Raw genomic sequence first — 56,664 nt, forward strand, 5'->3', positions numbered from 1 at the left:
GGCGATCCCGCGCAGTCGCTGATCGAAGAACGTCGCGACGATGGTGCGGGTGAGTTCGACAGCACGGTCACCGGACAGCGGCGTATCCCCCGGTACCCCCAATTGCTCCGCGAGAGCGAGGATGTCGGTGAACGAGTTGTGGTCGGCTCCGACGAGGGTCACCCAGCGCTTCCCTCCGCGCAGCCGCTGCCACGCCGCGTCCCAGGATGGTTCGCCGCGGATCGCGCCGGATAGTACATGCTGACCATCAATTCGCGGGCCCGCTCCGGCCGCCACGGATCACGCTGGCCGTCGTCGACCATATGCAGCACATCCCGCCCGATCGCGAAATCACCTGTCGGCGTAGTTAATCGAACCTCGGCGGAAGCCGCCCCCGCACCACCCACCACGACGCTCACCGACAACGCCAGCACGATCATCATCACCGCCGCAACACGCATCTTCCGCACTCCTCCGCCATCGTCGCCCACCGAGCGTCGCCACCGATGCTGCGCACCGAATCACAGAGCCACGCCAGACCAATGACAAAACGACGTACGAAAGCGGCGACCGGTCAGCCCGCATGCGGCAGATGCCGCCGAAACCATTCGCTGAGAACCGAATCCACCGCGCGCGCCTGCGGCAGCTGCGGTGCGGGTTCGAGGCCCGGCTCATCGGCCAGCGGATGAGCCAATCCCGCGATCGACCGCAGTTCCGCCCGCTGCCCCATCGCGTCCACCAGCCGCGCCGCATCGGCCCGCAGTCCCGGATGATCCAGTTCGCCGCTGACCACCAGCAGCGGCGCATGCCGCGCGATCTCGTTCGCCTTGGCGATGAAATCCAAACTGTCGACGGCTTTTTCGGATTCGGCGTCGTACGGGTAGTCCCCCGGAAACAGCTCCACCACCGTCCGCATCCGAATCGCCGCGTTCACCACCGCCCCGGCGAAGATCGGCGTCTCGGTCTCCGCGAGCACCCGCAGCGCGACGGCCCCGCCCAGCGATCCGCCCAGTACCCCGATCGGCCCGTCGTCCACCGGCAGTTGCGCCCGAATCGCCTCCAACGCGGCCGGAAACTCCTCACACGCCTGCACGACGAACGGATGCAGATACAGCATCAGCGGATCCTCGGTGAACAGCGCCACCACCGCATCGGTCTTCCCGTCCACCATCCGGGCCCCACACATCGGCATCCCCAGATGCACCCGCCACGCGTCCACCCCGCCCATCGGCAGCGCCGCCGCAAACGCCGCATCGGACCGCGGCGCATCCAACATGTGCCAGGTGACGATCAACGGCGCATCCCCGCCCCCGTCCGGCCCCAACGCGGTGAATGGAACCCCGGCCGCCATACCCGTGATCGGTGACTGCATGCGGTGACCGTAGCCCGTGCGAATCGCGTTGGTGCGGCGACCGTTCCGATCAGGCGGCCGCGTCGGCCAGTTCCGCCGCCGCGCGCCACTTCTTCACCAGCACGACGGTCAACGCGATCAGCCCGCCCGTCGTCGCGATCATCAGCACGGTCGACAGCCACACCATGGTGGCGATGGGCAGCTGGTAGGCCAGTACGCAGCGGACGACGGCCTCGGCGAGCAGCCCCGCGCCCCAGACGACGGTCAAGCGACGGAAGGATTGCCGCATGCCCGGGCGGGAGCGGTAGCGCTCCTCGAAGGCGGCGGCCTTGGCCGGGTCGGAGGCGGTCATACCGCGCAGCGCGGCCACGTAGGTCAGCGGCTTGCCGATCGCGACGCTGATCAGAAAGGCCGACCCGACCAATCCGGTGCCGATGGAGTCCTTGGCGATCATGAATCGCGCGTCACCGGACAGGAAGGTGAGCAGCAGCCCGATCCCGAAGACTCCCAGCATCACTCCCGCGAACAGGTCGAACTTGCGCGAGCGCACGGTATCGGTCAGCAGAATCGCCCCCGACACCACGGTTCCCGCGCCCAGCGCCACCAGATCGCTCGCCCCGAACCCGTGCAGCACGTAGTAGGCGCCCGTCGGCACGCCGATATCGCGAATCATCCGCAGTGCGAACGCACGCCGATCCATGGTCGGTGCGGCGGCGGTGGTGGCGGTCATGTCGATCTCCTGAACTGGAAGTTCCCTTGTCGAACTCCAAGTTATGACCCAGCCCGCCCCGAACCACGGATCGTTCGTCACGAACCGACCATGACAGTTGTCACGGTCACCAGGAGTCGGCGTAATCGAATCGAACGCCCGAGGCGAGCAGTGCGGTGGCCGACAGTCCGAACATCCGATGGAAGCTCGCACTGAAATGCGACAGCGAGGCGAACCCGGCATCGACCGCGCACCGGGTCATATCGTGCCCCACCGCGAAACTCGCAGCGACAGAGATCATTCGAGCCCATTGCCGATACCGGCGATAGGTCGTCCCGGTCTGCTCGGCGAAGGTGCGCAGCAGATGCGAGGTCGATACACCGACGGCCGATGCGGCATCGGCCGCGCTCATCTCCGCGGCCGGATCATCCCGAATCAACTGCGCCACCTTGGCGATTCGCGGGTCGATCGTATCGGGCACGGGCAGGCTCGCCGCCTCCAGCACCCGACCGATATCGAGAACCGGCTCGGTGCACGTCGCGATCAACTCCCGTTCGCGGCGATGCTCGAACCCGAATTGTCCCTGCGCACGGTCCATCTCGGCCATACACCGCGCACCGGCGAGCGGATCGACGAACAGATACAGCATGCGTCCCCGCGGTTCCGGGATCCAATGCGTCACCCGGGCCGGCGCGTAGGCGCTGCGTGCGCGCACCGAGCCCAGCGCGTCCGCGCACAACTCGAACGATCCGTCCAAACCCACGGCCAGACAGCCTATCGACGTGGAATGTGGATCGATGCGCACCCCCGGCCCCACATATCCGGCATGCCCGCGCCGAATCCACATGACCGCCCGATCCGGACCACACGTTTGTGAAAGCGCGACACCCACCATCTTTGCCAGGCTAATCCCATTCGAACGAGGGGATGACCGATGACGGCTCAACAGGCGCCGCCCGGCGGCATGATTCACGATGTGGCGGCGCTGGCGCGTCTGGACCGGCGCACCACGGGTCCGGGTGAACATCGATCGGCGGAGTTGATCGCGGCGCGTTTGACCGAAGCCGGTGCGAAGACAGTGGAGATCACCGGGTTCCGCAGCCAATCATCTTGGGCGCCAACTCATCTTGCCCACCTCATCGCCGCGGTGACTGCGAGTTTCCTGCCGGGCCCACTCAAACGATCTGCGGCCGTCGCGACGGCGGTGTCCTACGAACTGGACGTCAGCGGCCGCAGCCACTGGCTGCGCCGCCTGCTCCCGGCGGGTCGCGGAGTCTCTGTTTCGGCACGGCTACCCTCCCTCGGTCCGCCACGGCGCACCATCGTGCTGCTCGCCCATCACGACGCCGCCCACAACGGACTGGTATGGCATCCGAAGGCGATCGCGCCGAACCGTTTTCGCTCGCGCCGCACCGGCCGATCGGTACCCAGCCACGCCCCGGCCCTGCTGGCCATCCTCGCGACCGCGCTATCGCACCCGGGAACGCGCCGGCCGCTGCGCCTGGTCCTGAGCGCGCTGGGCGTGGCGATGATCCAGTCGATGCGCAGCCCGACCACACCGGGCGCCAACGACAATGCCACCGGAGTCGCGGCCGTTCTCGAGCTGACCCGACGGCTGCGCGCGACGCCGCTGACCGAAACCGAGGTGATCGTCCTGTTTCCCGGAGGGGAGGAGGCAGGCAATGTCGGCATGCGGGCCTGGACCGAGCGGCAGCTGCGATTCGATCCGGCCCGCACACTCGCGATCGGTCTCGATTCCCTGGGCAGCGGTGGCCATCTGGTGGTCGCCCGCCGCGAGGGTCTCACCGGCCGGATGTCCGATCGCGATATCGCCGCGGCCCAGCGCATCGCCGCGCAGGCGGGTATCGAACTGCCCGCGGTCACCTTCGCCAATGTCTGCGACACCACGATCGCCAGACATGCCGGTATGCGCGCGATTTCGCTGCTGTCCTACGACCGGGGCTGGATCCGCCACCTGCATCTGAGATCCGATACGCCCGACGCGGTCGGCTGGAATACCGTCACCGCCGCCGTCGAGCTCACCGCGCGTCTGGCACACGCCTGGGACCGCGGCGAAATCGACTGAGGAGCAACGAGAATGAATAATCGCAGCGCCATCGCGGTCTACGGCGCGACCGGCTACTCCGGGCGTTCGATCGCGAGAGAACTCGTCGCGGCGGGGCACGACGTAATACTCACGGGCCGCTCGACGCCCAAACTGCGACAGCTGTCGGCCGAACTCGGGGGCATCGACCACAAAGCGGTGGAGCTGACCGACAGTCGTGGATTGACCGACCTGGCAGCGCGCGTGGGCACGCTGGTCAATGCCGCGGGACCGTTCGCCCGCACCTGCGCGCCGGTGGCCGCCGCGGCGATCGCGGGCGGCTGCCACTACGTCGACATCAGCGGCGAGCAGCAGTCGATCCGATCACTGTTCGACGCCTGGGGATCCGCGGCGACCGCAGCCGGGGTCGCGCTGATACCGTCGGCCGCCTTCTACGCGATGCTCGCGGATCTGCTGGTGTCGCTCGCGGCCGCGGAATTCGAGCGGATCGACGATCTCGACCTCGCCTATCGGATCACCGATTGGGTGCCCAGCGGCGCGGCCTACCGGTCGCGGCTGCGCGGGCTCGCGCTGCCGATACTCGAATTCGACGACGGCCCGGTCGTCGCCCGGTCGGCCACGCGCACAGTCGAATTCCCCGCGCCGATCGGCCGCCGCCGCGTGGTCAGCTATCCGCTCCCGGAGGTCTTGACGATCCCCAGACATGTTCCGGTGCGCCGCATCCGACCCGCCATGACCGCCTCGACCGTCGTTCCGGGTTTCGCCGAACCCCTCGCACCACAGCTGGCCCGATTGTTCGCCTGGGGCCTGCGGTCACCACTGTCGGGGGTCTTCCAACGAGTCGCACGGGCCGCCACCGTCGGAGAGCGCACCCGAATCCCGAACGATCCCACGCGCTTTCACATCGTCGCCACCCTGCGCGGCGGCGGGATGCGCCGCACCGCGACGCTGTCGGGCGCGGGGATCTTCGACATCACCGGCCCGATCGCCGCGCGCGTGGCCGCGCGCACGATCGCCGCCGACTTCACCGCCTCCGGCCCGCTCGCTCCCGCACAGGTCGTCGATCCGGCCGAATTCTTGAACGCACTGCGGGACAGCGGTATTCGCTATCGACTCGATCCCACGGAGGGTGTGCGCTGATGTACCGACGACTGCTGGTAGAGCACTACGATCGAGTGCTGCTGGTGCGATTCGACAATCCACCCCGGCACTTCTTCGACGACCGGATGAGTATCGAACTCGACGATCTGACCCGCCGACTGCGCTCCGATCGCGATACACGGGCCGTGGTGTTCACCGGTCAGGGCCAGACCTATATGACGCATTTCGACGTGCCGGAACTGGTGCGCGCCGCCGAGCAGATACCCCTCGAACTGTCCTACGCCGCAGCGAAACTGATCGTCGCAGCGGGCATACCGGGCCGAGCGCGAGGAGTCGACCGATTGCTCCGCCGCACTCGCGCCCGCGAGCTGCTGACGATGACCCGGACCTATGCCACGCTGCGCCGACTGCGCACCTCCGACAAGGTCGTCCTCACCGCGGTCAACGGCCTGGCACTCGGCATGGGCTGCATATTTGCGCTCGGCTGCGATATTCGGCTGATGGCCGAGAACCGTCAGCTCGGCCTGCCCGAATCCGGACTGGGCCTGCTCGCCGCGGCCGGCGGTACCCAGAGCCTGGTTCGAATGGTCGGCCCGGGCCGCGCACTCGAGCTACTGCTCGAGGGCCGCTGGCTCGATGCCCCCGAGGCCGTCGACCTCGGCCTGATCCATCACGCGGTCCCCGCCGCCGAACTACTGCCCGAAACGCTGACGGTCGCGCACCGCCTCGCCACCCGCTCACCGCGAATCACCCGGGAGATCAAGCGCATGGTCTACGACGCGGGCACCCGCCCGTCCGCGACCGCCGCCCGTATGGAGGCCGCGGCCCTGCTCGCTACCATGACCTCCAAGACGACCGAACACCGGCTGCGCGCCTATCACGACCGGCTGAACACCTCCGGCCCGGTGACAGACGATCTTGTGCGCCAGGGTTTTTCCACCCTCCTGCGCGGCGACGACATGTATGGATGACCGGACCGGCGACGAAGGGAGTTTCAGATGTGCCGTCTATTCGGATTGTCGGCCGCGCCCGCTCGAGTGCGGGCCACATTCTGGTTGTTGGACGCCTCCGACAGTTTGGTGCGGCAGAGTCGGCGCAATCCGGATGGGACCGGGTTGGGGACCTTCGACGTCGACGGGCAACCGCGGGTGCAGAAGCAGCCGATCGCCGCGTATCGGGACGAGGAATTCGCGCGGGAGGCCAAGGAGTGCGAGTCGGCGACATTTCTGGCGCACGTGCGCTATGCGTCGACCGGTGCGACCACCGCCGTGAATACCCACCCGTTCACACAGCACGGACGACTGTTCGCGCACAACGGGGTGATCGGCGGTCTGGATCGACTGGATGCGGAGCTCGGCGAATATCGCGAACTGGTCGGTGGGGACACCGATTCCGAGCGATTGTTCGCCCTCGTCACGAAGTACGCCGATGAACGCGGCGGGGATGTGGCCGCCGCGATCGCGGCGGCGGCCGGATGGGTCGCCGACAATCTGCCGGTGTACGCGATCAATTTCATCCTCACCACGCCGGATCAGCTGTGGGCGCTGCGCTATCCGGAGACCCATGAGCTGTTCGTCCTCGAACGCGCCGCGGGCGGCACACGCGGTTCGCGCCATCTGGAGCAGGCCAGCGGCGCGGGCCGAATTCGCGCCAGGTCCGGCGATCTGGCCGCGCGTCCCGCGGTGACCGTGGCGAGTGAGTGCATGGACGAGGATCCGAACTGGCAGCCGATCCCACCGGGCGTGTTGGTCCACGTCGGTCCCGATCTGGCCGTGACCTACCGGACCGTCCTCGATCACCCACCGCGCCACCGGCTCACGATCGACGACCTCGACACCCGCGCCGCCGCCTCCCAGACCACCCGCTGAAGCCCGCTGCCGCATTCGAGCCTGCGCGGTGGCGCCGCGGGCTAGCCTGGACACTTGTGGCATTCGACGATGCGCATGAACCGATAGGGGGGCACGGCTGAACATGGGTGCGGGATCGACTCACGCGCATCCGCATTCGGCTCGGATGTACGACTACTTTCTCGACGGTAAAGACAACTACGAAGCGGATCGGCAAGCGGCCGAGGAGATTCTGAGGATCTGGCCGACGATCAAAACCGCCGCCAAGGTCAATCGGGCTTTCATGCATCGCAGTACCCGTTTTCTGGCGGAATCGGGCATTCGCCAGTTCCTCGATATCGGAACCGGGATTCCGACCTCACCGAATCTGCATCAGATCGCCCAGGAGGTGGCTCCCGAATGCCGGGTGGTCTATGTCGACCATGACCCGCTGGTCCTCGCCCACGCCCGGGCGCTCATGGCGAGCACACCCGAGGGCGCGACCGCCTATCTGGAAGCGGACGCCACCGATCCGGAGACGATTCTGCGATCCCCCGAAATCACCGAACTGCTCGATTCGAACCAACCGATCGGCCTGAGCATGATCGCCCTGCTGCATTTCATCGAGTCCGGCGCCGAACAGATCGTGCGAACATTCCTCGACGCCCTCGCCCCCGGTTCCTATCTGGTCATCTGCGCGGCCACCGCCGATTTCGACCCCACCCGGATCGCCACGGCCCGCGAGATCTACCGCGCCCGCGGCATTACCGCCCAGGACCGCTCCCGAGACGAATTCGCCCGATTCTTCCGCGATCTGGAGCTCATCGATCCCGGTATCGTGCCGCCGCATCGCTGGCGTCCGGACGGCGTCGCGGACATCCCGGACTCCTACGACGCGAACGTCTCCTGCTATGCAGCGGTCGCCCGCAAGCCCTGATCGCCGCGCTGAATCGGGCCTCAGCCCATCAGCCCGCTCCGATACGCCAGCACCACCGCCTGGGTCCGATCGCGCGAGGCGGTTTTGGCGATCACATGCGCGACGTGGGTGCGCGTCGTCGCCTCGCTGATGAACAGTTCGGCGCTGATCTCGGCATTGGATCGCCCCGATGCCATGAGTACCAGCACTTCTCGCTCCCGGGCGGTCAGCGTCGACAGCAGCGCGGGCGCGGTCACCGCACGCGGGCCCGCCCGGCGGAAGGCCGACAGGACGCTGCCCACGATCGTGGGATCGAGCCACCCGTCACCTGCGGCGCAGCGCCGAATGGCCTGCACCAGATCGGCGGGCGCGGCGTGCTTGAGCAGAAAGCCGCTCGCGCCCGCGGTCAGCGCCTCCTGCACCGCGGCATCCTCGTGAAAGGTGGTGAGCACCAGCACCGCCGGGGCATCGGGCAGGGCGGTGATCGCCCGGGTGGCCTCGACACCGTCCAGGATCGGCATCCGCAGATCCATCAGAACCACCTGCGGCGCAAGGACTTTCACCGCCTCCACCGCGGCGGCGCCGTCCCCGACCTCCCCCGCCACCTCGATATCGGCGGCCGCGCCGAGCAGCATGACGCAGCCCGCCCGGACCAGCGCCTCGTCCTCGGCGACCAGCACGCTGATGGTCATGACACCTCGATCGTCGTCTCGGATGCGGGCAGGGTGGCATGGACGCACCAGCCGTCGCCGTCGGGTCCGCAGGTCAGCTCGCCGCCCAGCGCGTCGAGTCGTTCGCGCAGTCCGCGCAGGCCGTTACCGGAGGACAGCGCCGGGGCCGCGGGCGGCGCGCTACCGCCCGCACTGCGGACGGTGAGGTCGAGACTGGCCTCGCGCCAGGCGATTCCGAGGATCACCGTCGCGCCCGGACCCGCGTATTTGGTGGCATTGGTCAGCGATTCCTGCACGGTCCGATAGGCCGCGAGATCGGCCTCGGGAGCCAGCGGCCGGGCGGTGCCGACCACCTCGCTGCGCACCCGCAGCCCCGCGCTGCGCGCGGATTCCAGCAGTCCCTCCACATCGGCGAACCGGGCCGCCACCGCGCCCGCGGGTTCGCTCGACCGCAACAACCCCAGCATCGAATGCAATTCGGTCATGGCCCGCCCACCGGCCCCCTCGATGACCTCGAGCGCCTCGCGCACCCGGGGATCCGCATCGGCGGCCAGCGCACGGGCCGCCCCGGCGTAGAGGATCATTCCGGCCACCGCGCCGGTGACGCTGTCGTGCAATTCATGCGCCAGTCGCAATCGCTGTGCGGCCAGGGCCCTTTCGGCCTCGGCCGCGAGCCTCTCCCGCTCGGCGCGCGCATGCTCCTCGCGAATGTGGGCCAGTCTGCCCAGACCCCACGCGATGAGCAGGATGACGGCCCAGGTCCCGACCGCACCGGCGAAGTCGCGCAGCTGCGCGCCGGACGGACTGGACTGCGCGGTCCGGAAACTGAACAGGCCCAGCGGCAGCGCCGAGGCGACGAGCACCAGCCGCGCGGTGGACCCCGGCGCCCGACTCGCCACGGTATAGGCCGCCACCAGCAGGTAGGCGAACGGATAGTACTTCGGCACAACGAGATTCACGCCCGTGTAGAGCCACACCACCATCCACACCCCGAGCGGGAACCGCTGCCGCATCAGCAGCGCCGCGCACAGACCCGCGGCCACCATCGGCACCACCCACAGCGGCATCATCCCGCCGTCGATCAGCTCGCGGTCGCCGTACCAGAACGCCAGATCCACGCCGCCGGTGATCAATACCAATGCCACGTCGGCGATGCGCCGCATCATGACCAGCAGTTCCCCACGAACTCAGCCGCCGCCGAACAGCCGGGCAAGCCACCGGATGGGATCCTCCACCGGAAAGCCGCCGCCGGGATCGAACTCCCCGATCGGCTCGCCGACCGGAATATCGTGCGGGATCTCGTCGAACACCTCGCGCACGGCCGCGACGATATCGGCGTCGCTCGGTTGCAGGAACGGTTCGAAACCCAGTGGATCCTCGGCCAATCGCACGGGCACCCCGCGCACGGGCGCGTTCGATCCGACGGCGAGCTCGAGCAGCACCAGGTCGGTGGCGTCGGGCACCACCCGCACCCGCGCGACATCGATGACCTCGCCGATATCCTTCTCGGCCGAGAACACGCCCACCCGCAGTCCCCGCGAGGCGCTCGCGAGCTCCTGGTTCAGCGGTGGGTGGACCAGCGCGAACTCCGGTTCGAGCAGGGTTGCCGCGCCGAGGGATTCACCGGTCGCCCCGGATTCGCCGACCGCGTACACGACGACCTTCGTCCGCATCGTCATGCGCAGCAGTGTCCCACGAACGGCATGCCTACCGCCGGGCGATGAGCGATCTCATCGCCGTGCGGTAGGCCCGGAACACCACAGCGGGCCGATTCGCGCGACGGTGACCCGCCGCCATTCTTCAAACATTCGATTTCCCCCGGCGACCAGGCCGAATCCGAGAAGGGCAGCGGCACAATGCTTCAGGACGCGGCGTTCACCATCGCCCACCCCGACTACTACGAACCCTTCGAACGCACCGATCCGGGCCGCCGCTACAACCCGACCCGGCCGCCGCGCGGCTGGACCCGCCACGAGTTCGAGGTGTGGACCCAGTGGACCCCGCCGGACAACGAACTGCCCGCCCAGGGCTGGAAAATCCACGTGTCCAGCGCGCTCGACTCGGCCCAGCAGGTCCTCGACGTGGTCGCCGCCGCCTGCGCCGAACTCGGCGTGGCGTTCAAACACCTCACCGGCCGCCAGTACTTCCTCTGGATGCACGGCAAGCACGGCAGCCGCGTGCAGAGCGGCAAATTCTGCGCCCTGTATCCGCCGACGCCGCAGCTCGCCTATGCCCTGCTCGAGCGGCTGGAGCGCGAATTGTCCGGTATCGCGGGGCCGTACGTGCTCACCGATCGACGGTTCGGATCCTCGCAGTGCGTGTCCTATCGCTACGGCGCGTTCCGTGCCCGGTCCCGGCTGCGGCCCGACGGCACCCGGATCCCGACCATGCTCGCCCTCGACGGCGCCGAGGTCCCCGACGAACGCCGCCCGGGCTTCCTGCTGCCCGCGGGTATCGCCGATCCGTTCGGCCCGGCGCCCGACGCGGAGGGCGAGGAGCAGGTGAGCTTCCACGGCTACACCTTCGACACGGTGCTGCAGTCCAGCAATGCCGGTGGCGCGTACCGAGCCCACCGCGCCGACGGCGGCCTGGTCTTCGTCAAAGAGGCTCGCGCCCACAATGGTTACGCCGGTAACGAGGATGCGCGCGGGCGGCTCGACCGCGAATATCTGACCCTGCGCGCCCTGCACGCCGCCGCGCCCGGACTGGCTCCCGCGCCGATCGAACTGTTCACCGAATGGGAACACACCTTCCTGGTCACCGAATTCGTCCCCGGCCGCACGCTCAGTAAATGGATGGTCGCCACCACCCCGCTGATTCGCGCCGGGGAAAAGCGGGCCGCATTCGACGCCTATTACCGCCGCTGCGCGCACATTCTCGATCAGCTCGCCGCTCAACTGGATACGCTGCATGAACTCGGCTACGCCTTCGTCGATCTGTCCCCGGGCAACATCCTCGTCGACGCCGACGACACCGTGCGCCTGATCGACTTCGAGGCCGCCCAGCCCGTCGACCATCCGCTGGGCCTGCTCGGCACGCCCGGCTACGAACCGCCGGAATCCCGGACGACACCCGGCGCGCGGGCCAAGACCGATCCGCTGCGCGTGGACGCCTACGCCCTGAGCGCGATCGCGCAACTGCTCGTCTTCCCGATGCACGAGGCCGCGCGGCGCAGCCCGGAAACGCTGTCGCATCTGCATGCCGAACTGAGCGAATTGTGTCCGCCCCCAGTGGATCTGTGGTCGAGTGTGCTCCGCTACCAACCCGCCCCGGCACATCTGCTGCTGCCGACGCCCGCCCAGGTGCGCTCGGCGCCGCACGACGCCGCGCGTTGGCTGCGCGATCGCACCGCCGACGCCTTGGAACGCATGGTCGACCTCACCAATCCGCGCTGGCTGTATCCCACCTCGGCGGAGGGCCACCGGTCCAATACCCGCTGCGTGGCCCACGGCGCCGCGGGCGTGCTGCACGCGCTGCGCGTCGCTGGCCGCGAGATCGACCCGCGGGTGATCCGCCGACTGCGCGAGGACGCGCTGCGCGAGCGGCACGCGACCGGGCCCGGGCTGCTGTTCGGCAATGCCGGAATCGCCTGGGTCCTCGACGATCTCGGCGACCGCGACGCGGCGACCACCCTGCTGCACGCGGCGAGCACCCATCGGCTCGCGACCGAATCGGCCGGATGGGGCGGCGGGGCGGCGGGTGTCGCCATGACCCACCTGTCGTTCTTCCAGCGCACCGGCGACCCGGACCACCTCGACCACGCCCAGCGACTGCTCGACGCGGTGCCCGACGGCGACGCCCTGCTTCCCGCGCTCGGCCCGGACCATCCGTCCGGCCTCGCACACGGCCGGGTCGGCATCGCCCTTGCGCTGTATTATCTTTCGACCTTCACCGGCGACGACGAACCGTTCGAGCGCGGATTACGGCTGCTGCGTGACGAACTGGTACACGCCGAGCCGATCCCCCTGGGGGCCACCGGTTTCCGAGTCTCGTCCACCGATCGCCGCAATATGCCGTACCTGGCCTGCGGCAGCGCGGGGTACGCCTACGTCCTGGCGCGCTATCTCGGCCGCCGCCCCGATCCGGAACTGCGCGAGCTGCTGCGCGCCTGTGTTCGCGCGGTGGGCATCCGATTCACCGCGGCGGGCGGGCTGTTCCAGGGACAGGCCGGACTGGCATTGGTACACGCCGATATCGCCGCCCGCTTCCCGGACGAAGACTTCCTGCCCGATCCGGCCACCCGCCCGTCCGCGCTGTTCAAATACGCCATCGCCGAGGAGACCGGCGTGCGCTGGCTCGGCGGTCGCGGCCAACGGCTCAGCGCCGATCTGGCCTCCGGATCCGCCGGGGTGCTGCTGGCCCTCCAGCACGCCACCGCGGCCGTCACCGACCCGCTGTTCACCCTCGACCTCGCCGCCGATCGACTCGACCGGGCCGGGCGGGTGAGCCGGACGCACTGAGGAAGGAGGTGATCAACATGACCAAAGTGCTGAAACTGCAACTGCATTCGGACCCCGAATTGGGCGACGACGCACCGCTGAGCTCCTACAGCGAGCACCACTGCAACAACGTCGACGAGCAGGCGCTCTGACCCGAAACGAATCCACAGCAAAGGAGGTGAACCGATATGACCAAGGTACTGCGACTGCAACTGCAGTCCGATCCCGAACTCGGCGATGACGCACCGATGAGCACCTACAGCGAGGCCCACTGCGGCGGCGGGGGCGGCGGCTCGGACGAGGCGCTGTGAACGACATGAGCAGCGTGCTGAGACTCCAGATCCGCACCGACCGGGAGGTCGAAGACGACGCGCCGTTGGGACCGCTGAGCGCGACCAGCGTGCATCTGTGCGGCGAGGCGGAACAGCTGCCGTGAGCACACAGACACAAGACGACAACCGAGAGGAGGTGAACGACATGACCAAGGTGCTGCGACTGCAGCTGCAGTCCGATCCGGAGCTGGGCGACGACGCCCCCATGAGCTCCTACAGCGAGCACCACTGCGGCGGCGGTGGAGGCGGCGGCGGCTCGGAAGAGGCGCTGTAAACCGACTGAATCGCCGGGCGCGGGTCCCTCCCGCGCCCGGCGAAATCTCTTTCACACCAGAACCATTCGAAAGGAAACAAATAATGGAAAGCCAGAACATGGTCGCGCTGGCGGCCATGGACACCGACCCCGATCTGATCGACGACGCGCCGATCAGCGTGTTCTCCGTCGCGTACTGCGACGACGCGTATTTCGGGTGACGTCATGACCGCATCGACTATCGCGGCCTCCCCCGGGGCCGATCTGCGGACCTACCGGGTCGCCCAGGCGGCCTCGACCTTCGGCAGCACCCTCACCGCCACCGCGGTCTCCGTGGTCGCGGTGGTCGGCCTGGGGGCCGGGCCGCGCGAGGTGTCCCTCATCGTGGCCACCGCGACGATTCCGCCGCTGGTACTCGGCCCGGCGGCCGGGGTGCTGCTGGACCGGGTGCGCCGGCCGCGCCGGTTGATGCTGGGAGCCGACCTGGTCGCCGCGGCGGCCGTGCTGTACTGCGCGGCGGCCATGGCGACCGGTCTGCTGACCGTCGCCGGACTCGCCGCGCTGTCGTTCGTGCTGGGCCTGACCCGGGTGGTGATCGAGGGCCTGTACTTCGGTCATCTGACCACGCTCGGGGTCACCGATATCGGGCGGGCGCGGGCCGGATTGCAATCGGCGACAATGCTTTCGCGCTCGGTCGGCGCGTCGATCGCGGGACCGCTGGTGGCCACGGTCGGCGCGGCGGCGATGTTCGCCTGCGACGCGCTCACCTATCTGTTCAGCGCCTACTGCCTCACCCGGCTGACCGCACCGGATCGGCGCACGACCGAACGACGCCAGGGCTTCGGCCGCGAATTCCTCGACGGCGTGCGGGCCTTGCGCGGTCATCCCCTGCTCGCCGCATTGGCGATATATCTGCTGGCGGGTGGGGCGGCCTCGGGCGGGGTCACCGCGCTGCGGGCGGTCTTCCTGCTGCACGAGGTCGCCTTACCTGTTGCGGTCTACGGGATTCCAGCCGTGGTGGCCACCCTGTGCGCGGCCGCCGGGGCGCTCGTCGCGCCCCGCGTTCACGCCCGGGCGGTGCCCGCGCGGCGGGTGCTGTCGATCGCGGTGCTCGGCGCGGCGATCGGCACCACCGCACTGCCCTTGGCCGCGGGACCGACGCCCGCGGTGCTGCTGGCGGCCTGCCTCGGCGCGGCGGTGCCCATGTTCTTCGGCGCGGTGCTCAATATCGCGCTGGTGACCGTGGTCGGCGACGGTGTGGGCGACGGGTATTTCGCGCGGATCGGCGCGCTGCTGTCCACCGGGACCACCGCGGCCAACATGCTCGGCGCGGTCCTGGGCGGCGTACTCGGCGAATATCTCGGGGCTCGTACGGGGATCTGGGTGTTCGTCGCCGCCGACCTGCTCGCGGCCCTCGCCTTCCTCCTGATCGTCGGCCGCGCGCCGACCACCCATGACAACAACACCGACGAACCGATTGTGAAGGTGGCGTGATGACCGCCGAATACCCCTGCGCCCCGGCCGAGGAGACCTGGGACGACCTGCACGGCATGCGAATCCGCGATCCGTTCCGGCCGCTCGAGGACCCGGCGGATCCGCGGAATCTGGCCTGGGTGGCCGCCCAGCGGGAGCTGACCGAAACCTATCTCGCCGAACTGCCCGGCCAGCAGCGGCTACAGGAACTGTTGCGCGACATCATCATTCAGGGACCGACCGCCTCACCGGTGAAATCCGCCGGGAAGCGCCGCTTCCGAGTCGGGCGCGCGCGGGTCGCGAGTCCATGGCAACTACAGGTCGCCGACGGACCCGAGGACCGGTGGCGCACACTGCTCGACGCGGCCGCCCTCGGCCCGGGCGCGATTCTGCGCCGCTGGACGCCCTCGCCGGACGGACGTTTCGTCGCCGTACAGGCCAGCGTGGGTGGATCGGAGACCTCGACCCCGCTGGCGCTGATCGATGCCGAGACCGGCGCGGTGCTGCGAACCTGCGCGCTGACGCGGTACGCACCGGTCGAATGGCTCGCCGACGGCAGCGGCTACTACTATGTGCGCCGCCACGAGAACCGCTGCGGCAGCGGCGTTTACCTGCATCGAATCGACACCGAGATCGCCGACGACGAACTGCTCGTCGGCGACGAGGATCCTGTGGGCCGCTACCACCTCACCTTCTGGCACGACCGCTGGCTGATCCTCACCGGCCGATCCGGCACCAGCCGCAACACCCGCGTCTCGATAGTCGATGTGGCCGAGGGCGGTTCACCGCGGCCGCTGGATCTGGGCGGACTGTCCTCGGCCGGTGTGGTGGTCGACCGCGACGGCCGCATCCTCGCGCTGTCGACCGCCGAATCCGAATTCGGGCAGCTGCTCGTATCCGAGCCCGACGTCTCCGAGGGCGCGTGGCGCGTACTGGTTCCGGCCGACGAACCCGCGGTGCTCGCGGCCTTCGCCGTGGCACCGGCCGAGGACGGCGACCGGCTGCTGATCCTGCGGACCCGCGACGGTTACGCCGAGCTGTCGATCCACGACGCGCGCAGCGGCGCTTGGCTTTTCGACGCCGAACTGCCCGGTGCGGGCACGGTCGCGGCGATCAAGTCCACCGACGAACCGGGTGTCCTGGTGCTCAGCTACACCGACTGGATCCGTCCGCTCGGGGCCTGGCGGCTGGATCTGCGCACTGGCCGGATCACCCCGACCGAACCGGCCGCGCGCGTGCTGCCCGGAATCACCGTCATCCGAACGACCTACCGCTCCGCCGACGACACCGAGGTGCCGCTGACGGTGCTCGCCCCGCGCGGCCCGCGCATCCCGCGGCCCGCGATCCTCAGCTGCTACGGCGGTTTCGGCATCACCTTCCGCCCGGGCTATCAGCCCGACGGGCTGACCTGGGTGCTCGCCGGGGGCGTCATGGCCATCGCCGGGGTGCGCGGCGGCGGCGAACGCGGCCGCCGCTGGCATCTCGACGGCGCGGGCGTGCGCAAACTCAACGCCTTCGCCGATCTGCACGCCGCGGGCGACTGGCTGGTCGACACCGGCTGGACCCGCCGCGGTCAGCTGGCGCTGCTCGGCGGCAGCAATGGCGGTCTGATGGCGGTGGGCGCGATGGTGCAGCGCCCCAGCGCCTATGCCGCGGTCGTCAGCGCGGGCGCGCCGCTCGACATGGTCCGCTACGAACGCTGGGGGCTGGGCCGGGCCTGGCGCGAGGAGTACGGTTCGGCCGCCGATCCCACGGCTTTGGCTGTCCTGCTGCGCTATTCGCCGTATCACAACGTGACCGCGCATCTCGACGAGCCGCCCCGGCACTGGCCGCCCGCCCTGTTCACCACCGGCGACAGCGATACCCGGGTACCCCCGGTGCACTCGTGCAAAATGGTCGCGGCCCTGCAACGCGAAATCGGCGGACCCATTCTGCTGGATGTCATCGCGGGCAAGGGTCACGCGGGCGGCGGCCCCGCCTCCGACCGCGCCCTGATCCTGTTGCTGGCCTTCGTCGCTCGGCACACCGGGCTGCCACTGCTCGACTAGGCCCGCCGACCGACACCGACATTGACGGTATGCGAGGGTCTGCGCTGGGCGAGCCGCCCGCTCGGTGTGCCGCGAAGGACCTGAAATCCGGCCTGCGCGACCACGATCGGGATCTGCCGCGCCGCCTGCAGATGCGGTAGCCGATCGCTGTCGGGCAGTTCGTCCCATACGGGCGCGTCGTCGACATCCTCGGCCCAGCGGTCGTATTCGAGGCGGGCCAGCACCTGCACCTGATCGTCGTCGAGGTCGGCATCGAGAGCTGGATGGATGGCCGGAACCATGAAACAGCCGATCTCGGCCAGATCCTCACCGATATCGCGGGCGCGCAGCCGAGCGGTTTCGCGCTCCGGTTCGAGCAACTCGCCCCAGGGGCGCAACACCTCGGCCTGCTCGGGCACCTCGCCGGTGGTCATGGCCGCATGCGCGCGGGCCTGATGGGCCACCCGCTCCCCCGCGTCGTGCACCGCCCGCGCCAGGCGCTCGGTGACCTGGGTGGCGGCATATCCGGTGAGACTATCGATCACCAGATCCTGTGCGGTCAGCCGTTCCTTCATCCGCCGGCACTCGTGCAGCACCGCCTGCGCGTCGAGGTAGGTCTGTTCGGAGCGGCGATCGGCGGTGCGGCCCAGCACATCCTGGCCGACCATGATCACGATCATGAACAGCAGCTGGGTCAGCGTCGACAGAAACGTCATGAACAGGAACGGATACCGATCGAAGCGCTGAACTCCCGCCGCCGCCAACGCGATCCACACCACCTGCGTCCCCGCGGCCAGATAGAACGCCCACACACTGCCCAACCGCATCGTCAACCAGGCCGCGATCCGATCGTTGCGGGTGATCGCCTGATCGCGCGCCAGCGGCGGGTGACGTACCCGATGCTGTTCGATCCAGGGGTGCGCGCTGGACTCGAGCAGACTCAATCCCCGACTCAAGGCCCGGTCGTGCCGATCCAGATGCGCTTGCAGATCCGCGACCTGCGCGAAGATCGCCTCGGCGTTCTCGTAGGTCTGCACCGCGCGTCGATCGGCCGCCGCGCTGACCACCCGCTGTCCGACCAGGATGACCAGGCACAGCACCAACTGCGCGACATTGTTCATGAACAGCAGGAACGGAAAGGGATACGGATCGAATCGCCGCAGCGGCTCCCACAGCGCGGCCAGCGCCATATAGGCGCTGAACACGGTGAGCACCACATAGACGGCTCGCATCGATCCCACCCAGCGGGTCACCGCGGCCGCGACTTTGTCGTTGACCCCGATCCGACTGTCGGCCAGCAGGGCCGCCGCACCCCGCGTCTCGGTCGCGTGACTGTCACTACCCAAAACTCGAACTCCTCGCACGCATTCCGTGATGCCCCACTGTAAATCGCCGGCTGCTACGGTCCTCGGCGTGAGCTTCGTACAGCGCTTCGACCACGTCGGCATCACCGTCGCCGACCTCGACACCGTGACAGCGTTCTTCGTCGGCCTCGGTCTCGAGGCCGATCAGAAGATGGCCGTCGAGGGCGAATTCCTGGACACGGTGATCGGCATGTCCGGCGCGGCCACCGAGATCGTCATGCTGCGCGCCCCCGACGGCGGAACGACGCTGGAATTGTCGAGTTTCACCCGGCCCGACCATCTCCCGGGTTCACCAGCCGCACCGGCCAACGAATTGGGCCTGCGCAATATCGCTTTCGAGGTGCGGGATCTGCGCGCCGCGGTCGAGCGGGTGGCGGCCGACGGTTACGGCCTGGTGGGCAGTATCGGCGAATACGAGGGCGTGTGGCGAATGGCCTATGTGCGCGGGCCCGAGGGAATCATCGTCTCGCTGGCCGAGCGGATTCAGAACTAGGCCGGGATATTCACCGTGATTTCCCCGCCGAGCCGATAGCCCTCGGACAGGCGCAGATGGTCCCCGCTCCAAAACCGGCCCGGGTCATACCAATTCGGCCGTCGCCGCGGCAGCAGACCCATGGCCTGATAGGTGAGCGCGACGATCTCCGCGCAGTAGGCGCTCTCCAGACCCGCCGCATCGGATTCGCGACGCTCGGAACGCCTCGGCAGCGGAATGCGGCCCCGGAACCATCGGCCCGCCAGCGCGCTGGTCGACGGGAACGGCATGCCGTCGAGGCGGGCCACCGTTCGCAGCGCCGCGTCCTCCATCGCGCGGGTCACCGGGCGATCCAACTGCCGCAGCCACGCCTGCTGCCCGTACTCCCGATTCCAGCGCAGTACGGCCTCGCGCAGATCGTGCAGCTGCGCGCCGCGATGATTGTTGCCCGACCACACATCCGGCAGTGCGCGGCCGAGTTCGGCATGCCACATCAGCGGCGGCATATCGTCGATCACCACCGCCATGCCGACGTGGTTGACCGGGCTGTTGGTCAGCCCGCGGATCGCCCGGTCGGCGTGGGAGTGCCCGCGAAACAGCCACAGATCCCCCGTCCGCGTGAGCTCCACCGCTTCGTCCAAGTCGATACTCGACCGCGATTCCCGTGACACAACGACTAGCCTAGGCGCATGCGCTGGTGGAAGTGGCTGGGCCTGGCAGGGGTTGCCGGTGTCGCGGCAACCGGAGTCGTCATCGTTCGCAGCGAACGCAAACGCCGCGCGTACACACCCGATCAGGTTCGCGAGCGCCTGCACGCACGCCTCGACGAGACCCGCTGACCGCCGGGTTGTTTCGCGCGCGAGTGGGTACCCGCCCCAGGCGTCGGCCCGGAGAACTGCGTCCTCACAGGTCGGGGATTGCGAGTACAGGGCTGAGAGGACCGGGCGTGGCGAGAACGAAGGACCGGCTGCGACACCGGAAAACGATCGAACTCGACGTTCCGGCGCATCCGAGTCAGGTGCCGTTTCTGCGGGCGGTCGCCGAAACCGTCACCCAATCGGTCGATTGCGGAATCGACGACATCGCCGACGCGCCGAGTGTGCTCGCCGCCGCGGCGCTGATGCTCATGGAGGACGCACCCGTCGGCGCGATCGTGAACTGCCGAATCGTGTGCGACGGTTCCGAATTCCACGCGCGCCTGGAATCGCTGTCCCGCACCGGCGCCACACTGGAGAACGGCCGATTCGACTGGCACACAGCGGGAACGACGACCTCATGGGTCGTCGGCTGGCAGGGCGCGTTCGACTGCGCCGCCGGGGCCTATCCGGTAGCCCTCGAATTCGGCATGGGACCCGGGCGGTCACACCGTCGGGGGTGAGGCGAAGTTCAGGAAACCACGGCGTCGACCGCCTTCTTCACCGCCGAAGGCTGTTTCGGCGACGTGGGCGCGTCCTTCCTGGATTCGAGTAGCCGAGCGCCGATCTCCTGCAACTGCTTACGACCGAGCTTGTCGCGCACCTTCGGAAACCACTCGTTCTCCTCCTCGTCGATGTGGTGGTCGACGTTCTCGATGAGCACTGTGACCTTGGCCGTGTAATGCTCGTCGCTCGGCTTCATACTCGCCAACTCCCTCACCAACACATCGGCGACATGATGCTCCTCATACGATTCGAGGATGTCGTCCTCCAGTTCGGGAACCAGCTCCCGCACCCGCGGATACATGCACTCGTTCTCGATATAGGTGTGCACGGTCAACGCCGCAATGATCTTCTCGACCACTCGCCCCCGCTCAGCGACCGCCCCCGAACTCGCATTCTTGAACTTCCGGAACAATTTCCGAATCTCTTTGTGATCCTCGCGCAGCAACACGATCGCATCGGTGCTCATATTCGCCTCCTCGGCGTCGACCGGCACGGACGCGCGCGAATTTCCCCACCGCGACGATTCGAAACATGGCGGCGCTGACGCGCTCGATACCGCCCGCGCTACCAGCGCCGCTGGCTACCGTGAACAGATGACGGAGACGATGCGCGCGGTGATCTGCCACGGTCCCAGGGACTATCGCCTCGAGGAGATTCCGGTTCCGGCGTGCGGACCGGGTGAGGCGCTGGTGCGGGTCGAGGCGGTGGGTATCTGTGCGAGCGATCTGAAGTGTTATCACGGCGCGCCCAAGTTCTGGGGTGATGCGAACCGGCCCGCGTGGGCGCAGACCGGCGTCGTGCCGGGTCACGAATTCGTCGGCGAGATAGTGCGACTCGACGACGCGGCCGCGCGGCGCTGGGGCGTCGCGGTCGGCGATCGCGTGGTGTCCGAGCAGATCGTGCCGTGCTGGCAGTGCCGCTACTGTCGGCGCGGGCAGTACCACATGTGCAGACGCAATGCGATCTACGGTTTCCAGCGCCACACCCCCGGCGCGATGGCGCAGTACATGATCTATCCCGCCGAGGCGCTCGTGCACAAGGTGTCCGCGGATCTGCCGCCCGCACACGCCGCCTTCACCGAACCGCTGTCGTGCGCACTGCACGCGGTCGAACGCGCGGGCATCACCTTCGACGATGTCGTGGTCGTCGCGGGCTGCGGCCCGATCGGTCTGGGCATGGTCGCGGGCGCACGCGCCAAACATCCCGCGCGCGTGATCGCCCTGGATCCGATCCCCGAGAAATTGGCGCTGGCCCGAGCCTGCGGGGCCGATCTCACGATCGATCCGCGTGAGCAGGACGCGCGAGCGATCATCGCCGACCTCACCGACGGCTACGGCGCCGACGTCTACCTCGAGGCCACAGGCCACCCCATCGCGGTTCCCCAGGGCCTCGAGCTGTTGCGCAAACAGGGCACCTATGTCGAATACGGCGTCTTCGGCGCCGCCGCCGCCGTCGACTGGAGCATCATCGGCGACGACAAGGAACTCGACATCCGCGGCGCGCATCTCGGCCCGCACTGCTGGCCCGCCGCGATCCGCATGCTCGAATCCGGTGTGCTGCCGATGGACCGGATCTGCTCACATCAATTGCCGCTCGACGACTTTCAGCAGGGCCTGGATCTGGTCTCCAGCGGAACCGAATCGGTGAAGGTCTCCCTGCTGCCGTCATGAGCGCGGCTCAGTAACGCGTATTCAAATAGTCCGCGGCATGTTCGGTCCAGGTCATGCCGGTGTTGTCGAACTGCTCGCCGGAGTAGAGCACATGGGTGCCGTGCGGCCAAGGCGTGAGATAGCCCGCGGCCCCATCGAAGGCGGCCAGATAGCGGTGGAAATTGCGGTTCGGATCGGCGATGCACAGCTGGACCAGTTCGCCGATGATCGACGGGCCCGCATTGCCGAGCCGCGCGCCCTCGACGAAGGAGAACGGGCCCACCACCGTGTCCAGCATGCGCAGCGGGGAGTCCTTCGGGCTGGCGGTGATGATGTCGCGGGGACAGGCGTACTCCTGAACGTCCAGCTCCGGCCACGGGCCGTGTTCGCCGTGCAGACCGAACGTGTCCGCGGCGCAGAGGTTGTGCACCGAATCCCCCGGGCTGCGCAGCGGATTGGCGAACAAGATCGCGAACGCGATCTCGAGCGGGGATCCGTCGGCATTGCGGAATTCCCCTGCGGCCACCCCCTCGAGGATCGTGCTGGCGACGATCGCGCCGAGCGAATAGCTGATCAGGCCGCAGACATCGCCGCTCTCGCGGATCGCCGCGACCCCGGCGGCGACGCCGATATCGACCGATCTGCGCAGCGACGGCGAGGACAGATTCCCGCCCGGCCCCAGCGGGCTGATCTGCGCGGGCCACAGCGGTTCTCGGCAGCGAAACCTCGACGGATCCAGATGCCGGGTCACCTCCGAGACCATTCCGGCCGGTGCGCCGTCGGGCGTCTGTGGTTCGCCGGTACCGCGGAAAGTGATGACGTCGTACATGATTCGAGCCTCCCGGGCCCGCATTACACCGACGTCTCACGCACGTCTCACTCCCCGCCGCGCGCGGCCGCGGCGAGTTCGTCGATACATACGACGATCGCCAGCGTCAGCGGAATATCGGGATGATAGATCTCCACCCCGTAGGTGTCGCGAATGCGGAACCACTTGCGCGAGGTCTCGGCGACAATGCCCTGCGGCCCCTCCAGGACATAGTTCTTCTCGATGAGATCGCCACGCGCCGTCCACTGTTCACCGGTGGCCAACGCGACGGTGAAGCCGTGCCGAATGGGACTGAAGAACTTCTTGCGCACCGTGGCGGCGGGCATACCGTCGATATGCACCACCATGCTGTCGCGCAGCGCGATCAGCCGCCGCCGCGCGACCGCGTACACCTCCCCCTGCGGCCCCTTCAATTCGAACGATCGCCGAAAGGCCTTGCCGTCGACGAGGAAGACCTGGTTACCGGCGTCATCGGTCACCCAGTAGTCCTGCCCGAAACCCATCATGCGCTGCCGCATCACATATCGCACCACCCCAGTCTGCCCCAGCGGCGCCCACCGACCCGCTGGTATCTTCGTCAGCCCGCCCGATCGCGGGGCAACCGGCAGCCCACGGTCGCGCCGATAACGGTCGCGACCTGGCTGCCGACCTTGATGGTGGTGCCGTCGTCGGGATTCACGAAGCGCACATCGTGGCGGCCCGCCCTGTCCTGCACGGCATTCGGCGCGGTCGCGCCGACGGTCGCGGCGATCGGCCGAATCCGCTCGATGAACTGCGGCCACAGTCGATCGGGAATCGGCTGATCCGGTGTGACATACAGCGCCAGCTCGAGCATTCGGCCATCGGTCCGGTCATAGGGTGGCGGGCAGTCCAGGCGCGTCTTCTCGCGCTCCCATCGCCAGCGCAGCTCCGGGACCAATTCCGTTGCGGCGGCGGCGATCTGCTCGACCACCCGCTGGAGCTGCCGCTCGGAGTCCTCCAGGGTGGGCCGTTGCCGCAGCCGCTGGGCCGCGGCGGCGGTCTCCGCGGGGTCGGTCGGCTCGCGCTGATCGTTCATGGAACAACCTCCCATCATCAGGGTCGCGGCCAGTGCCGCCAGCGCCGCGACGCCGTGGCGCGTCATCGGTGACCACCGTCGATCGCATTGTCGGGTAACCCGGATACGACCGCGGCGAGGTTGTAGCCCGAGCGGTGCAGATTCCCGGTCCCCGAATCGGTCCGTGGATATTCCGCATGTCCGGACGCGCCGGAGTAGTAGCGGTCGTCGACGGTGATCGGATCGGTGTCCAGATGCGTGATCCAGTCCAGCTTGGCGGGGCTGCGGCCGAAGCGGTCGGCGTAGGCGACGGGGTCGCCCCGCTCGGTCATCTCGTAGACGTGGTGATCGCGCAGGCCGAGATCACCGGCATTGTGAACCGTATCGTTGAGACCGGTCTCGGTCAGCAGCGCTCCGGCGGGATTCACCAGACCACCGAGACCGCTCGCGCCGACGGCCGGAACATGTCCGCCCAGTCCGGGCGAGCCGTAGAACACGACATCGTCGACGCCGCCTGCCTTCTGTTGCAGCGCAAGGCTGGTGGTGAGCGAACCGTAGGAGTGCCCGAGCGCGGTGATGTGCGGATCGTTCTGCGCGCTCGCCACATCCAGACCCCGATAGAAGTCGGCCAGGGGCTTCGCGCCCTCCTGCGCGCGACCCTCCCACATGACGTTGGCGGTATCGGGTTGCGGATTGTCGACCCCGCCCTGCGGCGGGTCGTAGCCGAACCATGCGATGGCCGCGACGGTTTCGCCTCGATGCGTCGACCCGGCATTGCTGAGTTGCCATTCCGATTCGGTCTTCAAGGTGTCCGCCTCACCGACCATGCCCGCCAGTGAGCGATTCAGATTGGAGCCGAGTCCCGGTGTGGCGACCGAGATGTGGTCGGCATGGTCGGGATCGCCGACGGCCACCGCGGCGCGGCCCTGCCGCCCGGATTCCATATCCAGGAATATCAGTTTGCGCGGCGGCCTGTCCTCTTCCGGTGCGATCACCTCCTCGACGGCCCGCAGATCCTGTAATCGCTTCCTGCCGTCCACGATCCGACGCGCGGCCTCGCCGTCGGTCGGATCACCGGCCAGATCGGCGTTCGCCGCCGCCAGATCCCGTTCCAGGCGCGCTCGTTCGATCGGAATGCGGTTGCGGTTTGCCCGGTCCTTCACATCGGCGGGCAGTCCGTCGAGATTGCCGATATCGGCGGGACGGGCGCCGATCTCCTCGCGCTGCTGCACCGGGGTGAGGCTGTCCCACCACGCGCGATTCTGTTGCGGGGTGCCGTTTTTCGGCTGCGGCGAGATCTCCGATTTCGGGGCGGAGGCATTGCCGAAAGTGTCCGGAGCGGGCAGATCGACGAAGGCCCCGCCGATCGCGATGACCGCGTTCGCGTCGATGGTCGCCGCATTGTCGAGCAGGCGTCGCATCGTGGCGGTCTCGGTGGCGCAGTCGGTTTCGAGCGCGGCCAGGGCGGTGTTGTATTTGTCCCGGTCGCCGCCGACCGAGGTGTAGAGGGTTTGTTTGATCTCCTCTCCGATGTGACAGGCGCCGTCCTCGTCCACGCGCAGCCCCTTGCCCTCGGCGGTGCGCTTGCCGTGGTCCATCAGGCTTTTCGCCGTGGTGAAGTTCAGGCTCGCGATCGTGGCGGCGTCTCGGGCTTTCTCCAACGCCTCCAGCACTTTTCGCGATTTGTCGTAGACCAGGGTGAAGCGTTCGCGCAGGGCATCGCCCGCGCCGCCGGTGAAGGTCTCGTGCGAACCGTCGACCGCGCGGTGCTGTGCGTCCATCGCGACGCGCAGATCGTCGGCCTGCCGCGACCATTCCCGTGCCTGGTCGCCCAGCGACATCGGATTCCAGCTCAGCACCTGCGACACGGTGAGCCCGCCGCTCAACGCTGGGCTCCGGAGTCGATCCCCAGGGCACCGGCGATATCCCGCTCCTGGAATCCGGCGATCGCGCCGACCACCACACCGCCCATTTCCAGCAGGGCCGTACCGACCGCACCCATCGCCAGATCGGCCGCGCGGGCGGCGACATGACAGGCGTCGGGGGTTTTCGCCCCGGCCAGCCCGCCGCCCAAACTGTCGCTGATCGCCCCGCCCCGACCCAGGATCCGAAGCTGCTGTCCCGCAGTGCCGAGACCGTCGGCAAGCGCCCGGCATGCGGACTTGTCGACGTAGAGAATCTCCCCCGGTCCCGATCCCATATTCGCCCCCTCACTCGACCAGCGGTGTCTGGTTTGTGAACTCGCGGCCACTATATGCTGCGGGAAGCCGAAATTGGACGGGGAGGCTCGAGAGTTGTCCGGTATCGATCCGCTCGCAGGCAATATCGAGCAACTGCAAACGGCACTGGCCCGACCGGTCACCGCGGTGTCCGCCGAGGCCGCGATCGACGTCGGCCCCGACGGCGGCCTGCTCGCCATCCGGATCACCGACCACGGACGGCGGCTCGATCCGGACAGCCTCGCCGAGGTCATCGTGCGCTTGCACGCCTCGGCCCTGACCGAGGCGCGTCGGGCGATCGCCGACGCGGTCGCGAGGCTGGAAGCCGATCCCCGGCTGCGAGCGCGACGCGAACAGCTGACCGACGCCCTCCAGCAGCCACCGTCGCGGCGCGCGGCCACTCGTGAAGAGGATGACGAGACGGACCGGTACTACCAACGGCAGAGCTGGCTGGAGTGAATTGATCGGGCATCGTGTTCCGTCAATTCCGCAATACCCCTAAATCGGGTAAATAGAAGATGAACGGTACGTTAACAGTTGGTGCCCTGAAATTTTGATCATGTTTTCCCGATCGTACCATCATTGGTGTCACTTCAGTTGAGTGGCGCGACAGACAAGGGAATTCCATGAGCAGATTCCGAAGTATCCTTGCATCCGCATCCGCAATAGTCGTCGGTGGCTTCTCCACAATTCTTCTCAATCCGATGATTGCCAACGCGGCCGACGATGCTCCCTATTATTGGGACGTTCCGGTGCCATCCCAGGCACAGGCGGACATTATCGCTCGGGCCGGTATCGAAATGGTTCCGGCCGGCCCGGGCAAGGTGACGATCGCGGTCGACGAAGCGAAGGCCCAGGCGCTTCGAGACCAGGGATTGCAGCCGACCAAGAAGGCTCCCGTCTACAAGGCGACACCGCAGGAATTGCGCGCGCCCCAGGAAGGTATTTTCTACGGCGGCTATCACACCTCCGCCGAAATGCAGGCGCATGCCAAGGACGTCGCCACCAAGAATCCGGGAATCGCCGCCTCCTACGATATCGGCAAGACCTGGCTGGCCCAGCGCGGCAACGGCGGCCACCCGATGAGCGTCATCTGCCTGTCCGGTTCGAAGCAGTTGGCCGACAAGGACAAAGCCACGGCGAAAACCACGGGAAAGGTGAACGGCTGCGCCCTGTCGCCGTCGTTGACCAAGCCGCGTTTTCTGCTGACCGCGCAGATTCACGCGCGCGAACTGGCGACCGGTGAACTGGCGTGGCGCTGGATCGATTATCTCGCCAGCGGCTACGGCAAGGACGCGACCGCGACCTCGATCCTGGACTCCACCGAGATCTGGGTCGTGCCGGTCACCAATCCGGACGGCGTCGATGTGGTGGCCAGCGGCGGTAACCGGCCGAAGATGCAGCGCAAGAATGTGGACAACGGCCAGACCCCCTCGTCCTGCTCGATCGTCGACGGCTCCGGCAACGGCCCCGGCATCGATCTGAACCGCAACTTCGCGACCCGCTGGGGCGGCGACTCGCGCAACCCCTGTTCGCAGACCTATCAGGGCCCGCGCGCGGCCTCCGAACCGGAAACCCAGGCCATCAGCCAGCTGTATGCGAACCTGTTCCCGAATCAGCGGCCCAGCGGCGGCGGTGACGTCCCGAACACCGCGAAGGGTGTGGTGATCGATCTGCACTCCTACGGCAACTACGGCATCATTCCGACCGCGGCCACCCCGACCAACCGGGAGCAATTGCGGGCGCTGATCAAAAAGGTCGTGCCCGCCGGATTCACCGTCGGCACCGATGAGGAGACGGTCGGCTATTCGACCTGGGGAACCACCGATGACCAGGCGCACGGCGCGCTCGGCGTGGCATCGTTCACCATCGAGATCGGCCCGAACAGCTCGTCGAGCTGTGCTGGATTCATGCCCAAGTACTCCTGTGTGGACAGCCTGTTCTGGCCGCAGATGAAGAAGGCGTGGACCACCGCCGCCCTGGCGGCCGGCGCACCGTACAAGCAGGGCAGCAGCCCGACCTCCTGATCACCCGTCCCGCCCGATCTCACCGGCCCGGTCCATCGCGACCGGGCCGGTGTTCTGCCGCAGCGCGGCGATCTCGGCGCGCAGGGCGCGAATCTCCTCGAACAGTCGCCCGACCTCGAGATCGGTGCGTTCGGTGGTCTGCTCGACCGCTTTGAGCTGATCGATCACCCAGCTGGTGGTCGTGCCGATGGCGAAGCTGATCAGGCCGATGCCGAAGGTCATCAGGGCCAGTGCGACCAGGCGGCCCTCGACGGTGACCGGGTAGTAGTCGCCGTAGCCGACGGTGGTCACCGACACCACCGCCCACCACAGCGCGTCGCCGTAGTTCCGCATATTCGCTCCCGCGGCCCCGCGCTCGGCGTCGAATACCGCCAGGCTGCACAGGAACAGGATCAGCAGCGAACTCGCCCCGACGTACACCGACAGCCGCGCCCGGGTCAGCGCACTGCGATTGAGCGTGTCCAGCACCAGAAACGCCGCGCGTAACAAGCGCAGCGGGCGCACCGGCGGCAGCAGCACGATCAGCAACTCCAGCGGATGGCTGCGCAGGAACCGCCAACGCCGCGTGGACAATCCGAGCCGAATCAGGAAATCCGCCACGAACAGCGCCCAGATCCCGATCTCGACGCGGGTGAGCCAGGTATCCAGCGTCGGCGAGGCGCCGGTGTCGAGCACCCGCCAGGCATAAACGCCGAGAAATACCACCGCCGATACGGCCAGCGGAATATTGGTGGCCCGCTCCCAGGCCCGGCGCCGACTGGCCGTCGGCGGATCTGCGGCGATGCCCGAATCGGTCATGACGGAATCGTATTCGCGATGGTTGCCGATGCCCGGTCGAGACATGCGATCTATTCGAGCATGGGGACCAGAAAGGTCCGGGCGAATTGCCGGGACTGTTCGGGTGTGTCGAGTGCGATGAACGACAGCGTTATTCGGATGTGCAATTCCGCGGCGGCCCGCAGATGCCGCAGCCTGGCCTCATCGATCTCGTTGTCGCCGTGCAGTTCTCGACGCCAGACCGCCACGCTGAATTCGCGGACCAGTTCGATCAGCGGATGCGCCTCGGTGGTGAGGCTGGGCAGCAGGGTCTCGGGTTCGGTTTCCAGCGGTCGACGCAACAGCGGGTGGGAACGCAGGAATTCGACTGTGTAGACCGTACTTTCGACGATACGGTCGCCGACGTCGGTGTGGCGGACACCGCGGCGGTGCTCCCGGCGAGATATTTGCGGACCTCGGTCAGCACCATATCCTCGGTCACGAGCCTCCCTCTTGTCATCGGCAGCACCCTATCCTAGCATTCAGCGATACAGAGAGACGTACCTTGTCTCACAGATATCTCCGAGAGGAGTTCGACATGCCGGATTCGATCGAGGTCAAACGCCGGTTCGTCGCCGTGTTCCAGCGCCATCTGGTCAACCCGGTCGCGCGCCGACTACCCAGCCAGGTACTGCTGGAGACCCGGGGTCGACGCAGCGGCCTGCCGCGCCACACCCCGCTGGGCGGGCGGCGGATCGGCAATGCGTTCTGGTTCGTCTCCGAATACGGCGTGCGCTCGGACTACATTCGCAATATCAACGCCGATCCCCATGTGCGCGTGCGCATTCGGGGCCAATGGCATTCCGGCATCGCCCACCTGGTCCCCGAGGACGATGCCCGCCGCCGCCTGCGGCAACTGCCCCGCTTCAACAGTGCGGGCGTCCGCGTGGTCGGCGGCGATCTGCTCACCGTCCGGGTCGATCTGGACGCCGCGGCGGCCTGAGAATTCCGGTCGCGGCCAGCGATATCACACACAGGAACACGACGGCGGCCTCGACGATCAGGCTCAGCGCGGCCTGTGGGGCCGGTTCCCAGCCGATCTCCTTGAAGCCGAAAATGCCTGTGGTGCGCGATAATACGAAGGCCACCAGCGAGCCGACCGCGAGTCCCGCCGCGGCCGCGCGCAGCGTCCACGGTCCGATCAGCAGCAGGACGGCCAGGGCGAACGAGACCGCGGCCTGCACCAGAAACGACGGGCCGATGATGTGGATGAACCGATAGCCGCGGCCGTAGAGGTCGGCGTGGATATAACCACTGACGATCAGTCCGGCGCTGATCGCGACCCGCAGCACCAGGTCGGGCAGCCGGGCGGTCATGCCAGCGCCTGCTCTTTGATCGCCAGCATCTGCTGCCCCTTCCGATAGGTGACCTCGCGAATACCCAAGGCCCCGCGCAGCTTTCCGGCCGGAAGCGTCACCGGTTTGGGCGCCGGTCCGTCGCCCGGCTTGGGCAGCGGATAGGCCGTGGTGGTACCGCTGTAGAAGGTGATATTGCCCTCGGTCTTCGTGAACAGCTGGTGCACATGCCCGTTGAGACAGGTGACCGAGGCGAAGCGGCGCAGATAGCTCAGCGCCTGGGCGGCATCGTCTGTGCCCCAACCCCATTGGGGGTACATCGCGAACAGCGGAATATGACTGAATACGACGATCGGGGTGTCGCCGGACAGCCCGGCCACATCCCTGCGCACGAAATCCAGCTGATCCTGACCCAGATGTCCGAGATTCTGCAGATTGAGCGTATTGACCAGGGCGATCACATGCACTCCCGCGATATCGAAGCTGTACCACCCGTCCCCGCGGGTGCCCGCGCCGAATACCGATCGATACCGCTGACCGGCGTCGTCGGTCGAATCGTGTTCGCCCGGAACGGTGAACACATGCGGGGTGTTCAGGCCCTTCATCATCTGCTCGACCTGATCGAACTGCTCGGGCGTGGCCAGGTGGGTCAGATCGCCGGTGTGGATGACGAAATCGGGGGTGTAGCCCAGGGCGTTCACCTGCCCGATCGCCTCGGTGAAGGTATCGGCCACATCGGGATTCGCGGTGCCCTGGAAGCCGATGTGACTGTCACTGATCTGCGCGAAGCGCAGCGTCGGACGCTCGGCCGCCTGCGCGGCGGGTGCGCCCGCGATATGCGAGATCACCTCGCCCCCGACGACCGACAGTCCGACCGCCGCGCCGAACCAGGCGCTGTGGCGGATCAGCTGCCGACGGGTCATGGTGTGCGGATCGTTCACGGCGTCACCTGCACGGTCGCCTTCATGAACGGGTGGATCGAGCAGATGTAGGCGAAGCTGCCCGCCTTGGTGAAGGTGAACGAATACGTTGCGCCGGTACCCATTCCGGGCGAATGGAAGCTGCCGTCCGCGGCCGCGACGGTATGCGGCTCCTCGTCGCGGTTGGTCCAGGTGACCGTCGTGCCCACCGGCACGGTCAGGGTCGCGGGGGCGAAGGCGAAATTGTCGATGTTCACCGCGTTCGGTCCGGCCGGGGCCGCGGCCGGGCCCTGCGCCGCCGAGGTCATGCCCGGCATGCCGGGCATGGTCGCCGCGCCGCCCGGGACCATGCCGGGAGTGTCCGTGCCGGAGGCGAATACGGGCGGCGGGGCCGGAGCCTTCGCGGCCTCGCCGCAGGCGCTCGTCACGCCGAGCACCGTGGTGACGGCCGCGAGGGCGATCAATGCCCTGCGCCCGTGGGGAATTCGTCTCATCGATCCGGGCCTCCGTCCGGTAATGTCGCGTCGGTCGACGCTCTCACCAACAGATAGGGGCCGGGGTTACACCTCAGGCCGGTTGGGCCGGCGCGAATACCTCTATGGCGCCGTCGTTCTCACGCACCCGCAGGCGCGGCAGCGGCGCGGGCGAGATAGGCAGCTGATGGGTGATCACCCGACCGTCGACGGCGAAGGAGGTGCTGTGGCACGGGCAGCGCAGCCGGTCCGCCGGTGCGTCCAACCACAGCTTGCACCCCTGATGCGTGCACACCCCCGATACCGCGACCGCGACGCCCTTGTCGCGCCGGACGAATCCGCTGACCACACCGAGATCGAAATGCACCACGGCCCCCTCGGGCACATCGGCACTTGCCGCCACCGGCCGCCACGCGCCCTCATTGGGCGTCAGATCCTGCTGGGCGGCAGGCTCTTTCGCGCCGGTGATGGTATGACCAACCACTCCCCCGACGGCCGCCGCCGCGGCCGCGGCCGAGGTACCCACCAGCACCTGCCGCCGCCGGGTCGAACCACCGCCGGGATGCGCCGGGCCCTCCTCGATCTCGGCGGCGAGCCGCCCGCGCAGCTCCGCGAGGAACTGTTCACTGGGGGCCTCGCTACCGAGGCGGGCCGCGCGCAGTTCGATGGCCGCGCGCATCTGTTCGGCGTCGGCCTCGTCCGGCCGGAACGGGCGCGGGCGGCGACCGGCCAGCAGCTCCTCGGCGAATCGCGCCGATTCACGCTCGCTCATCGCGCACCTCCCGCATTCGGTCGCGCCGCCATCTGCAATGCCCTGTGCTGCAGCACCTTCGCGTTCGCGACGGTGACACCCAGCGTATTCGCGGCCTCGCGCACCGACAGCCCCTGCAGGAACCGCAATTCCAGAATCCGCCGATATCGGTCCGGCAGGGCGTCCAAGACCGCCCGCGCGCGCTCGGCGGCTCCGCTGTCGGGCGGAACGGGATCGGGTGCGTCCTCGGGCAGGTCGTCATCGATCGTGGTGATCTCCCGGCCCATCAGCGTGCGCCAGTATCCGGCCAGGACCGTGCGCGCGGTGGCGCGCAGATAGGCGCGCACCTCGGGCACGCTGGCCGAAACCCGCAGTGGCTTCAGCGCGGTCATGAAGACCTCGGCGGTCAGATCCTCCGCGTCGGGCCGGTTTCCGACCTTGGTGAACATCAGTCCGTACACCCAGGAGACGTTGTCGCGATACACCGCCTCCCAATCGGGGTAGCCGTCGTCGGACAGCACCCGCAGCTCCCGGGCGGGGCCGTCCGACGACCATGGCTCGGAACCTGTTCGCCCCACCATGAACCCGCCGCCCTTCCGAGTCGGGCGCAGCGTTGTGTGCGCTCCTCGACAAGTAGCGAACGGGGTTACACCACCGATGGGTTCAATGTGAACTGCGCATGCGGTCGGCGCGGGCGCGCACAGCGCCACGGGCCAGATCCGCGGTCTCCTCGGCGAGGGCGCGCAATTCGTCGTCGGCATCGTGCAGCCCCGCCCGCAGGGAACGGTTCGCCCGGCGCAGGTGCGCGGCGGCGGCCAGGCGCACCTCATAGGTGAACTCGGAGATCCAGTCGACCTCCCGGGCCAGCGCCCGTGTCAGCTGATCCTTGAATTCGTCCATCGCCAACACCCCAACCGCCGAGTCCTACAGTGCACAGATGTTCACTCAAGATCAGCGTACTGGCCCGACATCGACTCGTGCAACGACTACGTCGCGGACAGCGTCGAACAGGCCGCGCGAGGATGAGCTCCCCTGGCACGGACCTTGCGGTGCAGACGATCCGCGCGATTGGATGCCGGTATGACCGCGACCTCCGCCGATTTCGCCCTGCGCGCCGAATCCCTCGACGCGGCCGATCCGCTCCGGGACTATCCCGCCCGCTTCCTCGGCAGTGACGACCCGGAGATCGTCGCATATCTGGACGGCAATTCCCTCGGCCGTCCCCCGCGCGCGAGCGCCGAGCGGATCGCCGCCTTCGTCGCCGACGGGTGGGGCCGCAGACTGATCCGCGGCTGGGACGAGCAATGGTTCGATCTGCCGCTCACACTGGGTGATCGGATCGGCGCGCTGCTGCTGGGCGCGGCGTCGGGCCAGACCACCATCGGCGATTCGACCAGTGTGCTGCTGTACAAACTCGCCCGCGGCGCGCTGGCGCTGCGACCGGGCCGCACCGAGATCGTGCTCGACCGGGACAACTTCCCCACCGACCGCTATCTGCTGGAGTCCATCGCCGCCGACCTCGGACTCACGCTGCGCTGGCTCGAACCCGACAGCCGCGGCGGCGTCACCGCCGCGGACCTGGCCCGCGTGGTGTCGGAGCGGACCGCGCTGGTGGTGCTCAGCCATGTCGCCTACCGCTCGGCATATCTGCTCGACATGCCCGAGATCGGCGCGATCACCCACGAGGCGGGGGCCCTGCTGCTACTCGACCTCTGCCACTCGGTGGGTGCGGTGCCGATCGAACTCGATTCGTGGGCAGTGGATTTCGCTGTCGGCTGCACCTACAAATATCTCAACGGCGGTCCCGGCTCACCAGCCTTCGGCTATGTCGCGGCGCGACATCTGGACGATTTCGTCCAGCCGATCTGGGGCTGGATGGGCCGCGCGGAGCCGTTCGATATGGCTCAGGGTTATCGGCCCGCGCCCGGCATCCGGCGTCTGATCAGCGGCACCCCGGCGATTCTCGGCATGATCGCCGTGCAGGACACCCTCGACATGATCGAGGAGGCGGGGATGGCCGCGATTCGGGAGAAGTCGGTCGCGCTGACCGAATTCGCGCTGGATCTGGTGCGCGCGTGGCTGATTCCGCACGGCGTCGTGGTGTCCTCACCGGTGGATCCGGCCCGCCGGGGCGGCCATATCACCATCGACCACCCTCGCTTCCGCGAGATCGTCGAGCGACTCTGGCAGCGCGGCGTCATTCCCGATTTCCGCGGCCCCGACGGCATCCGCATCGGCCTGAGCCCGCTGAGCACCACATTCCAGGAGACACTGACGGGCGTGGCGGAGATCCGGCGCGAACTCGATCACTGAATCTTCGGCAGCACCGGAGTCAGTGCGTCCCAGCGGAATATCTCGCAGCCGTTGACCCGGTTGAAGGTGGAGTCGACGGCACGGTTCGCCCAGACCCCGGAGATGTGCGCGGTGGCCGGGCCGCCGTACTGCTGTGTACAGCCCATATCGGCCGGGACGGCGCGGAAGGGGTTCTCGCCGGTCTTCGTCAGCTGTTCCAGTCGGTTGCACGCGGCGTATTTGTCGGGGTGGGTGCCGCCGCGGGCATCGCAGAACAGCTCGAAGGATCCGTCGTAGCCCGTTCCGGTATCGGCGATTTCGACGGTGAGGCGATGATTGTCGACCGCGGGTTCGGCGCACGCGCCGACACCGAGCCCGGCCGAAACGAGCAGACCGGCACAGACCGTCGACACCACACGCGATCGAGTCCTCATGACCATGCCTCTCCGTTGTTTCGAGTCGAGACAGCAGATTTGCATCATGTTATCAATCGGGCGAACTCCGAAATTCATACTGTCACACGGCGGCGAGTCGCAGCGGGGGTACAACCGGTCATTCGGGGGGTGGGAACGGTCGATTGAAATCCTTGATGAAATCCGAATTCTTGCCATTCCACCTACCACTCGGCATCGCGTTCGGGTTTACTCGCCGCGACTCCCGTCCATCGCCGTATGCTCGAATGTTGTTGCTACAGAGCACTTCCCATCCCCCCTGCGCACACATTCGGACGCCCTGACCACACAATCCGGCCACAGCGATCCATTTCGATGATCGTCGCATTATTCGGACCCGTTACGACCGATACCGCGCAGTGTCCTAGTTCACAGACCTTTGTCGCGCAAATCCCGAATAGCTACCGTTGCTGAAAAGTTGCCGTGTAGTCGTTCGAATCGAATACGTCAGGATCGGTGATGGATCGCAGGCAATTCTTCAGAGCATCGGCCGTGGCCGCCGGAGCCTCGGCGGCGGGCGCACTCGGGACCCGCGCGGCCGCCGCGCCGCCGTTCAACCTACCCCTACCGTTCGGTGATCCGGTCGCGGCCGGGCCGGTGAATCCGCTGCTGCCACAATTCGATCCGAATCCGGGCCCGCGCGCGGCCGAACTGGGCCGCCTGCAGTCGAAATACGTCTGGAGCGAGGTCGCCAATTTCGTGCACGGCGTGCCGATGGCGGCGTCGCTGTCGATCGAGGACAATCCGACCCTCGAATGGTTCACCATGGTGATCGACCAGCACTATCAGGTCATCTCCAATATCGCGCTGGCATTGACCGAGCATTTCGCCCACCTGGCGGCCGGTGATCTGTTGCAGCCACTGGTGGATCAGCTGGCCGGATTGCGAGCCACGGTCGACGGCGTCTTCCGCACGGTGGCTCCGGTGCTGGAGAGTCCGGTGGCCCACCCGCTCGATCCGGCCGCGCGCGGAGCCGAAACCCTTCTCTCCGAAACCGCCGAGGCCGTTCTGCGCACCCTCGACCAGATCCGCGACGGGTTGTTCACCGCGCTGCGCAAGATGTTCGACAGTCCCGGGCTGGGCAATTTCGGCACCCCGGACGGCGTCGAGCGCTACCGGCGGCTCTACGCCTCGATGCCCGTACCGCCGATCGCCGATGTCATCCACGATGATCTGGTCTTCGCGCGCATGCGCGTCGCTGGTCCCAATCCCATGGTCCTGCAACAGGTTCGGGGCGCGCTTCCCGCAAACTTCCCGCTCGACGACGGGGGCTACCGCTCGGTCATGGGAGCCGGGGACAGCCTGGGCGCGGCCATCGCCCAGGGTCGGCTGTATCTCGTCGACTACGCCGAATTGGGTTCCATGGCTTCGGAATCGGCGACCTACAAACTGCTCACCGGACCCGGCTACAACACCGCCCCGATGGCCGCCTTCGCCGTCCCGGCCGGAGGCGGGGAACTGCAGGCCGTCGCGATCCAATGCGGGCAGGACCCTGCCAGACATGTGCTGTTCCTGCGGCCCGATCCCGCCGACGCCGAGCGCTATTGGAGTTGGCAGATGGCGAAAACCGTCGTGCAGACCGCGGATTTCAACCACCACGAATTCTTCGCGCATCTGGCCTGGACCCATTTGGTGTCCGAGGCGTTCTGCGTGGCCACGCGGCGGCGTCTGGCGGCCAACCATCCGCTGAATGTGCTGCTGACACCGCATTTCGAGGGTGTGCTGTACATCAACCAATTCGCGACCTATCTCATTCTCGCGCCCGAGGCCTCCGGCGATCTGATCTTCGCCGCCCAACTCGACGACATCATCTCGAGCGCGGGCCGGGCGCGACTGGACTGGGACTTCTACGAGCGCATGCCCGCGGGCGAACTGGCCGGACGCGGTGTGGACGGGGCCGCGCTGCGATTCCCGTATCGCGACGACGCCCTGCTGCTGTGGGACGCCATCCACGACTGGGCCGACCGGTACGTGCGGACCTACTACGGTTCCGATGGCGACGTGCGCGATGATTTCGAATTGACCGCCTGGGCCGATGAACTCGCGCAGACGGGAAAGGTCAAGGGCTTCAGGCGAATCGACACCGTGGACCAGCTGATCGATGTCGTGACGATGATCATCTTCACCGCCAGCGCACAGCACGCCGCGGTGAACTTCCCGCAGAAGGACATCTCGCAGTACATGCCGTTCTTCACCGGTATGACCGCGGCCCCCGCGCCGTCGGGTACCGCGGGCAATACCGAATCCGACTGGATCCGGATGCTGCCGTCGCTGCTGTCCTCGATCGCCCAGCTGTATGTCCTCGACACCCTCGGCAGCATCCACTACCGGCCACTGGGCGATTACCGCACCAATCACGCACCGTTCCCCAATGCCATCAACGATCCCCGAATCGTCGGCCCCGGTGGGCCGTTGGATCAATTCCGGGCGGCGCTGCGCGAGGCCGAGAACACCATCAACGAGCGCAACACCAGGCGCGATCCCTACCGGTACCTGCTGCCCAGCAGCATTCCGACCAGCACCAATATCTAGAGAGCGCGGATTATGCGAATCATCGATCGAATCGTCGTCTCCTGCGTCCTCGCTGTCTGCGTCACGGCCGGGGCCGCACACGCCGAACCGTCGACCGACCCGCCCGGACCGGCCGGTGAGCTGTATCTGCCCGAGGTGCAGAGCGATACGGTCGCCGTCATCGATACCGCCACCAATACGGTCCAGCGGCGAATTCCCACCGGACCCGCGACCAGGCCCGGCGTGCTGACTGCCACACCGGACGGCCGCAAGATCTACACCGACAACTTCGGTTTCACCCCGCCCAGCGTCACCATTATCGATCGCCCGTCGAACACCACGAAATCCGTTCCGATCGAGAGCCCGCCACTGGGAATCTTCACCTCCAATGACGGCAGGGAGGTCTATCTGCCCGAAATCGGTTTTGTGATCGAGGTTCTCGATGTCGCCACCGATACGATCGTGCGGCGCTTCCGTTTTCCGGATCTGGCCGCCGGACGCATTCCCGACGTTCCGGCGGGGGCGATCCAGGGGCCCGACGGGCTGCTCTATGTCGGATTCATGGGCAGCGGCATCATCGAGGCGATCGATCCGATCAGCGGCGTGGTCGCGCGCCCGCCGCTGATCCTCGGCGGAATCGGCACCTTCTGGTACAGCTTCAGCAAGGACGGATCGAAACTGTATGCCAATTCCGATAATTCGATCAGCGTGATCGACCTGCGCGAGTGGCGGGTGGCGAAGCTGATCCATACCGGCTGGGACGGCGACTATCACCTGAGCAATCCCGGCGCCTTCGTCTCCACGCTCACCCCGGATGGCGGCAAGCTGTATGTCACGGTGTTCGGCGGTAAGGACGTCCTGGTCGTCGATACCGCGAAAGACGAAGTGATCGGACGTATTCCGACCTCCGGCGCGGCGACGGCCGTGGTCTTCAGCGAGGACGGAAGCCGCGGTTACATCACCGATATGGGTCCGTCCTCGAATGCCTATCCGGGTCCGATTCTGGATCCCGTCCTGTTCGGCAATCTGGTGACCGCGGGCATCGGGCTCACCCCCGGCCAGGTGCTGCAATTCGATCCGCACACCGATCGGCTCGTCGGCGAGCCGATTCCGGTGCGGGTCGGTCCCGGTGTCCCCCTCTGGTTCCCGCCCCTTCCGACGAAGTAGGTCGCGCCTTGTCCATCGTCTCCCCTCGACTGCGTCGACGCACCGCGGTCCTCCTTGCCACCTGCGCCCTCGCCGCTTTCGCGACCTCCGGTGCGGCACTGGCGAATCCATCGATTCCCGGATCCACCAGCGGGCCCGACGGCCCGATCTGGCTGCCGAACTACGGCACCGGATCGGTACTGCGGATCGACCCCGGCACCCTGTCGGTTCAGCAGGAGGTGCTCGACGTCGGCGATCACCCCATGGTGATCAAGGCATTGCCGGACCGATCGCGCATGTTCGTCGGCAACTTCGGTCCGGCGAATCCGTTCACCTGGAACGTCTCGGTGATCGATATGCCCAGCGGCCATCTCGTCACCCGGATTCCGACGCTGGGCGCTCCCTATGCGACCATCACCCTCTCGCAGGACGCGCGGTATCTGTTCGTGCCGACCGCGCTGTCGCTGGTTCAGGTCATCGACACCCGGACCCTCGCGGTGGTGCGGACCATACCGGTTCTGTTGCCGCCCAATCCCGCTCATATCGAGGTCTCCCCCGACGGCGCGACGATCTATGTGTTGTCGGGCAGCGGGATCCTGACGAAATACGACGCCTATTCCGGCGCGGTCCAGGGGACGCCGCTGTTCGTCAACGGAGCCGCACCCGGCTGGGGCGCGCTGTCCGCGGACGGGCGCACCCTCTACGCGGTCAACTTCTGGTCCGGCGTCACGATCGTCGACCTCGCCGCCTGGACGGTACGCAGGACCGTCCTCATGGATCTGTGGGCCGAACCGATTTCGGCGACGCTCACCCCCGACGGGGACCGACTGTGGGTGTGCGACTACAACTCCGACGAGGTGGTCATTCTCGACGCGCACACCGGCGCGGAGCTGAACCGTTTCCACACCGACGGCGCGGCCGTCTACGCCGGATTCTCCGCCGACGGGCACACCGCCTACGTATCGACGGTGTCCGACGGCGCGCCACTGGTCTACTTCAGTCCGCTGGCGGGGTGGTACCACTCCAAACAGCAGGTCTGGGATCCGTTCATGGCCAACCTGGCCAATCTGGACACCTCGGTCGTCGCCTACGACACCACCACGTTCGAACGAACGCACTCGTATACGACCAGGGGCGCGTTCGTGGCGGGCGTCTACCCCGGATAGCCTGGCAGCACTCGCCGGGCCGCCGGTCACCGGTTGTACGCGAGACGACTTGTAGGGTTTGCCTACCAACGGGACATATACGCGGAGGTGGACCTCATGACCTATGCCGTGGACTTCGAAACCGTATCGACCGTCGGCCTGGAATCCTCGCCGGTCGCGGAGGCGCTCGCCGGTCTGCGGGCGAACGAGGCGCGATACTTCAAGAACAAGTACGACCACGTCTTCACGGTGGAGCCCGCGAGCAAGGCGAAATCCACCATCGACTGGGTGCACCTCGATCCTCGAGGAGGAACGCGGCATCGTCATCACGTCCCGACCGCTCGAGGCCACGGCCTTCCAGGTCGAGGACATTCGAATCGCCTATGTGTTCTACGAGAACGGTTTGTCGATCAACGTGATGTACACCGTCGACGACGCGAAGAAGCGAGCGGTCGGCTTCAAACTCTCCGAGGGCATGGAGGTCCCCGCGGAACTGGCCACCTTCAAATTCGCCAGGCAGAAGTCGAAACTGGCCGGAACCATCCGCGGCTCGTACTTCGTCATCAAGAACGAGTACTGAGCCACATCAGCGCGGCCGAGACGGGGTCCACCCGACGATCTCGAACAGCATCCCGGCGATCGCGGCCGTCTGGGTGAGATACACCCCCGTGGAATCACCCCATTCCGTCATCACCTGTCGCGCGATCCCGGCCACGAGGAAGACGGCGAGAACAATCAGGGCACCGATCCGCTTGTTCGTCCACCGTTTCCACGGACCGTCCGACACCGAGGGCGGCTGCATGAGCGTCACGAAGTACCACAGGCACGCGACAATGGCCGTCAGGGCGAACAGCCGTTCCGCTGTCCGATCACCCCAGTCATGGCTGACCACCACCCTGGCCAGTGCGCTCGCGTACAGTCCGACAACGACAACCGCACCGATCATCCTGAACTTCAACCATCGTCGGCGCTGCCCATCGGCCACGACCGCCCCCCTGTGCGCATCCACAGCGCGAGCCTACCGCGCGGCGAGATCGACTGCGGCGCAGATTATCCGGTACTCGCATGAGAAGGGCTTACCTGTCGGATCGAGTGCTGCTGCCCTAGGCCCGCGCGTTATGGGAAGGGCTTGCCGCCGCCCCTGTCGGCTTCTACCCGGGTCGTGTCAGCGTGGTGGTCTCGCCGGAATCGGCGATGTGCCCGTTCGGGAATGGCCCAGCGCCACAGCGCACGTCTCGGTACAGACAGCCCCAGACCAACGCCGACGAGGGCTGGCCCGAATCGTCGCCACCGCAGCCGTGAAACACGCACTCGCCCAAGGCTTCATCCCGCAATGGCGAGCCCGCACCGGCGCGTCCGAATCCGTCGCCCGCGCCCTCGGCTTCCACGAACTGGGCTCACAGTTGAGCGTCGAGGTGGGATCGGACTGATCAGAGTCCGAGCGAGCGGCGCAGGAAGTCCAGTTGCAGGCGCAGGAGGTTTTCCGCGACCGATTCCTGTGGCGTCATATGCGTGACGCCGGACAGGGGCAGGACCTCGTGTGGTCGACCGGCGGCGAGCAGGGCCGAGGACAGGCGCAGGGAGTGGGCGACCACCACATTGTCGTCGGCGAAGCCGTGGATGATCATCATGGGGCGATGCGGCTCGGCCGCGTCGACCAATCCCGCGTCGTCGATCAGTGAGTTGCGGCGGTAGACATCCGGTTGCTCACCCGGGTGGCCGATGTAGCGCTCCTGATAGTGGGTGTCGTAGAGGCGCAGGTCGGTGACCGGTGCGCCGACCACGGCCGCATGGAACACATCCGGGCGGCGCAGCGCTCCGAGTGCGGCCAGATAGCCGCCGAACGACCAGCCGCGGATGGCGACCCGGTCCAGATCGAGGGGAAACTCGCCCGCGAGCCCCTGCAGCGCGTCCACCTGATCCTGCAGGACGATCGCCGCAAGATCGTCGCGAATCTCCTTCTCCCAGAGCGGGGAACGCCCCGGGGTGCCGCGACCGTCGGCGACCACGACCGCGAAACCCTGATCGGCGAACCACTGCGAGGTGAGATGCGGATTCCACGCGGCGAGCACTCGCTGGCCGTGCGGACCGCCGTAGGGATCCACGAGAACGGGCAGCGGTGATTCGCCGTCATAATCAGTGGGAAGCAGGACCGCGCACGGGATGCGTCGTGCGCCGCTCTCGGTGAGGGTCACATTGGGCGACAAGGCGGGATCTTCCGCATACGAGGCGATCGTCGCCACCGGCGCTCCGTCGCGAAGCACCCGCACCTGTGTGCCCGGCCCCTCGAGCGTGGCGGAGGTCAGCACGGTGACATCGCCGGCGCGCACCGCCGAATGCACCCCGCGCCCACGCGAAATACGTTCCACGCCAGCTTGATCGACGCGATAGACGTGCACCTCGCCGGTCTCGGGGGCATCGGCTTCGCTCCCGGCCGACGCGGTGACCAGCACATCGTCGCGACCGGCGTGCAGCACCGACCGCAGGTGCAACCGCGAATCCGTCAACGTCCGGTCACCGACCACGAGCACCCGCGCATCACCCTCGTCGGCGATCCGCACGAGATCTCCCAACGGGTTCCAACACGGCGCCCCCGGAAACAGATCGAGCCAAACCGGATCCTGCTCCGCGTGCACGATCCGGGTCTCCCCGGTCTCCGGCGACGCCGCCAAGATCAACTGACTGCGCTGATCGCGTGCCTGTACCAGCAGCAGCGGCGCGCCCGCCTTCGACCAATGCACCTGCGCCAGATACGGATAGCGCGCCCGATCCCAGCGCACCTCGGTGCGTGTCCCGTCCAGTCCGATCGCGAACAGCCCGACGTCCGCGTTGTCGGTGCCCGCCGCCGGATAGGCGACCCGCTGCGGTTCGCGCTCGGGCCGGGCCGGGTCCGAGATCCACCAGCGCCGAACCGGCGTATCGTCCACGCGCGCGACCAGCAGCCGCTGCGAGTCCGGCGACCACCAGAAGCCCCGGGAACGACCCATCTCCTCGGCCGCGATGAACTCGGCCAGCCCATAGCCGACTTCGGCCGACTCCGGTTCGGCGAGCGCCCGCTCGTCCTTGCCCTCGGCGCTCACGACCCACAGCGCGCCGTGCGCGACATAGGCGATATGCCGACCGTCCGGGGCCGGACGCGGATCGATCACCGGCCCGGCGGCCGGAAGCTCACGGGCCGCACCCGTCGCCAACTCGGTCACGAACAACCGCCCGGACAGGGCGAACGCCGCCAATTCCACGGCGTCGTCGGTGGCATATCCCACGATGCCCGCACTGCCCTCGCGGCTGCGCTCGCGCCGCGCGCGCTCCTCCGGCGGCAGATCCTCGGCCTCGCCGCCCAGCAGCACCCGCGGATCGGCCGCCACCCGCTCCTCGCCTCGCGCCACATCGAGAACCCACACGGAATTCGCATTGTCCGTACCGGAGGTGGAACGCAGGAACACCACCCGCGCACCATCTGGCGCCACAGTGAAGGCCCGCGGCGCACCGAGCGTGAACCGCTGGGTGCGCGCACTACGGCGAGGGAAGGAGTCCGGCGTCGTCGACATTCCCCCGACCTTACCGGCCGTCCCCGATATCGTTCCAACCACGCGGGACTCGCTCTGCCGGTAGGTGTTTCGACTCCCACACAACCTCGGCGACGAATATTGTCAACCGATGCGCGATCCCTACCACGACAACGCCGCGCCACCCGTCGTGGGGTCTGCGATTCGCCGAAGCCTACGAGGCGGCCGGTGGGGTACTGGCCTCGGCAGCGAACGACCGGCTCTACTGGCAGGTGCGAGACGCGCTGGCATTCGCGGGTGAGGTGGCCGAGGTGACACGGCCCTGGCGGGCGGCCGGGCGGACAGAGCTGACGACGCGGGTCGTGGAGCAGCGGCTCGACGCCTACCTCACCATTCTCATGCGTCGCGCATGATACAGACCGCGCGGTTTTTATTTAGTGGTTCACGCGGTCAAATTGCCCTGTTGAGCGAGGGTGAAGCCGCCTTCGCCGTTGGCGTCGACCCCTGTGCCGAGGATCTTGTCGTCCAGGAAGGCCGCGGCCTGCTCGTCGAGGAAGATTCGCGAGCCCTCGGCGTTCATCACCCGGTCCCGCTCGGCCGGACCGTCGGTGACCGCGAGTTGCAGCGATCCGGCGCCGTCGGCGCTGGAGATTCGCAGCCCGGCGTCTACCGGCGCGCCCTCCCCGGAGGTGAGGGTGCGCACGGCCTCGATAGCGGTGGGAGTGAGGATCAACATGGGTGTAGTTCCTTCCTGCCGTCGTTCTCGTACGGTTAACCATCAGCTACCCCGGCAAACCTGATCTCGGCTGTGAAGCTGGGATTAACCGATGTGAAGTAGGCGACCCGATCCGTAACGGATTCGTCGAAGCGGGCGACCAGTTTCGGTGAGGCAGGATCATCTGCTCACTCACCGAGGGAAAGACATCGTGGCGAACATCATCACCAGACTCGCACTGTCCCTGCGGAATTCCCGCGGCGCGACTGCCGAACCCGCCCGCCCCGCCGCACCCGCTGGATCCGGCCATCCCGCCACGGAACCGTTCCGGCGCATCGTGATCGACCGTACCGGCCACCCGAACCAGGGCTGCCCCCACTGCCACGCCGGTGTCGATCACGTCTACGCCCAGTGCCCCGCCGCGCCGAACGTCTCGCCCCTCCGCGATCTGCCCGAGATGCGACGAAACGACCGGCCCGGGCGTCACGACACCAAGGAGTTCTGCGCGATCCGGCCGTAGTCGGGCGTCACGAACCGAGGCGGCGCGACCGCCAACTGCTTCACCGACCGCCGCAGCCGTCGACGGTAAGCCACATGGTCGACCTGCAACCAGTGCCGTTCGGAGCGATAGAAGGCGATGCCGCCGTTGAGCTTCGGCCCGAACACCGGATTCGCCTTGGCCGCACTGAATTTCGCCACCCGTCGCGGATCGGTGCGGGACAGATACAGGTACCTGGCCATGATCTGCGCTTGAAGGTCCATCAGAGGCCAGGTGCCGGTGGCGGTTTGGAAGTAGCCGATGAGGAACAGATTGTCGTAGTCGGGGTGGAAGGCGTGCAGGTGCAATCGCGGGATCGGGCCGTCCGGCCAGTTGAGGTACTCGCGGTCGATGAACGGGAACCGCGCCTGGTGATAACCGGTGGCGTAGACCACGACATCGATCCGCTCCAGCGAGCCGTCGGTGAAACGCACCCGGTCGCCACATAATTCGGCCACCTCCGGCTTCACACCGATATCGCCGTGCCCGAGGTGGTAGAGCAGCGTCGAGTTCATCACGAAATGCTCCTCGAGCAGTTTGTGCTCGGGGCGCGGCAGTCCGTAGCGCACCGGATCGCCCGCACTGTTCAACCGCAGCAGCGGTTTACCCATCGCCCGCACCATCGGTCGCGGCATGCGGAATTTGAGCACCAGCTCGTAGTAGGCGTCGGTGGGAATGCCGAACATGTACTTCGGCCAGATGTAGTTGCCGCGCCGGACGCTCAGGAAGGTCTCGGCGGCGGATTGGCAACTCTCCGAGGCGATATCGCAGCCCGAGGTCCCCGCGCCCACAACCAGCACCCGCTTACCGCGCAGCATCTCCGGACCCCGGTAGTCGATCGCGTGCAGCTGCTGTCCGTGGAACACGCCCGGCAGCCGCGGACGCCGCGGCGACCAGTGGTGCCCATTGGCGATGACCAGCCCGCTGTAACGCCGTTCGGTCACACCCTCCGGTGTGCGCACCGCGACAACCCATTCCGGTCCCCCGTCGACCCGGCGAACCGATTCCACCGAACTGCCGAACTCGATATGCTCGCGAACCCCGAAATGATCCGCGTAGGACCGCAGATAGGACATGATGTGCCGCTGGCCGAGATAGGTCGGATACTCGCGCGGAATCGGAAAGTCGGTGTACTGGATGAACGGTTTCGAGGTGATGAGATGGACCGACGGATAGGCCCCGCTCGTCGGGCAATCCGCATTCCAGGTGCCGCCGACATCGCCCGCCCGTTCGATCACATCGACCGCGATACCGTATTCCAGCAGATTCTTCGCCGCCGTCAAACCCGCGGCTCCCGCGCCGATGACGCAATACCGATCGCTCCGATCCACCATCGAATCACCCTTTCCCATAACGGATTCCATGAACCGACAGCCGCACCAGCCCTTCCGGGGTGTACGCGGTCGAGGTGTCGCCCTCGACCGCGACCCGGCCCGCGGAACCGGACAGCGCGCCCGGGATATCGATCGAGTCGATACTCAGCCAGCGCACCGCGGGATCCGCGTGCCGCTCATAGGCCGCGCGCAGCAGCGTTTCCAGCTGATTGAGCGGCAGTTCGGGTTCCGGCGCGGGCACCACGAACGCCAGATCGCGCGCCCGGTCCGCGTCGACCTCGGCCGTGCGGGCATCGAAGGCCCAGTGCCCGAGCCGGAACGCCTGACCGTTCCATTGCAGCCGACGCACCGTATGCTCCGGATCCGGCACGCCGATCGCCTCGAACCCCGAGGACAGAAAATCGATTCCGCATCCGTAGCGAAGGGTCGCACCGGCCACCGCGACCCCGCCGCGGCGGATCCGCACGAGCACCTCCCAGTTGCGGTCCGCACCCCACCGCCCCTCGGCGGTCGCTCGCAGCCGCGCACCGGATTCCCCGACCGCGATCGTGGCGAGATCGATCCAGACATCCCGGATCGCCGCCAGCGCCCGCCCGTCCCCGTCGGGCTGCACCCAATCCCCCAGCGACCGAATGAATTCGAGCAGCACACTCAACGGAATCGCCGGACTTCCATCCACCCGGAAGTCGGCACACGCGGGAGCCAGCTCCGCCGCGAAATCGACCTCGGTCTCCAGCACCGCCGCGGCCGCGAACCGAATCGGCTCGCCCAGCAGGACCAGTCGATTCACCAGACTGCCGATACCGGCCAGATCGGCCGCGGGCGGATATCCGCGCAGCAGCGTCGGCAGCATGGCCTTGCCGAGTTCGCCGACGAAGGTGAACTCGCCCGCGGTGCCCGCCCGGATCTCGTTGTCCCAGTGTCGAAGCCCGTCCTCGACCCGCATGGCCGACGTATAGGCCAGGGCCGCTCGGTAATTGGTGATGATGCCCAGCCGCTCCCAGGTGGGCCAGCACATCGTCGCCACCGGGACGTGTTCGGCCCACATCCCGATCCGACTCATCGCGTCATTGGCCGCGCCGTATTCCAGCTGTCCGGTCATCCCGCCCCAACGCCCGGCGAGCGAACCGGCCGAGCTGAAGAAGCGCAGCCGCGGCCGGTCCTGCAGCGCGGCAAGCAGATTCAACAGACCGGTCACCTTGACCCCGACCGTGCGGCGAACCACCTCCGGCGTCTTGGCGGGCAACCGGATCGGAGCGTCGAGGCCCGCGTCGTGCACGACACCGACCAGGCCCGGCCCCGCCGCGTCCAGCAGCGCGCGCACCTGCTCCGGATCGGTCACATCGCACCGGTGATAGACGATGTCGAGCCCGTCGGCCCGCGCATCCGCCAGTCGCGCGGCCAGTTGCCGATTCCATTCGGCCCGTGACAGTTCCGCCCGCGTCTGCGCCAGGGTGCGCTGCCGGGCCGCCTGAATGAGTCTGCGATCGCGATAGTCGCGAAAATCCTCCGCCGACAATCCGATCAGGGGATCGTCCGGCTGCGGCAGCGGCCGTCTGCCACTGATGATCACGCGGCACAGGTACCGCTCGGCCAGATGACGGGCCAGCGCGAACCCGATCCCTCTGCCGCCACCGGACATCACCACGACATCGCCGGGCCCGAGATCGATCGCCGGTTCCGGAACCTCGGCTCGAACCGCGGCTAGGGTGCGGCGGCGGCCGTCGAGGTAGCCGATCTCGAAGGGACCCCAGCGATACAGTTCCCGGCAGATCGTGGCGGCCATCGCCTCGTCGAGGGGTTCGACCATCGACTCACCGGCGGGAAAGTCCAGTACGCGAATGTTCACATTGTCGAATTCGCGGGGCAGCCCCTTCGCCAGGCCGGCCCATAATCCGCCCAGCGGCTGGGCGATGGGCCCACCCGAATAGCCGTGGCAGCCGTCCAGTCGAGTCACCGCGAGGTAGAACAGCCGCTCGGCGGCGGATTCGGCGTACCAGTCGTCATAGCAGCGCTGCAGTAGTTCGATCGTCTGCCACAGTTGCGCGTCCCAGTCTCCCGGCCGCGCGAGGCGGAAGACGCGTTCGATATTCAGATCCACGATGCCATCGATGGGTCCGACGGCTCGATGGAATTCGCCCGCATCGCCCGATGGCCTCAGTCGTGACGGCGCGGCCCCGGCCCCGCGCAACGCCGCCAGCACCCGATGCGCGGATTCGTCGCTACCGCCCAGGACGGCGATTCGGCGACCGAGCAGCCGCGGGCTCGGCCCCTCCGGCACCGCGGCGAGTTCCATTGGACGCCAGACGAATCGGCGCACCGGCAGGACGCCGCTCACCGATTCCTCGCGGTGATGTGCAGGTCGACGCCGCGGGCGGGTCGCAGCGAGGCGGCCGTCCTCAGACTCACGGTCGCGCCGGGAGCACGTCGAATCGTGAACCGGGATACCAGCATCGCCAGGGTCAGGCACATCTGGGTCACGGCCATCATCTCACCGACGCACTTGCGCTGCCCGCCGCCGAACGGGAAGTAGGCATACTTCGGTCGATCACGCTTGGCGGTCTCGGTGAACCGCTCCGGTTCGAACCGCTCGGGGGCCACCCACAGATCCGGATGCCTATGTGTCACATAGGGACTGAGAAATACGCATTCACCCGCCGGGACATGCCAGCCCTCGATCTCGTCGGCGGCCACGGTGGCACGGGGATAGATCCAGATCGGCGGATGCAGCCGCAGCGCCTCGTCGAGCACCATCCGCGTGTAGGTGAGCTCGCGCAGATCCGCCGCGATCGGATCGCGACCGCCGAACGCCCGCCGGGCCTCGTCGACTATGCGCTCCTGCGTCTCGGGCGCGTCGGCCAGTTCCCACAGCGCCCACGCCAAACCCGTTCCCGCCGTTTCGTGTCCGGCCATGAGGATGGTCATCAACTCGTCGCGCACATCGTCGTCGTCGGCGGTGGCCAACAGCAGATCCACCAGATCCGGCGGCCCCGTGTGCGCGCCCGCGCGGTGGTCGGCGATGACGCGGCCGACCATGGCGTGCAGTGCGGACCGGGCGCGGGCGGTGCGCAGATTGGACGGGAACGGCACCCAGTCGGGGAACAGTTCCGGTATGCGGCCGCGGTACACGATCGCCTCGATCGCGGTGTTCATGGCCGGGCCGATCCACGCGGCGTCACCGTCGAGGTCGGTGCCGAACAGGGTTCTGCCCAACGCGCCCAAGGTTATTCGCATCATCGGCGCGACAACGTCACCGGAGAAGCCGTCGCGTCCACCCGATTGCCAGCCGTCGAGCACCCTCGCGGTGGACGACACCATCGTGTCGACCATCGTCTCGATCGCGTCGCGGTGGAACATCGGATTCACCACCCGCCGCCGCGCCCGCCAGACCTCGCCGTCGGTGGTCAGCAGCCCGTTACCCATGAAGATCTTGAAGCGTTCGTAGCCGATGCCGCGGACGTAGTTGGCGGCATTGTCCTGCAGCACGTGTTTGATGCCGTCGGGATGGCAGACCAGCGTGGCGGTCATCAGGCCCAGCGGCAGGCGGACGGTGTCGCCGTAGGTGCGGCGCAGCGATTCGAACAGGCCGGGGCCGTTGCCGCGCAGGGCCTGTATTTGACGCGGAACCCGCAGTGCCCCAGCCGGTCCCGGGGGCAGCCCCCGCGCGGCGCGGATATCGATGACGGTCATATCACTCGGCTCCCTTCAGATATCCGGTGGTGGTCCAGTGCAAACCCGCGACGGTCAGGACGATCCGGCCGTCCGGGCGCACGGCCGCGAATCGGTTGTCCGGGCCGTCGGTCGCGACGGCGTACAGGTCGATCGGCCCGTCGCTCGCCACGCGCGCGTCATTGGTGTGCTCGTACAGATCCAGTCGATCGATCCGCAGCGGGGCGGCCACGGGCACGCGACCGGCCCCGTCCCCGGCCGAGAGCACACCGGTGCGCAGCAGGCCGTCGAGCAGGACCACCGGGACGCGGAAGCGGGAGAAGGTCGGGTCGTCCGGGGCCAGGCGCGGATCGTAGGTCGAGCGCTTGCCCAGCGGATGCAGTCTCGTGGCGCGGGTCGACTCGAAGACGCCGGTCAGCAGGACCGGGGAACCGTCGCGGTGATAGGGATCGACCACCGGCTGTTCCTCGGCCGAGTACCACGGCGTCCAGTGCGGGGCCGGGGGCACGGTCGCGGCCATGAGGACCGTGGCGGTGAAGTGCACCCGGTCGCGTACCAGCACGGTGCCGTCGGGCGCGACCACGTCGCCGGTGACCTCGATACCGACGCGCGCCTGTCCCGGATCGTCGCGCTGTCGCAGGACCTCGGCGCGAATCCTTTTGAGCACGGGGCGATCCGCGGCGTACACCTTCAGGAAATGGTGGAACGTCACATCCTCGAAGGCGTGCACGCGCATGGTCGGAACCAGCGCGCGGGCCGCCTCCAGCGCGATCTCGGTGACGAACGCGCCGGGCAGCGTCGGGACGCCGTTGACACGGTGATCGCTCAGATAGCCGTCGTACCGCAGATCGAAGGTGTGCTCGTACACCGACCAGGCTCGACCGTCCGCGACCCCACCCGCCACGCGACGGTCCAGGTAGTACGGGCGCGGCGTCGGTCCCAGAAAACCGGGCAGCAGCGCGTCCACCGCGCCGTATTCCGCGGTACCGAGATGCGCCACATAGGGACTGGGCCGCGCCGCCTGCAATTGGCGAACGAAATGGTGAACGCCCTCCTCGGTCGACATATTCGAGTACTGGCCGGTGCGGTCGAAATACGCCTTGGTCAATTCGTTCGCGCCCAGCCCGACCTCACCCCAGAGCGTCCAGCCTATGGTGAACTCATGGCGGCCCGAACCCGCCGCGGCCAGCGCCGCGGTGCCGAGGAAGTCGTTGGCCGAGGCATAGTCCACCTCGCCGATCTGGCCGGTGACCCCGAGCAGCGAGCCGAAGTTGCACCAGATGCGCGGCGGTCGATTCGACAGGGCGGCAACGAGATTGGTGTAGGCCAGCAGTTTGGTATCGCGGATCGCGCGGAAGGCGCCGAAATCCTTGACCGGGATCGGCGCCGGGCGGTTGAGACCCGCGGCATTGATCAGCAGGTCGATGCGGCCCGTGGCGGTGTGAATTCGATCCATCGCCTGCTCGACCGCGTAGGCGTCGCGGACATCGCACGGGAGGTATTCCACCGCGGTGGCCCCGGCGTCCTGGATCCGGCGCAGATTGCGGAGGGTTGTGCGCGCGTGGGCGATTCGCTCGAATTCGGCGTTCAGTTCGCGCGGGGCGGCGGCCGGGTTCTCGGTTCGCCGATCACGCATGTATTCCCTTTTGGCGGCGGCGAATTCGGCATCGGTGAGGTCGAGGTAGCGCGCCGGGACCGCGTCGAGTTCGGTGCTGCCGAGCACAAAGAACCGGCCGCCGAAGTCGCGGGCCAGCGCCGCCGACAGTTCGGCGGTGATCCCCCGGCCTCCGCCCACGGCGACAATGACCGAACCCTGTTCCAGGCGTGGGGTTTCGGTGCGGGCGTCATCGAGGACCGTCAGCCGAGCCCGATAGCGGGCACCACCGGCGTAGTAGGTGACGGGCGCGCAGCGGTCGAGCATGGACTCCGTCGCGACGGTCGCGCGGCCGGTTTCGAAGTCGCCGTCGGTGACCAGTGCGAAGGTGGTGCTGCGGGGTCGTTCGAGCGCGGCGACCTTGATCGCGCCGGTGAACAGGCCCACATACGGATGGGGTGTGGTCGCGGTGAGGGCGTGGGTCAGCAGCGCGACCGTGGACGCGTCGGGTTCGGCCAGTTGGTTCGAAAGATGTTGTGCCACCAGGAACCACAGATCGTGGAGTCCGCGCAGCGCGTCCGTGCGGTCGGTGTCGACCGCGCCGGACAGGTCGGCGACCAGGCGCAGATGACGCGCGTGAGGCACGTCCTTCAGCAGTTCGGCGACGACCTCCGGGCTCACTCGCGGCAGGCGGCTCGACGACAGCACGATGGTTCGCTCGGATATCACCATGCCGCGCAACACATCCGGGTCCTCGACGAGAAGGATCGTGGTCGCGTCGGGCAGGAACTCGATCGGCGGGCGCACGGCGGTACCCGGCTCCGGGGCCAGTTCCCAGGCGTGGCTGTCGACGCCGGTCGACAAGGATCGGCCCGCGTCCGGACCGCTCACGCGAATCGCGGCGTCGGGTGCGCCGTCCTCGCCGTGACAGCGCACGATCGCCTCGCCGCCGGACGCGACCGATCGCAGGGCCGCGAGGACGCCGAACGCGCCCTCGCCGCCGAGGAAATTCGGGCGCGCGCTGTCGGTGCGCGCCCCGCACTCGATATCGCCCGCGGTATCGGCGGCGACGGGATCCAGGAAGCCGAGGATCGACAACCCGGACTGTTTCGCGGTCTCCTCGGTGGTCATCGCGAGCAGGAACGCGCCCTCCGCGATCGGAGCGTCGGCGGGAAGCAGATCGCCGAGCAGTGCGCGCTGTTCGGCGGTGGTATTGCCATTGATCCCGCCCACCAGCGCCATTCGCAACGCGCCGGTGCGCAGGTAGCGGGCGGCCACGTCGATGGCGCTCAGGGCGGCGGTGAAACCGGTGTCGACGGTCATGTTCAGACCATTGAGGCCGAAGTAGTTCGACACGCGGGCGGGGATGACATTCGGCATCATGCCGGGGAAGGTGTTCTCGGTCGCCGGGGGTGTCAGGGCGCGTACTTCCGCGGCGATGTCGGCGAGCATGGGCTCGAGCCAAGGTTGGTCTGCCAGTGCGGGATCGGCGCGCAGCGCGGCGGCGGCGTCGTCGAGGTAGCAGCGGGTCGCGTAGAGTGTGGCATTACGGGTTTCACCGAAATGTCCGAGCAGTACGCCGATTTCGGCTCGGTTCTCCGCCCAGAACGTGCCGAGGCGGGTGTGGATGTCGCGGGCGCAGGCCAGGATCATGAGCTGACAGCGGTCGATCGCGCGCATCAGGCCGGGCGGCAGTTTGACCTCGTCGAGGGTCGGCAGGGGGTAGTGGTCGCCGAAGCTGGTCGTGGGTTGGGCCAGCCATTCGGCCGGATCGCTGGCACCGGGTAGATGTGAGGCCACCGCGACCACCGCCAGTCGTCCCGGCGCGGGTGTGGCCGCCCGGCGAATCCGTGCGGCGGTGCGCCGACCGGGCGCCGGGGGTTCCTCGATCACGAGATGGGCATTGGTGCCGCCGAATCCGAAGCCGGATACGGCCGCCACGCGCGGTTTCTGCCCGCCGGCGGGCCAGGGCACCGCCGACTTCGGAATCTCCAAGTTTCCGGAGTCGATCATGAATTCCGCTGGGGCGTGGTCGAATCGGTGCTGCGGCGGAATGAGTTCGCGTTCGAAGCCGAGCAGCACCTGAATCAGCGAGGTGGTTCCCGCCGCCCACCCGGTATGTCCGATGACCGATTTGTTCGACGTCACCCGCACCGGTTCGCTGCCCGACATGGTCGCCCGCAGCGAGGCGAACTCCGCGGCGTCCCCGGCCGGGGTTCCCGTGGCGTGCGCGACCACCCAGTCCGGGGCCGTCTCCCCCGTTCGCGCGCGCCGGATGGCCAATTCCTGACCGGCCGCGCTCGGTGCGTAGATCGCCTTGCCCTTACCGTCGGAGGAGGCCCCGAAAGCCTTGACGACACCCAGGATTCGATCACCGTCGGCGCGAGCCCGGCGCAGGGTCTTGAGTACCACCGCGGCCGCTCCGTCGGAGAACAGCACGCCGTCGCTGGATTTGTCGAAACTGCGCACCTCACCGCGCTCCGAGAGCCCCTGCAATTTCGCGAACAGTACCGACCCGCGCGGCCCGACCGCGAATGCCCCACCGCAGACGGCGATATCGTACCGCCCGGCCAGCAACCCCTCGAGCCCGAGATCCACCGCGTACAGCGAGGACGAACACGCGGTATCGATCATCATCATCTCGGTATCGGCGGGCAGCAGCCCCGCCATCGCACCCGCGCCGACCTGATGCGGAAACACCCGCTTCGCATCGATCACGCTGCGCGGATACCGCGTCCGCAATCGCGCCTCGACCGCCGCCAGTCGCGCCTCGATATCCTCGACTCCCTTGCGCCGCAACGCTTCCCGGGCTCGGTCCAAAAGCCCTGCGACTACGGTCGCCTCCTCGGCGTGCTGATTGCCGTCGGCGGTATAGCCCACCAGGAACCCGAACCGGTCTCCCGGCCGCCGTGCCACCGAATCCAATGCCTGCACAACGGAATCGCGCAGCCACAACGTCGTGGATTCGACCTCATCCGTTCCTCGCCCCGCCGCGTCGAGTTCGGCGGCCAACCTCGGATGCGGCACGAAATCGGTGATGAAGGCCGAATGCCGAGAATAGGACTTGTCCTCGGCTCCGCGATCCGGCGAATAGAAGTTCTCGTTGTCCCATCGCCCCTGGGGCACGTGAACGAACCGCTGATCCCCCGCGACCAGCTCGCCCCAGAACTCCTCCACACCGTTGGCTCCCGAAACCGTCACCCCCATACCCACGATCGCCACGGCGTCGGAGTCGTCCTCATCATCCTGTGGGGCAGCGTGATTCGGATCCGGGCTGCTTTCTCGCGGCGGCGACAGCAGCGCCGCGCCGGTGGAGAGGCCGCCGTCGGCCAGCAGGATCTGACCGGTGACCCAGCTGGCGTCGGACGAGGCGAGGAAGGCGACGATACCGGCGAGTTCCTCGGGGGTGCCCAGACGACGGAGAGGCGTCGCGGCGATGATGGCCTGTTGCATCGCCGCGGCATCGGGAAACTGTTCGGCGACAGGGGTTTTCAGCATTCCCGCGGCGGCGGTGTTGACCCGGATGCCGTATTCGGCGAACTCCACGGCCAGGTAGCGTGTCATCGCCTCGACGGCGGCCTTGGCGGGCCCGCAGGCCAGGTAGCCCGACATGACGAATTGTCCGCCGCCCAGGGTGGAGACATTGACGATATTCGCACCCGGGCGGTGCTTCATCAGCGCGAGAGCCCGCCGCGAACATCCCAGTCCGCCTTTGAGATTGGTCTCCAGCGCTCGGTCGAGCATGGTCTCGTCGACATCCGGGCCGAGCGCGAGGCGACCGTCGGCGGCATTGTTGACCAGGATGTCCAGCGCACCGAATTCCGCGGCGATCTCGTCGAACATGCGCTCGCGCTGCTCGGCGTTCGCCACCGACGCGCGAATGATGTGGGCGCGCCCGCCCGCCGCCTCGATCGCGGCCTTCGTCGCGCGCGCCGCCTCGGGCGAGCGGAAGTGGTTGATCACCACCAGCGCACCCTCCGCCGCCAAGCGCAGGGCGATGGCCCGGCCCACACTGCGCGCGCCGCCCGTGACCAGCGCGATCTTTCCGTCGAATTGCACGGTGGTCTCCGCTGCCTACGCCGCGGCGATCAGATCGGCAATGCGCCCGAGGGTGTTCAGCTCGCCGATTTTGACATCGGTGGGCAGCGGCCCGAGTTCGTAGGCGTCGCCGATTCGCATGAGTAGTTCGGTCTGCTTCACCGAGTCGACGCCCAGCTCCGCTTCCAGATCGGTGTCCTCGTCGAAGACCTCGGGCGGATATTCCAGCGCGTCGGCGTAGAGCACGACCAGCTGCTGGAAAAGCTCCTTCCGGGAAGGGGATTCGATCGGGGCGGGCGTAGGCTCGGGTTCGAGGGTCGCGACCAGGACCGGTCGTTCGTCCGGTACCGCCGGACCCACCGCGGCCGCGAATTCGCTGATCGTGAGCTGGGCAACGCGCTCCACGCATGCCGTCCACAGCCGATCGAACTCCTCCGCGGCCAAACCCGGCGCGAGCGCCAGTCGCACGGATTCGCGCTGCGAGCCCGTCGGTCCCGCGACAACCTGCGGTAGCCCCGAATCCTCCAGCAGGGGTGCGACTCTCACCGCATCGCCGAGGACATTGCGGGCGATCCTGCCGAGTGTGTCCAGCGCACCGCATTCGACCACCGTGTCGATCCGCAACGCCCGCAGGGCATCCGCGAAACGGACCCGCCGTGCCAGATGTCCGGCCAACGCCACGTTCAGATCGTCACCGTCCCGGTAGGCACGTCCGAGAATCGGTGAGTAGACCTCGACGCGCGGCCGCTGCCACGGAATATGCCGAATCCGCGCGGCGAAATCGAACGCCGCCTCCGACAGTATCGGGCTGTGGAACGGATACGCCGATTTCAACGACGTCGCGCCGATCCGAAGCGCGGCGGCGATCGCCTGCGCGGTATCGAGCGCCCCGCGCGGACCGGCGATCACCGTCTGCGCGGCATGATTCTCCACCGCGACCACCGCCCGGGGATCGCCGATCAACAGCAGAATCTGTTCGACCGCAGCCACATCGGCGCTCAGCGCGAGCTGGTATCCGTCGATCTCGCCCAGTGCGCGCAGGGCCGCACTGCGATGACAGACGATCTCCGCACCCGCGGCGACGGAGTAGGCTCCCCCGCACACCAGCGCGGCGACCTCACCGAAACTGTGCCCCACCAACACATCCGGTCGCATGCCGCAGGCCAGCGCGAGCCGGTGGGCGGCCACCGACGTGCCGTAGATCGCCAATTGCAGCAGATCCGGATCCGTCCGCAACAGCTCATCGATGCCCGGAGCGTCAGCGGCGCACAGCACCGCCGACACCGAACCCGCCGAAAATCGCTGCGCCA

Annotated in this window: 58 protein-coding genes and 1 pseudogene (2 of these 59 running past the window's edge); 26 read left to right on the forward strand and 33 right to left on the reverse strand. The window is 67.7% G+C overall.

What is annotated here, in order from left to right; genetic code table 11:
• The 5 genes from NP4_RS40640 to NP4_RS04735 all read right to left on the reverse strand — a co-directional run.
• Positions 1 to 162: the 5' portion of a hypothetical protein gene (locus NP4_RS40640; RefSeq protein WP_114755507.1), read on the reverse strand. 132 nt of this gene lie to the left of the window's left edge; the window shows 162 of its 294 coding nt (coding positions 1–162); it begins with the start codon at positions 160 to 162; its stop codon lies off the left edge, out of view.
• Positions 159 to 440 (reverse strand): hypothetical protein, encoded by a 282-nt coding sequence (locus NP4_RS40645; protein ID WP_147287853.1) that lies wholly within the window; start codon positions 438 to 440, stop codon positions 159 to 161. Before NP4_RS40645 ends, NP4_RS40640 begins: the two co-directional genes overlap by 4 nt.
• Positions 441 to 553: 113 nt before the next feature.
• Entirely contained in the window at positions 554 to 1,351 is a 798-nt protein-coding gene (locus NP4_RS04725; RefSeq protein ID WP_067992396.1) for an alpha/beta hydrolase family protein, read from the reverse strand.
• 49 nt (positions 1,352 to 1,400) lie between these two features.
• Positions 1,401 to 2,060, reverse strand: a complete 660-nt coding sequence (locus NP4_RS04730) for a VC0807 family protein (protein ID WP_067992399.1) — start codon at positions 2,058 to 2,060, stop codon at positions 1,401 to 1,403.
• Between the two features lie 106 nt (positions 2,061 to 2,166).
• Positions 2,167 to 2,802 carry a helix-turn-helix domain-containing protein gene (locus NP4_RS04735; RefSeq protein ID WP_245997137.1) on the reverse strand — a complete coding sequence of 212 codons (636 nt, stop codon included), beginning with the start codon at positions 2,800 to 2,802 and terminating at the stop codon, positions 2,167 to 2,169.
• A 171-nt stretch (positions 2,803 to 2,973) separates the two neighbouring features.
• On the opposite strand from NP4_RS04735, the gene NP4_RS04740 reads away from it, so the two are divergent.
• The 5 genes from NP4_RS04740 (at position 2,974) to NP4_RS04760 (ending at position 7,968) form a co-directional block, all read left to right on the forward strand.
• Positions 2,974 to 4,125 carry a M28 family metallopeptidase gene (locus tag NP4_RS04740; RefSeq protein WP_067992405.1) on the forward strand — a complete coding sequence of 384 codons (1,152 nt, stop codon included), beginning with the start codon at positions 2,974 to 2,976 and terminating at the stop codon, positions 4,123 to 4,125.
• A 12-nt stretch (positions 4,126 to 4,137) separates the two neighbouring features.
• Positions 4,138 to 5,244: a saccharopine dehydrogenase NADP-binding domain-containing protein gene (locus tag NP4_RS04745; RefSeq protein ID WP_067992408.1), complete on the forward strand. Its 1,107-nt coding sequence runs from the start codon at positions 4,138 to 4,140 to the stop codon at positions 5,242 to 5,244.
• Complete coding sequence (locus NP4_RS04750; RefSeq protein WP_067992410.1) at positions 5,244 to 6,176, forward strand: enoyl-CoA hydratase/isomerase family protein; 933 nt, start codon at positions 5,244 to 5,246, stop codon at positions 6,174 to 6,176. Before NP4_RS04745 ends, NP4_RS04750 begins: the two co-directional genes overlap by 1 nt.
• Positions 6,177 to 6,203: 27 nt before the next feature.
• Complete coding sequence (locus NP4_RS04755; protein WP_067992412.1) at positions 6,204 to 7,073, forward strand: class II glutamine amidotransferase; 870 nt, start codon at positions 6,204 to 6,206, stop codon at positions 7,071 to 7,073.
• Between the two features lie 103 nt (positions 7,074 to 7,176).
• Positions 7,177 to 7,968, forward strand: coding sequence for an SAM-dependent methyltransferase (locus NP4_RS04760; protein WP_067992416.1), 792 nt, complete (start codon positions 7,177 to 7,179; stop codon positions 7,966 to 7,968).
• 20 nt (positions 7,969 to 7,988) lie between these two features.
• Here the strand turns inward: NP4_RS04760 and NP4_RS04765 are convergent, their stop codons facing one another.
• The 3 genes from NP4_RS04765 to NP4_RS04775 are packed head-to-tail and all read right to left on the reverse strand — an operon-like array spanning position 7,989 to position 10,297.
• On the reverse strand, positions 7,989 to 8,639 hold the full coding sequence (locus tag NP4_RS04765; protein WP_067992418.1) for a response regulator transcription factor: 651 nt from the start codon (positions 8,637 to 8,639) through the stop codon (positions 7,989 to 7,991).
• A complete protein-coding gene (locus NP4_RS04770; protein WP_067992421.1) occupies positions 8,636 to 9,784 on the reverse strand; it encodes a sensor histidine kinase in 1,149 nt (382 codons plus the stop codon). Before NP4_RS04770 ends, NP4_RS04765 begins: the two co-directional genes overlap by 4 nt.
• A 21-nt stretch (positions 9,785 to 9,805) precedes the next feature.
• Complete coding sequence (locus NP4_RS04775; RefSeq protein WP_067992424.1) at positions 9,806 to 10,297, reverse strand: hypothetical protein; 492 nt, start codon at positions 10,295 to 10,297, stop codon at positions 9,806 to 9,808.
• A gap of 177 nt (positions 10,298 to 10,474) precedes the next feature.
• Between NP4_RS04775 and lanKC the strand changes: the two genes are divergently transcribed.
• The 5 genes from lanKC to NP4_RS04790 all read left to right on the forward strand — a co-directional run bounded on the left by lanKC (position 10,475) and on the right by NP4_RS04790 (position 17,163).
• Entirely contained in the window at positions 10,475 to 13,078 is a 2,604-nt protein-coding gene (gene lanKC, locus NP4_RS04780) for a class III lanthionine synthetase LanKC (protein WP_067992426.1), read from the forward strand.
• A gap of 167 nt (positions 13,079 to 13,245) precedes the next feature.
• Positions 13,246 to 13,368 carry a hypothetical protein gene (locus NP4_RS42390; protein ID WP_255285409.1) on the forward strand — a complete coding sequence of 41 codons (123 nt, stop codon included), beginning with the start codon at positions 13,246 to 13,248 and terminating at the stop codon, positions 13,366 to 13,368.
• A 166-nt stretch (positions 13,369 to 13,534) separates the two neighbouring features.
• Entirely contained in the window at positions 13,535 to 13,663 is a 129-nt protein-coding gene (locus NP4_RS42395; RefSeq protein WP_255285411.1) for a hypothetical protein, read from the forward strand.
• A 204-nt stretch (positions 13,664 to 13,867) separates the two neighbouring features.
• The gene (locus NP4_RS04785) at positions 13,868 to 15,136 is read left to right on the forward strand and encodes an MFS transporter (protein WP_067992428.1); all 1,269 of its coding nucleotides are present in this window, start codon (positions 13,868 to 13,870) and stop codon (positions 15,134 to 15,136) included.
• Entirely contained in the window at positions 15,136 to 17,163 is a 2,028-nt protein-coding gene (locus tag NP4_RS04790; protein ID WP_067992433.1) for a prolyl oligopeptidase family serine peptidase, read from the forward strand. Before NP4_RS04785 ends, NP4_RS04790 begins: the two co-directional genes overlap by 1 nt.
• Here NP4_RS04790 and NP4_RS04795 read toward each other — a convergent pair.
• Positions 17,160 to 18,488, reverse strand: a complete 1,329-nt coding sequence (locus tag NP4_RS04795) for a DUF1003 domain-containing protein (protein WP_067992434.1) — start codon at positions 18,486 to 18,488, stop codon at positions 17,160 to 17,162. The genes NP4_RS04790 and NP4_RS04795 overlap by 4 nt on opposite strands.
• Positions 18,489 to 18,555: 67 nt before the next feature.
• Between NP4_RS04795 and NP4_RS04800 the strand changes: the two genes are divergently transcribed.
• A complete protein-coding gene (locus NP4_RS04800; protein WP_067992437.1) occupies positions 18,556 to 18,999 on the forward strand; it encodes a VOC family protein in 444 nt (147 codons plus the stop codon).
• On the opposite strand, the gene NP4_RS04805 is transcribed toward NP4_RS04800, so the two are convergent.
• Positions 18,996 to 19,649, reverse strand: a complete 654-nt coding sequence (locus tag NP4_RS04805; protein ID WP_211335783.1) for a hypothetical protein — start codon at positions 19,647 to 19,649, stop codon at positions 18,996 to 18,998. The genes NP4_RS04800 and NP4_RS04805 overlap by 4 nt on opposite strands.
• Before the next feature lie 18 nt (positions 19,650 to 19,667).
• Here NP4_RS04805 and NP4_RS41475 point away from each other — a divergent pair, with 18 nt between their 5' ends.
• Positions 19,668 to 19,817 (forward strand): hypothetical protein, encoded by a 150-nt coding sequence (locus NP4_RS41475; protein ID WP_169813652.1) that lies wholly within the window; start codon positions 19,668 to 19,670, stop codon positions 19,815 to 19,817.
• 107 nt (positions 19,818 to 19,924) lie between these two features.
• A complete protein-coding gene (locus tag NP4_RS04810; protein WP_067992439.1) occupies positions 19,925 to 20,356 on the forward strand; it encodes a hypothetical protein in 432 nt (143 codons plus the stop codon).
• Positions 20,357 to 20,364: 8 nt separating this feature from the next.
• On the opposite strand, the gene NP4_RS04815 is transcribed toward NP4_RS04810, so the two are convergent.
• Positions 20,365 to 20,865: a hemerythrin domain-containing protein gene (locus NP4_RS04815; RefSeq protein WP_067992570.1), complete on the reverse strand. Its 501-nt coding sequence runs from the start codon at positions 20,863 to 20,865 to the stop codon at positions 20,365 to 20,367.
• A 127-nt stretch (positions 20,866 to 20,992) separates the two neighbouring features.
• Between NP4_RS04815 and NP4_RS04820 the strand changes: the two genes are divergently transcribed.
• Positions 20,993 to 22,069 carry an alcohol dehydrogenase catalytic domain-containing protein gene (locus NP4_RS04820; protein ID WP_067992442.1) on the forward strand — a complete coding sequence of 359 codons (1,077 nt, stop codon included), beginning with the start codon at positions 20,993 to 20,995 and terminating at the stop codon, positions 22,067 to 22,069.
• A 7-nt stretch (positions 22,070 to 22,076) separates the two neighbouring features.
• On the opposite strand, the gene NP4_RS04825 is transcribed toward NP4_RS04820, so the two are convergent.
• Genes NP4_RS04825 through NP4_RS41480 form a run of 5 tightly spaced genes read right to left on the reverse strand, consistent with a single transcriptional unit; the run spans position 22,077 to position 26,113 of the window.
• Positions 22,077 to 22,877, reverse strand: a complete 801-nt coding sequence (locus NP4_RS04825; protein ID WP_067992445.1) for an alpha/beta hydrolase family protein — start codon at positions 22,875 to 22,877, stop codon at positions 22,077 to 22,079.
• A gap of 47 nt (positions 22,878 to 22,924) precedes the next feature.
• Entirely contained in the window at positions 22,925 to 23,407 is a 483-nt protein-coding gene (locus NP4_RS04830; protein WP_067992573.1) for an LURP-one-related/scramblase family protein, read from the reverse strand.
• Positions 23,408 to 23,454: 47 nt separating this feature from the next.
• A complete protein-coding gene (locus NP4_RS04835; RefSeq protein ID WP_067992448.1) occupies positions 23,455 to 24,000 on the reverse strand; it encodes an LppA family lipoprotein in 546 nt (181 codons plus the stop codon).
• Positions 23,997 to 25,799 carry an alpha/beta hydrolase gene (locus tag NP4_RS04840; RefSeq protein WP_067992451.1) on the reverse strand — a complete coding sequence of 601 codons (1,803 nt, stop codon included), beginning with the start codon at positions 25,797 to 25,799 and terminating at the stop codon, positions 23,997 to 23,999. Before NP4_RS04840 ends, NP4_RS04835 begins: the two co-directional genes overlap by 4 nt.
• Positions 25,796 to 26,113: a hypothetical protein gene (locus tag NP4_RS41480; protein ID WP_067992453.1), complete on the reverse strand. Its 318-nt coding sequence runs from the start codon at positions 26,111 to 26,113 to the stop codon at positions 25,796 to 25,798. The genes NP4_RS04840 and NP4_RS41480 overlap by 4 nt, the downstream gene beginning before the upstream one ends.
• 94 nt (positions 26,114 to 26,207) lie before the next feature.
• Between NP4_RS41480 and NP4_RS04850 the strand changes: the two genes are divergently transcribed.
• Together NP4_RS04850 and NP4_RS04855 are read left to right on the forward strand one after the other, a co-directional pair.
• Complete coding sequence (locus NP4_RS04850) at positions 26,208 to 26,591, forward strand: hypothetical protein (protein WP_067992457.1); 384 nt, start codon at positions 26,208 to 26,210, stop codon at positions 26,589 to 26,591.
• A gap of 245 nt (positions 26,592 to 26,836) precedes the next feature.
• Complete coding sequence (locus tag NP4_RS04855; RefSeq protein WP_169813653.1) at positions 26,837 to 28,159, forward strand: M14 family zinc carboxypeptidase; 1,323 nt, start codon at positions 26,837 to 26,839, stop codon at positions 28,157 to 28,159.
• Here the strand turns inward: NP4_RS04855 and NP4_RS04860 are convergent, their stop codons facing one another.
• Complete coding sequence (locus NP4_RS04860; protein WP_067992575.1) at positions 28,160 to 28,957, reverse strand: potassium channel family protein; 798 nt, start codon at positions 28,955 to 28,957, stop codon at positions 28,160 to 28,162.
• A gap of 50 nt (positions 28,958 to 29,007) precedes the next feature.
• Entirely contained in the window at positions 29,008 to 29,277 is a 270-nt protein-coding gene (locus NP4_RS04865; protein WP_067992464.1) for a hypothetical protein, read from the reverse strand.
• Between the two features lie 236 nt (positions 29,278 to 29,513).
• Here NP4_RS04865 and NP4_RS04870 point away from each other — a divergent pair, with 236 nt between their 5' ends.
• Positions 29,514 to 29,918 carry a nitroreductase/quinone reductase family protein gene (locus NP4_RS04870; RefSeq protein ID WP_067992467.1) on the forward strand — a complete coding sequence of 135 codons (405 nt, stop codon included), beginning with the start codon at positions 29,514 to 29,516 and terminating at the stop codon, positions 29,916 to 29,918.
• Here NP4_RS04870 and NP4_RS40655 read toward each other — a convergent pair.
• The 6 genes from NP4_RS40655 to NP4_RS04900 all read right to left on the reverse strand — a co-directional run bounded on the left by NP4_RS40655 (position 29,881) and on the right by NP4_RS04900 (position 33,314).
• Positions 29,881 to 30,291: a hypothetical protein gene (locus NP4_RS40655; protein ID WP_067992470.1), complete on the reverse strand. Its 411-nt coding sequence runs from the start codon at positions 30,289 to 30,291 to the stop codon at positions 29,881 to 29,883. The genes NP4_RS04870 and NP4_RS40655 overlap by 38 nt on opposite strands.
• Complete coding sequence (locus NP4_RS04880) at positions 30,288 to 31,193, reverse strand: metallophosphoesterase family protein (RefSeq protein WP_067992578.1); 906 nt, start codon at positions 31,191 to 31,193, stop codon at positions 30,288 to 30,290. Before NP4_RS04880 ends, NP4_RS40655 begins: the two co-directional genes overlap by 4 nt.
• Positions 31,194 to 31,207: 14 nt before the next feature.
• Positions 31,208 to 31,540: a cupredoxin domain-containing protein gene (locus NP4_RS04885; protein WP_067992580.1), complete on the reverse strand. Its 333-nt coding sequence runs from the start codon at positions 31,538 to 31,540 to the stop codon at positions 31,208 to 31,210.
• 217 nt (positions 31,541 to 31,757) lie between these two features.
• Positions 31,758 to 32,435, reverse strand: a complete 678-nt coding sequence (locus NP4_RS04890) for a QcrA and Rieske domain-containing protein (RefSeq protein ID WP_067992473.1) — start codon at positions 32,433 to 32,435, stop codon at positions 31,758 to 31,760.
• The gene (locus NP4_RS04895; RefSeq protein WP_067992476.1) at positions 32,432 to 32,995 is read right to left on the reverse strand and encodes an RNA polymerase sigma factor; all 564 of its coding nucleotides are present in this window, start codon (positions 32,993 to 32,995) and stop codon (positions 32,432 to 32,434) included. Before NP4_RS04895 ends, NP4_RS04890 begins: the two co-directional genes overlap by 4 nt.
• 82 nt (positions 32,996 to 33,077) lie before the next feature.
• Positions 33,078 to 33,314 carry a hypothetical protein gene (locus tag NP4_RS04900; protein WP_067992478.1) on the reverse strand — a complete coding sequence of 79 codons (237 nt, stop codon included), beginning with the start codon at positions 33,312 to 33,314 and terminating at the stop codon, positions 33,078 to 33,080.
• Positions 33,315 to 33,494: 180 nt separating this feature from the next.
• On the opposite strand from NP4_RS04900, the gene NP4_RS04905 reads away from it, so the two are divergent.
• A complete protein-coding gene (locus NP4_RS04905) occupies positions 33,495 to 34,727 on the forward strand; it encodes a kynureninase (RefSeq protein ID WP_067992481.1) in 1,233 nt (410 codons plus the stop codon).
• Here the strand turns inward: NP4_RS04905 and NP4_RS04910 are convergent.
• Positions 34,721 to 35,140 (reverse strand): SSI family serine proteinase inhibitor, encoded by a 420-nt coding sequence (locus NP4_RS04910; RefSeq protein ID WP_169813654.1) that lies wholly within the window; start codon positions 35,138 to 35,140, stop codon positions 34,721 to 34,723. The genes NP4_RS04905 and NP4_RS04910 overlap by 7 nt on opposite strands.
• Before the next feature lie 477 nt (positions 35,141 to 35,617).
• Between NP4_RS04910 and NP4_RS04915 the strand changes: the two genes are divergently transcribed.
• The 5 genes and pseudogenes from NP4_RS04915 (at position 35,618) to NP4_RS43150 (ending at position 40,540) form a co-directional block, all read left to right on the forward strand.
• The gene (locus NP4_RS04915; protein WP_082875535.1) at positions 35,618 to 37,690 is read left to right on the forward strand and encodes a lipoxygenase family protein; all 2,073 of its coding nucleotides are present in this window, start codon (positions 35,618 to 35,620) and stop codon (positions 37,688 to 37,690) included.
• Between the two features lie 12 nt (positions 37,691 to 37,702).
• The gene (locus NP4_RS04920) at positions 37,703 to 38,836 is read left to right on the forward strand and encodes a YncE family protein (protein ID WP_211335785.1); all 1,134 of its coding nucleotides are present in this window, start codon (positions 37,703 to 37,705) and stop codon (positions 38,834 to 38,836) included.
• An 8-nt stretch (positions 38,837 to 38,844) separates the two neighbouring features.
• Positions 38,845 to 39,981, forward strand: coding sequence for a YncE family protein (locus NP4_RS04925; protein ID WP_067992487.1), 1,137 nt, complete (start codon positions 38,845 to 38,847; stop codon positions 39,979 to 39,981).
• Positions 39,982 to 40,077: 96 nt separating this feature from the next.
• Positions 40,078 to 40,191 (forward strand): annotated as a pseudogene (locus NP4_RS43575) (DUF8821 family protein); the annotation flags it as partial.
• A gap of 94 nt (positions 40,192 to 40,285) precedes the next feature.
• Positions 40,286 to 40,540 (forward strand): DUF8821 family protein, encoded by a 255-nt coding sequence (locus NP4_RS43150; protein WP_507762155.1) that lies wholly within the window; start codon positions 40,286 to 40,288, stop codon positions 40,538 to 40,540.
• Between the two features lie 6 nt (positions 40,541 to 40,546).
• Here the strand turns inward: NP4_RS43150 and NP4_RS42060 are convergent, their stop codons facing one another.
• Positions 40,547 to 40,969, reverse strand: coding sequence for a hypothetical protein (locus NP4_RS42060; RefSeq protein WP_211335787.1), 423 nt, complete (start codon positions 40,967 to 40,969; stop codon positions 40,547 to 40,549).
• Between the two features lie 109 nt (positions 40,970 to 41,078).
• Between NP4_RS42060 and NP4_RS42065 the strand changes: the two genes are divergently transcribed.
• Positions 41,079 to 41,390 (forward strand): GNAT family N-acetyltransferase, encoded by a 312-nt coding sequence (locus NP4_RS42065; RefSeq protein ID WP_245997147.1) that lies wholly within the window; start codon positions 41,079 to 41,081, stop codon positions 41,388 to 41,390.
• Here the strand turns inward: NP4_RS42065 and NP4_RS04940 are convergent, their stop codons facing one another.
• Positions 41,391 to 43,508: a prolyl oligopeptidase family serine peptidase gene (locus tag NP4_RS04940; protein WP_067992492.1), complete on the reverse strand. Its 2,118-nt coding sequence runs from the start codon at positions 43,506 to 43,508 to the stop codon at positions 41,391 to 41,393. It abuts the gene before it with no gap.
• Between the two features lie 230 nt (positions 43,509 to 43,738).
• On the opposite strand from NP4_RS04940, the gene NP4_RS42070 reads away from it, so the two are divergent.
• The gene (locus NP4_RS42070) at positions 43,739 to 43,879 is read left to right on the forward strand and encodes a hypothetical protein (RefSeq protein ID WP_211335791.1); all 141 of its coding nucleotides are present in this window, start codon (positions 43,739 to 43,741) and stop codon (positions 43,877 to 43,879) included.
• A 29-nt stretch (positions 43,880 to 43,908) separates the two neighbouring features.
• Here NP4_RS42070 and NP4_RS04950 read toward each other — a convergent pair whose 3' ends face one another.
• Complete coding sequence (locus tag NP4_RS04950) at positions 43,909 to 44,202, reverse strand: hypothetical protein (RefSeq protein ID WP_067992495.1); 294 nt, start codon at positions 44,200 to 44,202, stop codon at positions 43,909 to 43,911.
• 190 nt (positions 44,203 to 44,392) lie between these two features.
• Here NP4_RS04950 and NP4_RS39645 point away from each other — a divergent pair, with 190 nt between their 5' ends.
• Positions 44,393 to 44,701, forward strand: coding sequence for a hypothetical protein (locus tag NP4_RS39645; protein WP_114755509.1), 309 nt, complete (start codon positions 44,393 to 44,395; stop codon positions 44,699 to 44,701).
• On the opposite strand, the gene NP4_RS04955 is transcribed toward NP4_RS39645, so the two are convergent.
• The 5 genes in view from NP4_RS04955 to NP4_RS04975 are tightly spaced (at most 15 nt apart) and all read right to left on the reverse strand, a layout consistent with a single transcriptional unit that may run on beyond the window.
• Positions 44,665 to 46,053 (reverse strand): flavin-containing monooxygenase, encoded by a 1,389-nt coding sequence (locus tag NP4_RS04955; protein WP_169813655.1) that lies wholly within the window; start codon positions 46,051 to 46,053, stop codon positions 44,665 to 44,667. The two genes, NP4_RS39645 and NP4_RS04955, sit on opposite strands and share 37 nt — an antisense overlap.
• A gap of 4 nt (positions 46,054 to 46,057) precedes the next feature.
• Positions 46,058 to 48,391, reverse strand: a complete 2,334-nt coding sequence (locus NP4_RS04960) for a KR domain-containing protein (protein ID WP_114755510.1) — start codon at positions 48,389 to 48,391, stop codon at positions 46,058 to 46,060.
• Entirely contained in the window at positions 48,388 to 49,743 is a 1,356-nt protein-coding gene (locus NP4_RS04965) for a cytochrome P450 (protein ID WP_067992504.1), read from the reverse strand. Before NP4_RS04965 ends, NP4_RS04960 begins: the two co-directional genes overlap by 4 nt.
• Before the next feature lies 1 nt (position 49,744).
• Positions 49,745 to 55,375, reverse strand: coding sequence for an SDR family oxidoreductase (locus NP4_RS04970; protein ID WP_067992507.1), 5,631 nt, complete (start codon positions 55,373 to 55,375; stop codon positions 49,745 to 49,747).
• Positions 55,376 to 55,390: 15 nt separating this feature from the next.
• On the reverse strand, positions 55,391 to 56,664 hold the 3' portion of the coding sequence (locus NP4_RS04975) for an acyltransferase domain-containing protein (protein ID WP_082875540.1). The gene runs 118 nt beyond the window's last position; only the last 1,274 of its 1,392 coding nucleotides appear in the window; its start codon lies off the right edge, out of view; the stop codon is at positions 55,391 to 55,393.

This window comes from Nocardia pseudobrasiliensis NBRC 108224 (genome assembly GCF_001613105.1).
GTDB lineage: Bacteria > Actinomycetota > Actinomycetes > Mycobacteriales > Mycobacteriaceae > Nocardia > Nocardia pseudobrasiliensis.

Coding starts and splice junctions, on each gene's coding strand:
- NP4_RS40645 (WP_147287853.1), bottom strand. CDS start 440: ATGCGTGTTGCGGCGGTGATGATGATCGTGCTGGCGTTGTCGGTGAGC.
- NP4_RS04725 (WP_067992396.1), bottom strand. CDS start 1,351: ATGCAGTCACCGATCACGGGTATGGCGGCCGGGGTTCCATTCACCGCG.
- NP4_RS04730 (WP_067992399.1), bottom strand. CDS start 2,060: ATGACCGCCACCACCGCCGCCGCACCGACCATGGATCGGCGTGCGTTC.
- NP4_RS04740 (WP_067992405.1), top strand. CDS start 2,974: ATGACGGCTCAACAGGCGCCGCCCGGCGGCATGATTCACGATGTGGCG.
- NP4_RS04745 (WP_067992408.1), top strand. CDS start 4,138: ATGAATAATCGCAGCGCCATCGCGGTCTACGGCGCGACCGGCTACTCC.
- NP4_RS04750 (WP_067992410.1), top strand. CDS start 5,244: ATGTACCGACGACTGCTGGTAGAGCACTACGATCGAGTGCTGCTGGTG.
- NP4_RS04755 (WP_067992412.1), top strand. CDS start 6,204: ATGTGCCGTCTATTCGGATTGTCGGCCGCGCCCGCTCGAGTGCGGGCC.
- NP4_RS04760 (WP_067992416.1), top strand. CDS start 7,177: ATGGGTGCGGGATCGACTCACGCGCATCCGCATTCGGCTCGGATGTAC.
- NP4_RS04765 (WP_067992418.1), bottom strand. CDS start 8,639: ATGACCATCAGCGTGCTGGTCGCCGAGGACGAGGCGCTGGTCCGGGCG.
- NP4_RS04770 (WP_067992421.1), bottom strand. CDS start 9,784: ATGATGCGGCGCATCGCCGACGTGGCATTGGTATTGATCACCGGCGGC.
- NP4_RS04775 (WP_067992424.1), bottom strand. CDS start 10,297: ATGACGATGCGGACGAAGGTCGTCGTGTACGCGGTCGGCGAATCCGGG.
- lanKC (WP_067992426.1), top strand. CDS start 10,475: ATGCTTCAGGACGCGGCGTTCACCATCGCCCACCCCGACTACTACGAA.
- NP4_RS42390 (WP_255285409.1), top strand. CDS start 13,246: ATGACCAAGGTACTGCGACTGCAACTGCAGTCCGATCCCGAACTCGGC.
- NP4_RS42395 (WP_255285411.1), top strand. CDS start 13,535: ATGACCAAGGTGCTGCGACTGCAGCTGCAGTCCGATCCGGAGCTGGGC.
- NP4_RS04785 (WP_067992428.1), top strand. CDS start 13,868: ATGACCGCATCGACTATCGCGGCCTCCCCCGGGGCCGATCTGCGGACC.
- NP4_RS04790 (WP_067992433.1), top strand. CDS start 15,136: ATGACCGCCGAATACCCCTGCGCCCCGGCCGAGGAGACCTGGGACGAC.
- NP4_RS41475 (WP_169813652.1), top strand. CDS start 19,668: ATGCGCTGGTGGAAGTGGCTGGGCCTGGCAGGGGTTGCCGGTGTCGCG.
- NP4_RS04815 (WP_067992570.1), bottom strand. CDS start 20,865: ATGAGCACCGATGCGATCGTGTTGCTGCGCGAGGATCACAAAGAGATT.
- NP4_RS04820 (WP_067992442.1), top strand. CDS start 20,993: ATGACGGAGACGATGCGCGCGGTGATCTGCCACGGTCCCAGGGACTAT.
- NP4_RS04825 (WP_067992445.1), bottom strand. CDS start 22,877: ATGTACGACGTCATCACTTTCCGCGGTACCGGCGAACCACAGACGCCC.
- NP4_RS04835 (WP_067992448.1), bottom strand. CDS start 24,000: ATGACGCGCCACGGCGTCGCGGCGCTGGCGGCACTGGCCGCGACCCTG.
- NP4_RS41480 (WP_067992453.1), bottom strand. CDS start 26,113: ATGGGATCGGGACCGGGGGAGATTCTCTACGTCGACAAGTCCGCATGC.
- NP4_RS04855 (WP_169813653.1), top strand. CDS start 26,837: ATGATTGCCAACGCGGCCGACGATGCTCCCTATTATTGGGACGTTCCG.
- NP4_RS04860 (WP_067992575.1), bottom strand. CDS start 28,957: ATGACCGATTCGGGCATCGCCGCAGATCCGCCGACGGCCAGTCGGCGC.
- NP4_RS04870 (WP_067992467.1), top strand. CDS start 29,514: ATGCCGGATTCGATCGAGGTCAAACGCCGGTTCGTCGCCGTGTTCCAG.
- NP4_RS40655 (WP_067992470.1), bottom strand. CDS start 30,291: ATGACCGCCCGGCTGCCCGACCTGGTGCTGCGGGTCGCGATCAGCGCC.
- NP4_RS04880 (WP_067992578.1), bottom strand. CDS start 31,193: ATGACCCGTCGGCAGCTGATCCGCCACAGCGCCTGGTTCGGCGCGGCG.
- NP4_RS04885 (WP_067992580.1), bottom strand. CDS start 31,540: ATGGTCCCGGGCGGCGCGGCGACCATGCCCGGCATGCCGGGCATGACC.
- NP4_RS04890 (WP_067992473.1), bottom strand. CDS start 32,435: ATGAGCGAGCGTGAATCGGCGCGATTCGCCGAGGAGCTGCTGGCCGGT.
- NP4_RS04895 (WP_067992476.1), bottom strand. CDS start 32,995: ATGGTGGGGCGAACAGGTTCCGAGCCATGGTCGTCGGACGGCCCCGCC.
- NP4_RS04900 (WP_067992478.1), bottom strand. CDS start 33,314: ATGGACGAATTCAAGGATCAGCTGACACGGGCGCTGGCCCGGGAGGTC.
- NP4_RS04905 (WP_067992481.1), top strand. CDS start 33,495: ATGACCGCGACCTCCGCCGATTTCGCCCTGCGCGCCGAATCCCTCGAC.
- NP4_RS04910 (WP_169813654.1), bottom strand. CDS start 35,140: ATGAGGACTCGATCGCGTGTGGTGTCGACGGTCTGTGCCGGTCTGCTC.
- NP4_RS04915 (WP_082875535.1), top strand. CDS start 35,618: ATGGATCGCAGGCAATTCTTCAGAGCATCGGCCGTGGCCGCCGGAGCC.
- NP4_RS04920 (WP_211335785.1), top strand. CDS start 37,703: ATGCGAATCATCGATCGAATCGTCGTCTCCTGCGTCCTCGCTGTCTGC.
- NP4_RS42065 (WP_245997147.1), top strand. CDS start 41,079: ATGGGAAGGGCTTGCCGCCGCCCCTGTCGGCTTCTACCCGGGTCGTGT.
- NP4_RS04940 (WP_067992492.1), bottom strand. CDS start 43,508: ATGTCGACGACGCCGGACTCCTTCCCTCGCCGTAGTGCGCGCACCCAG.
- NP4_RS04950 (WP_067992495.1), bottom strand. CDS start 44,202: ATGTTGATCCTCACTCCCACCGCTATCGAGGCCGTGCGCACCCTCACC.
- NP4_RS04955 (WP_169813655.1), bottom strand. CDS start 46,053: ATGGTGGATCGGAGCGATCGGTATTGCGTCATCGGCGCGGGAGCCGCG.
- NP4_RS04965 (WP_067992504.1), bottom strand. CDS start 49,743: ATGACCGTCATCGATATCCGCGCCGCGCGGGGGCTGCCCCCGGGACCG.